This is a genomic window from Streptomyces sp. NPDC059008, assembly GCF_042749045.1.
Classification (GTDB): Bacteria; Actinomycetota; Actinomycetes; order Streptomycetales; family Streptomycetaceae; genus Streptomyces.
The window spans coordinates 1-51,810 of the sequence record NZ_JBHYJC010000050.1; the positions used below are offsets into that span (position 1 = coordinate 1).

Annotated in this window: 41 protein-coding genes and 1 tRNA gene; 22 read left to right on the forward strand and 20 right to left on the reverse strand. The window is 72.0% G+C overall.

Translation table 11 applies throughout. The annotated features are described in order from the left end of the window. Positions 1-176 precede the first annotated feature (176 nt). Positions 177-3,725 (reverse strand): transcription-repair coupling factor, encoded by a 3,549-nt coding sequence (gene mfd, locus ACFWZH_RS33935; protein ID WP_384440274.1) that lies wholly within the window; start codon positions 3,723-3,725, stop codon positions 177-179. Positions 3,726-4,117: 392 nt separating this feature from the next. On the opposite strand from mfd, the gene ACFWZH_RS33940 reads away from it, so the two are divergent. Beyond that, a complete protein-coding gene (locus ACFWZH_RS33940; RefSeq protein ID WP_384440391.1) occupies positions 4,118-5,659 on the forward strand; it encodes an MFS transporter in 1,542 nt (513 codons plus the stop codon). Positions 5,660-5,676: 17 nt separating this feature from the next. On the opposite strand, the gene ACFWZH_RS33945 is transcribed toward ACFWZH_RS33940, so the two are convergent. The 4 genes from ACFWZH_RS33945 to ACFWZH_RS33960 all read right to left on the reverse strand — a co-directional run bounded on the left by ACFWZH_RS33945 (position 5,677) and on the right by ACFWZH_RS33960 (position 11,768). Further along, on the reverse strand, positions 5,677-6,651 hold the full coding sequence (locus ACFWZH_RS33945; protein WP_384440277.1) for a cellulose-binding protein: 975 nt from the start codon (positions 6,649-6,651) through the stop codon (positions 5,677-5,679). A gap of 100 nt (positions 6,652-6,751) precedes the next feature. Then, the gene (locus ACFWZH_RS33950; RefSeq protein ID WP_384440280.1) at positions 6,752-7,789 is read right to left on the reverse strand and encodes an LCP family protein; all 1,038 of its coding nucleotides are present in this window, start codon (positions 7,787-7,789) and stop codon (positions 6,752-6,754) included. Positions 7,790-7,902: 113 nt separating this feature from the next. Next, positions 7,903-10,755 (reverse strand): SUKH-4 family immunity protein, encoded by a 2,853-nt coding sequence (locus tag ACFWZH_RS33955; RefSeq protein ID WP_384440283.1) that lies wholly within the window; start codon positions 10,753-10,755, stop codon positions 7,903-7,905. A gap of 5 nt (positions 10,756-10,760) precedes the next feature. Continuing rightward, on the reverse strand, positions 10,761-11,768 hold the full coding sequence (locus ACFWZH_RS33960; protein WP_384440287.1) for an SMI1/KNR4 family protein: 1,008 nt from the start codon (positions 11,766-11,768) through the stop codon (positions 10,761-10,763). 298 nt (positions 11,769-12,066) lie between these two features. Between ACFWZH_RS33960 and ACFWZH_RS33965 the strand changes: the two genes are divergently transcribed. Beyond that, on the forward strand, positions 12,067-12,579 hold the full coding sequence (locus ACFWZH_RS33965; protein ID WP_384440291.1) for a YwqJ-related putative deaminase: 513 nt from the start codon (positions 12,067-12,069) through the stop codon (positions 12,577-12,579). Between the two features lie 8 nt (positions 12,580-12,587). Further along, positions 12,588-13,151, forward strand: coding sequence for an SUKH-3 domain-containing protein (locus ACFWZH_RS33970; protein ID WP_384440293.1), 564 nt, complete (start codon positions 12,588-12,590; stop codon positions 13,149-13,151). Between the two features lie 60 nt (positions 13,152-13,211). Here the strand turns inward: ACFWZH_RS33970 and ACFWZH_RS33975 are convergent, their stop codons facing one another. Then, positions 13,212-14,636 carry a sensor histidine kinase gene (locus tag ACFWZH_RS33975; RefSeq protein ID WP_384440296.1) on the reverse strand — a complete coding sequence of 475 codons (1,425 nt, stop codon included), beginning with the start codon at positions 14,634-14,636 and terminating at the stop codon, positions 13,212-13,214. A 156-nt stretch (positions 14,637-14,792) separates the two neighbouring features. Between ACFWZH_RS33975 and ACFWZH_RS33980 the strand changes: the two genes are divergently transcribed. The 7 genes from ACFWZH_RS33980 to ACFWZH_RS34010 all read left to right on the forward strand — a co-directional run bounded on the left by ACFWZH_RS33980 (position 14,793) and on the right by ACFWZH_RS34010 (position 20,464). Continuing rightward, positions 14,793-15,656, forward strand: a complete 864-nt coding sequence (locus ACFWZH_RS33980) for a hypothetical protein (RefSeq protein ID WP_384440299.1) — start codon at positions 14,793-14,795, stop codon at positions 15,654-15,656. 14 nt (positions 15,657-15,670) lie between these two features. Then, a tRNA-Gln gene (locus ACFWZH_RS33985) sits at positions 15,671-15,742 on the forward strand. Between the two features lie 131 nt (positions 15,743-15,873). Then, positions 15,874-17,328 carry a bifunctional UDP-N-acetylglucosamine diphosphorylase/glucosamine-1-phosphate N-acetyltransferase GlmU gene (glmU, locus tag ACFWZH_RS33990; protein ID WP_384440302.1) on the forward strand — a complete coding sequence of 485 codons (1,455 nt, stop codon included), beginning with the start codon at positions 15,874-15,876 and terminating at the stop codon, positions 17,326-17,328. Positions 17,329-17,403: 75 nt separating this feature from the next. After that, positions 17,404-18,378, forward strand: coding sequence for a ribose-phosphate diphosphokinase (locus tag ACFWZH_RS33995; protein WP_384440305.1), 975 nt, complete (start codon positions 17,404-17,406; stop codon positions 18,376-18,378). A 185-nt stretch (positions 18,379-18,563) separates the two neighbouring features. Further along, positions 18,564-19,160 carry a 50S ribosomal protein L25/general stress protein Ctc gene (locus ACFWZH_RS34000; RefSeq protein ID WP_384440308.1) on the forward strand — a complete coding sequence of 199 codons (597 nt, stop codon included), beginning with the start codon at positions 18,564-18,566 and terminating at the stop codon, positions 19,158-19,160. Positions 19,161-19,274: 114 nt separating this feature from the next. After that, a complete protein-coding gene (gene pth / locus ACFWZH_RS34005) occupies positions 19,275-19,865 on the forward strand; it encodes an aminoacyl-tRNA hydrolase (RefSeq protein WP_384440311.1) in 591 nt (196 codons plus the stop codon). Positions 19,866-19,945: 80 nt separating this feature from the next. Beyond that, positions 19,946-20,464, forward strand: a complete 519-nt coding sequence (locus ACFWZH_RS34010; protein WP_384440314.1) for a hypothetical protein — start codon at positions 19,946-19,948, stop codon at positions 20,462-20,464. 75 nt (positions 20,465-20,539) lie between these two features. On the opposite strand, the gene ppc is transcribed toward ACFWZH_RS34010, so the two are convergent. Continuing rightward, positions 20,540-23,305: a phosphoenolpyruvate carboxylase gene (ppc, locus tag ACFWZH_RS34015; protein ID WP_384440317.1), complete on the reverse strand. Its 2,766-nt coding sequence runs from the start codon at positions 23,303-23,305 to the stop codon at positions 20,540-20,542. A 304-nt stretch (positions 23,306-23,609) separates the two neighbouring features. Between ppc and ACFWZH_RS34020 the strand changes: the two genes are divergently transcribed. Then, a complete protein-coding gene (locus tag ACFWZH_RS34020) occupies positions 23,610-24,623 on the forward strand; it encodes an acyl-CoA desaturase (protein WP_384440320.1) in 1,014 nt (337 codons plus the stop codon). Between the two features lie 109 nt (positions 24,624-24,732). Then, entirely contained in the window at positions 24,733-25,335 is a 603-nt protein-coding gene (locus ACFWZH_RS34025) for a TetR family transcriptional regulator (protein WP_384440393.1), read from the forward strand. A 71-nt stretch (positions 25,336-25,406) separates the two neighbouring features. Here the strand turns inward: ACFWZH_RS34025 and ACFWZH_RS34030 are convergent, their stop codons facing one another. After that, positions 25,407-26,228: a trans-aconitate 2-methyltransferase gene (locus ACFWZH_RS34030; protein WP_384440323.1), complete on the reverse strand. Its 822-nt coding sequence runs from the start codon at positions 26,226-26,228 to the stop codon at positions 25,407-25,409. 165 nt (positions 26,229-26,393) lie between these two features. Between ACFWZH_RS34030 and ACFWZH_RS34035 the strand changes: the two genes are divergently transcribed. The 3 genes from ACFWZH_RS34035 to ACFWZH_RS34045 all read left to right on the forward strand — a co-directional run bounded on the left by ACFWZH_RS34035 (position 26,394) and on the right by ACFWZH_RS34045 (position 30,055). Next, on the forward strand, positions 26,394-26,891 hold the full coding sequence (locus ACFWZH_RS34035; protein WP_384440326.1) for a MarR family winged helix-turn-helix transcriptional regulator: 498 nt from the start codon (positions 26,394-26,396) through the stop codon (positions 26,889-26,891). A gap of 316 nt (positions 26,892-27,207) precedes the next feature. Continuing rightward, positions 27,208-28,002: an SDR family NAD(P)-dependent oxidoreductase gene (locus ACFWZH_RS34040; protein ID WP_384440329.1), complete on the forward strand. Its 795-nt coding sequence runs from the start codon at positions 27,208-27,210 to the stop codon at positions 28,000-28,002. A gap of 61 nt (positions 28,003-28,063) precedes the next feature. Beyond that, on the forward strand, positions 28,064-30,055 hold the full coding sequence (locus ACFWZH_RS34045; RefSeq protein WP_384440332.1) for a beta-galactosidase: 1,992 nt from the start codon (positions 28,064-28,066) through the stop codon (positions 30,053-30,055). 20 nt (positions 30,056-30,075) lie between these two features. Here the strand turns inward: ACFWZH_RS34045 and ACFWZH_RS34050 are convergent, their stop codons facing one another. The 4 genes from ACFWZH_RS34050 to galT form a co-directional block, all read right to left on the reverse strand. Beyond that, complete coding sequence (locus ACFWZH_RS34050; RefSeq protein ID WP_384440335.1) at positions 30,076-30,849, reverse strand: LuxR C-terminal-related transcriptional regulator; 774 nt, start codon at positions 30,847-30,849, stop codon at positions 30,076-30,078. 273 nt (positions 30,850-31,122) lie between these two features. Beyond that, positions 31,123-32,292: a galactokinase gene (gene galK, locus ACFWZH_RS34055; protein ID WP_384440338.1), complete on the reverse strand. Its 1,170-nt coding sequence runs from the start codon at positions 32,290-32,292 to the stop codon at positions 31,123-31,125. 51 nt (positions 32,293-32,343) lie between these two features. Continuing rightward, positions 32,344-33,318 carry a UDP-glucose 4-epimerase GalE gene (galE, locus tag ACFWZH_RS34060; RefSeq protein ID WP_384440341.1) on the reverse strand — a complete coding sequence of 325 codons (975 nt, stop codon included), beginning with the start codon at positions 33,316-33,318 and terminating at the stop codon, positions 32,344-32,346. Continuing rightward, positions 33,315-34,364 carry a galactose-1-phosphate uridylyltransferase gene (galT, locus tag ACFWZH_RS34065; protein WP_384440344.1) on the reverse strand — a complete coding sequence of 350 codons (1,050 nt, stop codon included), beginning with the start codon at positions 34,362-34,364 and terminating at the stop codon, positions 33,315-33,317. Before galT ends, galE begins: the two co-directional genes overlap by 4 nt. Before the next feature lie 232 nt (positions 34,365-34,596). Here galT and ACFWZH_RS34070 point away from each other — a divergent pair, with 232 nt between their 5' ends. Then, positions 34,597-36,303: a sodium:solute symporter family protein gene (locus ACFWZH_RS34070; protein ID WP_384440346.1), complete on the forward strand. Its 1,707-nt coding sequence runs from the start codon at positions 34,597-34,599 to the stop codon at positions 36,301-36,303. Between the two features lie 40 nt (positions 36,304-36,343). Continuing rightward, positions 36,344-36,652, forward strand: coding sequence for a hypothetical protein (locus ACFWZH_RS34075; protein ID WP_384440348.1), 309 nt, complete (start codon positions 36,344-36,346; stop codon positions 36,650-36,652). A gap of 6 nt (positions 36,653-36,658) precedes the next feature. Here ACFWZH_RS34075 and ACFWZH_RS34080 read toward each other — a convergent pair whose 3' ends face one another. Continuing rightward, the gene (locus ACFWZH_RS34080; RefSeq protein ID WP_384440350.1) at positions 36,659-37,381 is read right to left on the reverse strand and encodes a response regulator transcription factor; all 723 of its coding nucleotides are present in this window, start codon (positions 37,379-37,381) and stop codon (positions 36,659-36,661) included. Between the two features lie 378 nt (positions 37,382-37,759). Next, positions 37,760-39,559, reverse strand: a complete 1,800-nt coding sequence (locus ACFWZH_RS34085) for an ABC-F family ATP-binding cassette domain-containing protein (RefSeq protein ID WP_384440353.1) — start codon at positions 39,557-39,559, stop codon at positions 37,760-37,762. A gap of 103 nt (positions 39,560-39,662) precedes the next feature. Here ACFWZH_RS34085 and ACFWZH_RS34090 point away from each other — a divergent pair, with 103 nt between their 5' ends. Beyond that, entirely contained in the window at positions 39,663-40,427 is a 765-nt protein-coding gene (locus tag ACFWZH_RS34090) for an alpha/beta hydrolase (RefSeq protein ID WP_384440356.1), read from the forward strand. A 390-nt stretch (positions 40,428-40,817) separates the two neighbouring features. Next, a complete protein-coding gene (locus ACFWZH_RS34095) occupies positions 40,818-41,273 on the forward strand; it encodes a hypothetical protein (protein ID WP_384440359.1) in 456 nt (151 codons plus the stop codon). A gap of 44 nt (positions 41,274-41,317) precedes the next feature. Here ACFWZH_RS34095 and ACFWZH_RS34100 read toward each other — a convergent pair whose 3' ends face one another. The 6 genes from ACFWZH_RS34100 to rsmI all read right to left on the reverse strand — a co-directional run bounded on the left by ACFWZH_RS34100 (position 41,318) and on the right by rsmI (position 46,926). Then, the gene (locus tag ACFWZH_RS34100) at positions 41,318-42,220 is read right to left on the reverse strand and encodes a 4-(cytidine 5'-diphospho)-2-C-methyl-D-erythritol kinase (RefSeq protein WP_384440362.1); all 903 of its coding nucleotides are present in this window, start codon (positions 42,218-42,220) and stop codon (positions 41,318-41,320) included. Beyond that, positions 42,217-43,095: a 16S rRNA (adenine(1518)-N(6)/adenine(1519)-N(6))-dimethyltransferase RsmA gene (gene rsmA / locus ACFWZH_RS34105; protein ID WP_384440366.1), complete on the reverse strand. Its 879-nt coding sequence runs from the start codon at positions 43,093-43,095 to the stop codon at positions 42,217-42,219. Before rsmA ends, ACFWZH_RS34100 begins: the two co-directional genes overlap by 4 nt. 22 nt (positions 43,096-43,117) lie before the next feature. After that, the gene (locus tag ACFWZH_RS34110) at positions 43,118-44,272 is read right to left on the reverse strand and encodes a ubiquitin-like domain-containing protein (protein WP_384440369.1); all 1,155 of its coding nucleotides are present in this window, start codon (positions 44,270-44,272) and stop codon (positions 43,118-43,120) included. A gap of 167 nt (positions 44,273-44,439) precedes the next feature. After that, positions 44,440-45,315: a TatD family hydrolase gene (locus ACFWZH_RS34115; protein WP_384440372.1), complete on the reverse strand. Its 876-nt coding sequence runs from the start codon at positions 45,313-45,315 to the stop codon at positions 44,440-44,442. Between the two features lie 90 nt (positions 45,316-45,405). Next, positions 45,406-45,864: a hypothetical protein gene (locus ACFWZH_RS34120; protein WP_384440375.1), complete on the reverse strand. Its 459-nt coding sequence runs from the start codon at positions 45,862-45,864 to the stop codon at positions 45,406-45,408. A gap of 195 nt (positions 45,865-46,059) precedes the next feature. Beyond that, positions 46,060-46,926 (reverse strand): 16S rRNA (cytidine(1402)-2'-O)-methyltransferase, encoded by an 867-nt coding sequence (gene rsmI, locus ACFWZH_RS34125; protein WP_384440378.1) that lies wholly within the window; start codon positions 46,924-46,926, stop codon positions 46,060-46,062. Positions 46,927-47,008: 82 nt separating this feature from the next. Between rsmI and ACFWZH_RS34130 the strand changes: the two genes are divergently transcribed. The 3 genes from ACFWZH_RS34130 to ACFWZH_RS34140 all read left to right on the forward strand — a co-directional run bounded on the left by ACFWZH_RS34130 (position 47,009) and on the right by ACFWZH_RS34140 (position 51,627). Next, positions 47,009-48,784, forward strand: coding sequence for a dolichyl-phosphate-mannose--protein mannosyltransferase (locus tag ACFWZH_RS34130; RefSeq protein ID WP_384440381.1), 1,776 nt, complete (start codon positions 47,009-47,011; stop codon positions 48,782-48,784). Positions 48,785-48,970: 186 nt separating this feature from the next. Next, positions 48,971-50,626 carry a penicillin-binding transpeptidase domain-containing protein gene (locus ACFWZH_RS34135; protein ID WP_384440384.1) on the forward strand — a complete coding sequence of 552 codons (1,656 nt, stop codon included), beginning with the start codon at positions 48,971-48,973 and terminating at the stop codon, positions 50,624-50,626. A 149-nt stretch (positions 50,627-50,775) separates the two neighbouring features. Next, positions 50,776-51,627: an EamA family transporter gene (locus ACFWZH_RS34140; RefSeq protein WP_384440388.1), complete on the forward strand. Its 852-nt coding sequence runs from the start codon at positions 50,776-50,778 to the stop codon at positions 51,625-51,627. Positions 51,628-51,810: the final 183 nt, after the last annotated feature.

Below are 51,810 nucleotides of genomic sequence, written 5' to 3' on the forward strand. Positions count from 1 at the left end.
GTAAAGCGCAGCAGTCCACAACACCACCCCGGAGGCCCCGAACCCGGCACCCACCACCCACCCGGGGCCCCACCCCACAACCCACCCCGCTCCCGCCGAAGGCGGGAAAAGAACAACAGACGAGGCACGGCGGGCCACCCGGCAACGTGGGAAGCGGGGCTACGAGCCCAAAACCGCTACGAGCCCAAAATGGTCGTGAGGAACTCGCCCACCCAGGCCAGCAGCTCGCGGCCGACCAACGGCTTGCCGCCGATCTTGCCGGTGGTCGGGCGTGGCACCAGGATCTGGCGGGTGGCCGGCTTGAGGACCGTGCGCGGGTACAGGCGCTTGAGGCGCAGCTCCTGGGACTCGCGCAGCTCCACGGGGCCGAAGCGGATGTTCGCGCCCTGGAGGGTGATGTCGCTGACGCCGCAGGCCCGGGCGAGCATGCGCAGGCCGGCGACCAGCAGGAGGTTCTCGACCGGCTCGGGGAGCTTGCCGTAGCGGTCGGTCAGCTCCTCCCGGACGGCCGCGATGTCCTCCTCCGAGCTGGCGGAGGCGATGGCGCGGTAGGCCTGGAGGCGCAGCCGCTCGCCGGGCGCGTAGTCGTGCGGGACGTGGGCGTCCACCGGGAGTTCGATCTTGACCTCCAGCGGCGGCTCCTCCTCCGCCCCGCCTTCGAGGGAAGCCCGGTAGTCGGCGACGGCCTCGCCGACCATGCGGACGTACAGGTCGAAGCCGACGCCCGCGATATGGCCGGACTGCTCGCCGCCGAGGAGGTTGCCCGCGCCGCGGATCTCCAGGTCCTTCATGGCGACGTACATGCCGGCGCCCATCTCGGTGTGCTGGGCGATCGTCGCCAGCCGCTCGTGGGCGGTCTCGGTCAGCGGCTTCTCCGGCGGGTAGAGGAAGTAGGCGTAGCCGCGCTCGCGGCCGCGGCCCACCCGGCCGCGCAGCTGGTGCAGCTGGGACAGGCCGAAGTTGTCGCCGCGCTCGACGATCAGGGTGTTGGCGTTGGAGATGTCGATGCCGGACTCGACGATGGTCGTGGAGACCAGGACGTCGAACTTCTTCTCCCAGAAGTCGACCACGACCTGCTCCAGCTGCGACTCGCCCATCTGGCCGTGGGCGGTCTGGATACGGGCCTCGGGGACGATCTCGCGCAGGCGGGCGGCGGCCCGGTCGATGGACTCGACGCGGTTGTGGATGTAGAAGACCTGGCCCTCGCGCAGGAGTTCACGGCGGATGGCGGCGCCGATCTGCTTCTGCTCGTAGGGGCCGACGAAGGTCAGGACCGGGTGGCGCTCCTCGGGGGGCGTGGTGATCGTGGACATCTCGCGGATGCCCGTGACCGCCATCTCCAGGGTGCGGGGGATGGGGGTGGCCGACATGGTCAGCACGTCCACGTTGGCGCGGAGCTTCTTCAGCTGCTCCTTGTGCTCGACGCCGAAGCGCTGCTCCTCGTCGACGATGACCAGGCCCAGGTCCTTGAACTTGGTCTCGGAGGAGAACAGGCGGTGGGTGCCGATGACGAGGTCGACCGAGCCGTCGCGCAGCCCTTCGAGGACGGCCTTGGCCTCGGTGTCGGTCTGGAAGCGGGACAGCGCCCGGACGTTGACCGGGAACTGGCCGTAGCGCTCGGTGAACGTGCCGTGGTGCTGCTGGACGAGGAGGGTGGTCGGCACCAGGACCGCCACCTGCTTGCCGTCCTGGACGGCCTTGAAGGCGGCGCGGACCGCGATCTCGGTCTTGCCGTAGCCGACGTCGCCGCAGATCAGCCGGTCCATCGGGACCGACTTCTCCATGTCCTCCTTGACCTCGGCGATCGTGGTGAGCTGATCGGGCGTCTCGGCGTACGGGAAGGCGTCCTCCAGCTCCCGCTGCCAGGGGGTGTCCGGGCCGAAGGTGTGGCCGGGCGCCGCCATCCGGGCGGAGTAGAGCTTGATGAGGTCGGCGGCGATCTCCTTGACGGCCTTCTTGGCGCGCGCCTTGGTCTTGGTCCAGTCGGCGCCGCCCAGGCGGTGCAGGGTCGGGGCCTCGCCGCCCACGTACTTGGTGACCTGCTCCAGCTGGTCGGTGGGGATGTAGAGGCGGTCGCCGGGCTGGCCGCGCTTGGCGGGGGCGTACTCGACGAGGAGGTACTCGCGGGTGGCGCCCTGGACCGTGCGTTGGACCATCTCGATGTAGCGGCCCACGCCGTGCTGCTCGTGGACGATGAAGTCGCCGGCCTGGAGGGTGAGCGGGTCGATGGTCTTGCGGCGGCGGGCCGGCATGCGGGCCGCGTCCTTGCCGGCCGCCTTCTGGCCCGACAGGTCGGTCTCGGTGAGGACGGCGAGCTTGAGCGACGGGTCGACGAAGCCGTTGTCGAGGGAGCCGCAGGCGACATGGACGACGGCGGGGGTGATCTCCGCCAGGTCGGCGTCCAGGCGGGCGGCGATGCCCTCGCCGCCGAGCACCTCGACCGTACGGGCCGCGGGGCCGTGCGCCTCGGTGAGGTAGACCGTCCGCCAGCCGTCGGCCAGCCACTGCTTGGTGTCGGCGAGCGCCCGCTGGGTGTCGCCGCGGTAGGTCTCGGGGGCGTGCATGCCCAGCTTGAGGGTGTCGCCGTCCCCGGCGGCCAGGTCCTCGTCGGCGGCGAACGGTGAGACCGACCACCACATCATGCCCAGCTCGCGGGCCCGGTCGCGGACATCGGCGATGCCCCACAGGGACGCCGCGCCCACATCGATCGGTGCCTCGCCGCCCCCGGCGCTGGCGGCCCAGGACGCCTGGAGGAACTCCTGGCTGGTCGCCACCAGGTCGGCGGCCCGGGTGCGTACCCGCTCCGGGTCGCAGACCACGGCCATGGAGCCCTTGGGCAGCACGTCCAGCAGCAGTTCCATGTCGTCGACGAGGACGGGGGCCAGGGACTCCATGCCCTCGACGGCGATCCCCTCGGCGATCTTGCCGAGGAGTTCGCCCAGCTCCGGGTGCTGTTCGGCTAGGGCGGCGGCCCGGGTGCGGACGTCCTCGGTCAGCAGCAGCTCACGGCACGGCGGCGCCCACAGGCCGTGCTCGGCGACCTCCAGGGAGCGCTGGTCGGCGACCTTGAAGTAGCGGATCTCCTCGACGTCGTCGCCCCAGAACTCGACCCGCAGCGGGTGCTCCTCGGTGGGCGGGAAGACGTCCAGGATGCCGCCGCGGACGGCGAACTCGCCGCGCTTCTCCACCAGTTCGACGCGGGCGTAGGCGGCCGCGGCCAGCCCGTCGACGACCTCTTCGAGATCGGCGCTCTGCCCCGTGCGCAAGCTGACCGGCTCCAGGTCGCCCAGGCCCTTGACCTGCGGCTGGAGCACCGAGCGGATCGGGGCGACGACGACGGAGACGGGGCCGGCGGTGGGGTCGTCCGGGCTCGGGTGGGCGAGCCGGCGCAGCACCGCCAGGCGCCGGCCGACGGTGTCGGAGCGCGGGGAGAGCCGCTCGTGCGGCAGCGTCTCCCAGGACGGGAACTCCACGACGCGGTGCGCCTCGCCGGCCGGCATCAGGCTGCGCAGCGCGGCGGCGAGGTCCTCGGCCTCCCGGCCGGTGGCGGTCACGGCCAGCACGGGGCGCCGGGTGCCGCGGGCGAGCGCGGCCACCGCGAAGGGGCGGGCGGCCGGCGGACCCACCAGGTCCACGTGCGGGCGGTGGCCGTCGGCCGCGGCCTCGACCGCTTCGGCGAGCGCCGGGTCCCGTACGACGGCGTCGAGCAGACCAGTCAGGCTCATGAAAAGGTTCCGTCCCAGCAAGCGAGGCGAACAACGCGAACAGCCCGCGGCGTCGCACGGGCGGGTTGCCCACGATACGCCCGACCACCGACAGCCCGCCGACCAAGCGGACCGGGCACGGGCGCGACGCCCTCGCGCGCCCGGGGGGGGGGCGTCCATCTGCCGAGAAGCGCCGTTCCGCATCGCGGCCCCGCGTGGTTGGGTGTCGACTGGAACGGTGTCCGATACACGCACCCGGACAGCCGCGGCCCGACCGAGGAGGGGGACCCGTGAGCCGCACGACCAAGGACAGCGACAGCCCGGCGGGCCGCGGGACGGGCGGCCCCGGCTCCCCCGCACCGGGGAACCCCTCCGCGCGCACCGCGCGGCGCGGCCCGGTCGTCGCGGCGCTGATGCTGGGCATGGCGCTGGCCGCACTGGACTTCACGATCATCGCCACCGCCATTCCGCAGATCGTCGGCGACCTCGGCGGCTTCGCGGTCTTCTCCTGGCTCTTCTCCGGCTACCTGCTGGCCGTGACCGTCACCCTGCCGGTCTACGGCAAGCTCTCCGACACCTTCGGCCGCAAGCCCATCCTGATCGCCGGCATCGTGCTCTTCCTCGTCGGCTCGCTGGCCTGCGCGGGCGCCTGGAGCATGGCGTCCCTGATCGCCTTCCGGGTACTGCAGGGACTGGGCGGCGGCGCCCTCCAGGGCACCGTGCAGACCATCGCCGCCGACCTCTACCCCATGGCGGAACGCCCCCGGATACAGGCCAGGCTCTCCAGCGTCTGGGCCGCCTCGGCGGTCGCCGGCCCCGCCCTGGGCGGGCTGCTCGCCACCTACGCCGACTGGCGGTGGATCTTCCTGGTCAACGTGCCGGTGGGCGCGGTGGCGCTGTGGCTGGTCGTGCGGCACTTCCACGAGGACGCCCAGACGCGGCGCGGCGCCCGGGGCCGCCGTCCGCGCGTCGACTGGCCCGGCGCGCTGGCGATCTTCGCCAGCGGCGGGCTGCTGCTGACCGCGCTGGTCCAGGGCGGCGTCGCCTGGCCCTGGCTCTCCGCGCCGTCGCTGCTGCTGCTCGCCGGCAGCGCGGCGGGCGCGGCGGCCACCGTCCTGATCGAGCGCCGCGCCGCGGAACCGATCATCCCCGGCTGGGTCTGGCGCCGCCGCACCATCGCCGCCGTCAACCTCGCCCTGGGCGCGCTGGGCCTGCTGATGGTCGCACCGATCGTCTTCCTGCCCACCTACGCCCAGTCGGTGCTGGGCCTGGGCCCGACGGCCGCCGGTTTCGTGCTCTCGGTGATGACGCTGAGCTGGCCGCTGTCGGCCGCCCTGAGCAGCCACGTCTACCGCCGCACCGGCATCCGCACCTGCGCGATGCTCGGCATCGGCGCGGCCGGCGCGATCCTGCTCGCCTTCCCCCTGCTGCCGTATCCCGGCGCCGCCTGGCAGCCCGCCCTGATCATGCTGGCGCTGGGCGCGGCCCTCGGGCTCTTCCAGCTGCCGCTGATCATCGGCGTCCAGTCCTCGGTCGGCTACGCCGAGCGCGGCACCGCCACCGCCTCGATACTTTTCTGCCGCCAGGTCGGCCAGTCGGTGGGCGCCGCGCTCTTCGGCGCCCTGGCCAACGCCACCCTCAACGACCGCCTCGCGCACGCCCCCGCGGACATCCGCCCCGGCCTCCCGGGCGACCTCGACGCGGTCTCGCACGCCCTGGAGCAGTCCGGCACGCTCACCGCCCGCGCCACCGACTACCTGCGCCGGGCCGTCGACACCACCGTCGACCACGTCTACCTCGGCGCCGCCGCGGCCGCCGCGCTCGCCCTGATCGCCCTGGTGCTGCTGGCGCCGCGGCACTTCCCGGTGCACGACGACGCCGGCGGCGAACGGGACGGCCGGGCCCGTGCGGGCGACGGCGAGAGCGCGGACGAGGAGGCGTCGCCGGGGCGGTAGGAGACACCCCCAGGCGGTCAGCCGCGCGGCCGGGGCAGCTCGGTGGTCAGGGTGTCCTCGTTGTCGGGGTCGCCGCCGGACCCCGTCGCGGGCCCGCCGTCCGCCCCGTCCGCCCCCGTCGGCTTGCCGGTCAGCGCCGCCAGGCTGTTGCGGACGTGCGTCATATGGGTGCGGACCTCCTCGCGCCGCTCGGCGTGCTCGCGCAGGGCCCGCTCCGTGGCCCGCTCGATGCGCTCCACCTCGACCCTCGCCCGTGCCAGCAGCCCGGCCGCGCGGTCCTCGGCGTCCTCCTGACGGTGCCGGGCGGCCTCCTCGGCCTCCGCGTAGAGCCGGCGCCGGTCGGCGAGGACGGCCTGCCCACGGGCGTCCCGCTCCGCGACGAGCTGGTCCATCTCCGCGTCCAGCTTCGCCAGTTCCCGCCCGGCCGCCTCCCACGCCTCGGCCTGCTGCTTCTCCTGCTCGCGCAGCATCCGGGCGGTGTCGCGCACCGCCTGCCCCCACTCCTCGGCAGCCTCCGCGCGCAGGCGCTCGGCGTCCTTGGCCGCCGCGGCCACCCGCTTCGCGCCGTCCTCCTGCGCCCGCTCCTCGGTGCGCCGGGCCAGTTCGTCCGCCTCGGTACGCAGGGCGGAGGCGGCCTGGTCCGCCGCGGCCCGGACCTGGTGCGCGAAGCCGTCGGACTCGTCACGGGCCCGCTCGGCGGCCTGCTCGGCCTCGGTCCGCAGCCGCTCCGCCTCGGACTCCGCCGTGCTCAGGATCAGCCGGGCCTCGCTGCTGAGGGACTCGTACGTCTGCGGTGGCAGCTTCGCCAGATGGAGCCGCAGCCCGGCGAGTTCGTCCGTCATCTCGTTGCACAGGACGGTGAGCCGCGCGGCACGCTCCCAGCAGGAGTCCCGGTCGATCGAGAGCCCCTCGAACCTGCGGTCGACGTCCTCCGGTCGGTAGCCACGCCCTCGTACGGTCTCGAACCCGTGAGGCGAAACCGGTGCACTCATCCCTCAAGCCCCTCTGTGCAGTTACGCGCGCTTGTCCTTACAGACCGGTACAGAGACCCACCCTCGCGGCACTTCGCCCGGACCGTCCCCCCAGGATGCGTCATTTATCGCCAGAAGTCGGAATTGGATCATCCTTGTACAAGGATTGGAACAACCGCTTCGCCCGGTTTTCGTCCCAGAGCAGCACCGCCCCCGCGCCGTCCACCCACACCCCGGGCCGCCGCACCGGAACCGTCGCCGCCACCCCCTCGCCCCCGGCGATCCGCCGCAGCGCCCAGCCCATGTCCAGCACGTGCGCCGCCCCCGCGCCCTCGTCCACGGTCAGCGCCGCCAGCGAGGTGTCCAGCACCCGCTTGAGCCGGGCCGGGTCGAGGAACACATCAGGGCCGGCCATCGCCTCCGCCACCGCGCCGATCAGCCGCCGCTGCCGCTTCACCCGTCCGAGGTCACCCTCCGGGTCCGCATAGCGCGCCCGCACGTACGCCAGCGCCCGCCGGCCGTCCATCCGTTGGCAGCCGGCGGGGAAGTCCGCCCCCGACCGCTCGTCCCTCAGCGGCGCCTCCAGGCACAGCCGTACGCCGCCCAGCGCGTCCACGACCCGCACCAGACCCAGGAAGTCCACCTCGGCATAGCGGTCGATGCGCAGACCGGTCGTCTGCTCCACCGTCCGGGTGAGCAGCCGCGGGCCGCCGTCCGCATACGCCTCGTTGATCTTCCGGCCGCCGTGGCCGGGAACGGGGACGTAGCTGTCGCGCGGCAGACTGACCAGAGCGGGGCCGTGCTCGCCGTAGTGCAGCACCATGATCGTGTCGGTGTTCCGCACCCGGCCGTTGCCGACGTGCAGCTCCGCGCGCTGCCGCGGGGTCAGCCCGGCGCGGCTGTCGGAGCCCACCAGCAGCCAGTTCGTCCCCCGGCCGGCGGCCGGCCGCGCGGCGTAGTCCGCCAGCGCGTCGGTGTGCCGCAGCTCCCGCCCCGCCCGGACGTACAGCCCGACCCCGGCCGCCACCACCAGTACGACCAGCAACAACAGCGACACCAGCAACCAGGTGAGCCACGACCACCGGCGCCCGGGCGGCCCCACCCCGCGCGGCGGCCGCAACCGCCCCGCCCGGTACGGCGGGGGTATCGGACGGCCCATACAGGCATGGTCCCGGCGCCCGACCCGTCGCGCAGGTCGAGCACCCGGACCCGTCGCCACGGCGGTGCCCCCACCGCACCGCGCACCCGTACGGCGCGCGGCGCGGACATGGCCTACAGCAGCCCGTCCCACATCTGCTCAAGGAGCACCGACCACCAGGTCTCCGGCGAACCGAGTGCCGGCGGATCCAGCGCGACCAGCTGCGCCTGGAAGTCGACGGTCCACCGGCCCGCCTGCTCCGGCGTCAGCCCGTAACGCAGCCGCCACATCCGCCCCAGCATCGCCAGACAGCGCACGAACTCCGGCAGCCCGCTGTTGACGAACTGCGGCGCCGCCGGCTGGCCACCCGGCCCGCCCTCCATCGGCACCGCCACGATGTGCGCGGTCCCGTACTGGACACACAGCTGACGGCCGAAGTCGTTGCCCATCACCAGATACGAGCCCGCGTCGGCGGCCGGCTGCACGCCCCGCTCCGCCGCCAGCTCCGCCAGCGTCGGCACCGGACGGCCCGGCTGCGCCTGCGCCCAGAAGAACGGCCCGAAGTCGACCGGCAACCCGGCCCACACCAGCATCTGCGCCACCACATCGGGCACACCGTGCCGGGAGACCGCCCGCTGGTCGAAGCGGAAGATCCCCTGCGGACCGAAGGCCTGCTCCAGCTCCTGGCCGATCGCCTGCGGCGGAACCGGCGGCACCGGCTGCACCTGGGACGGGTGCGGCAGCGGCACCCGCACCGGCGCCGGCCGCGCCGGACCGTCCGCGACCTGGTGCAACTCGCCCTGATGCTCCACCAGATGCCGTACGCCCTGCTGACGCGAGGCATGGTCCCTGCCGTACGCGGCGGTGTGGCTGATGCGCACCTGCGGCCAGTTGTCCCGGATCATCCGGGCGCAGTAGCCACCCGGCAGATCACAGCACTCCAGCTCCGTGTGCAGCTCCAGCACCTGCTGCGGCGGGACGTTCATCGCCCGCAGCTCGTGCAGCAGCTGCCACTCCGGATGCGGCGTACCGGGCGCCGAACGGCGCACGATCTTCTGCTCGGAGCCGTCCGGCGCGCGATAGCTGAGCACCGCCATGTAGCCGGGACCGACGGTCGGCTGACCACTGGGGGCCGGCGGATAGCCGTACGCACCCGGAGGGCCGGGCGGCGCGGCCTGCGGCGGGGCGGGCACACCCGCGGGCGGGGCACCGTGGCCGGCCGGCGGCGCGGCGGGAGCGCCCGCCCCACCGGGACCGCCCAGCGCGGCACCGCCGGCGAGCATCGTCGCCGCGGCGTGCACCCCACCGCCGCCGGTACCGCCCGCGACGGGCGGCGCCGGAGGCGGAGGCGGCGGACCGCCCTGGCCGCCCTGACCCGCCGGGCCCTGCCCGGCCGCGGACCCGCCGGACCTGCCGGGCGGACCGGGCGGCTTGGGCGCGCCGGGCGGACCGGGCGGCGGCGGGACACCGGGACCACCGGCACCACCGGCACCACCGGCACCGCCCAGGCTCGCCTGCAACGACGCACCGTCGGCGAGCATCGTGGCGGCCGCGTGCACCCCGCCACCGGGACCACCGGCACCCGTAGCGCCGGAGCCGGCCCCGCCGGCCCCCGCGCCCTCGGGCCGGTCCGTTCCGTCCACCGCGCTGAGATCGACATCCGCCGCATCCAGCTGCGAGACCAGCTGCGTGGGCACATAGCCACCGGCCGGCGCGCCGGGCGCACCCGGACCGGACGCCGCGGGCCCGCCGCCCGGGCGCGCATCGGCCTTGCCGGTCTCGGCCTCCGCGAGCCTCGCCGGATCCTGCGCACCACCACGGCCCGCCCCGGGCCGACCCGGAGCGGGCGGAGGCGGCGGCGGACCCGCCGCGGCGTTACCGGGCAGCGACGAGCCGTCGGCCAGCATCGTCGCCGCGGCGTGCACCCCGCCGCCCACGGGCGGCGCAGGCACCGGCGGCGTACCGGGACCGGACGCACCCGGAGCACCGGCACCCGGCGGAGGAGGCACATCGGCGACCGGCGCCCCGGACGGCGGCGGCAGATTCGGCAGCCCCGCGGCCGCGGGCGGCGCCGGAGGCATCGGCGGCGGCAGCGGCGCACCACCGGGCCCGCCCGCCGGCCGCGCCTGACCGTCCGGACCACCGCCCGGCCCGGCACCGTCCCCCAGGTCCAGCGCGGGCGCCACCTGCGTACGGGGCAGCTGGCTGCCACCGTGCAGCAGCTCGGTCTTCGCCTCCGGGCGCGCACGCGGCGCGGCCGGAGCGTCGTCCTCCGCGTCGTAACCGGCCAGCGGCGGCGCGAACACCGTCTCGGGCAGCCCCACGGAACGGTCCTGCGCCCCCGCGTCCGACCCCGTCGTGTCCGCCGCCGCCCACGGCGTCGCGTCCACACCGGAACCGACGGAACCGGCAGCGGCCGGCTCCGGGCCCGCCTCCACCGCATCCGCACCGGTCTGCGCGACCCCGCCGTCGGCACCGTTGACACTCACCTCGGCCCAGGCGTCCGACGCCGAAGGCACCGGCGGCGGCGCCGGCGGCGCCTGCTCAAGGGACACGGCCGGCGCGGGAACCGGCGCGGCCGGCTCCGCACCCCCGCCCCGCCGGTCCGGGACACCGATCGCGTCCGCCGCCTGCTGCAACCACTCCGGCGGCGTCAGCAGGAACGACGTCGCCTCCAGATCGATCCGCTGCGGCGCCGGCTCGGCCGCACCCTGCCCACCGTCCACCGAAGCGCCGTACTCCTCCTCGTACCGCCGGATCACCTCACCCACCGGCAACCCCGGCCACAGCGTCGTCTCACCACTGTCCCGCGCGATCACCAGCCGGGCCCGGCCGCCATCCGTCGCCGGCCCACCGTCCCGGTCCTCGGCCCAGGCCACAAAGCCCAGATCGAACTCCCGCACCCGCACCTCACGGTGCTGCGGCGCCGGCACATCGCCGTTCACCCACCGCTCGGCGCGCTCCTGCGCCTGCGCAAACGTCACCATCGCGCTCAACCCCCCACCGGCACCGCGTACGCGAAACCGCCGTCCACCATCAGGTTCGCCACGGTCTCCAGCTCCGGCGGATTGCCCGCCAACCGCTGCAGAAACTCATCGAAATCCGCGCCGCACGGCAACAGCAGCCGCTCCACCCGCTCCTGCACCGACCAGCCGTCCTGATCCCGCGCATCGTCATACGGGCAGAACCACACCGAGCCCAGCGCCTCGCCACGCACCTTCACCGCGACCACACCGCCCTGCACGAACGCCACACCCAGATAGTCCTTGGTGAAGTGATCCCGCAGGCACTTGTTCACATAGACCAGATCATTGACGGCCGCGTCATCGCGCACCGTGAAGAACGGCTGGTCGACCAGCAGCCCCAGCTCCGCGTCCAGCGCCGCACCCACCGGCGCACACCCACCCGCCGCCTTCAAAAACGCACGGTAGGCACCCGGCAGGCGATAGCCCAGCGCCTCCTCGGCCTGCACCACCTGCTCCTCACCCACCGACAGATCGCGATGCGGCAACCCGAAGTGCACCGGCCGGGTCTCCTGCAACGGCCGGGTACCCCGCTTGTCGTGCGCCACCGGAGCCGTCGCCAGCCCACCGTGATGCCGCAACAGCGCCTTGACCTCGACCGGAACCAGCTCCATCCGCCGCGTACCGGCCACGTGATGCCAGGTCCAGCCATGCGGCGTCGCCACCGCCGGCACATCTATCCACAGCTCGTGCCCCTGCGCATGCAGCGCGGCGTTCGCCGACACATAGTCCGTCAACCGCAGCTCGTCGACACCGAACCCCTCCGGCGGCTCGGCGATCTCCGCCGCGGCACGCGCATACGGCGTGAACTCCGCGAAGCCCTGCCCGTCCACCCGCACCCCGGCGGGATACCGCGCGGCACGCACCGGGTCCGGAAAATGCACGACCTGCCCGGCATAGGCCGAATTCGGTGGTGCGGCACGTCCCGCCGCCTGGGGGCCGGGTGGTACCCCCAGCCCTGGCCGACCTGTCGTCATCGCGGTTGCCCCCTGGCTGAAGCTGGCTTTGGGGCACAGCCTATGCCGTACCGCAACACCCTCCCGCGCCCCCGCCCTCGCACGTCAGCACGGCGACACACCGACGTCACCCGCCGGCCCACCACCCCCACACCCCCCGCGCACCACCCCGCCCACCAGCCCCGTTATCCGCCGACCGACACCCCGTCAGCCCCCCGTGAGATCACCGACAGTGCGTCCGACTACCGGAACACCCAGCACATTTGGCAGGCTGACCCCCGCAAACCGGGGGATTGCAGGGAGGGAAACGCACACCACCATGAGCACCACTGCACGCCAAGGCACCGGCGCCGGAGACCCCCGCATCGGCTGGAGCGGCACCGCCGACACCCATCGCGCGCCCGCCCTCCACCACCGACGCGACGGCATCCTCCCCACCATCGGCGCCGCATTGTCCGTACGCGGACACACCCTCACCTGCACCGCGAGCAAGGCCGAACAGCCCCCCGCACTGCACCCCCTCGTCCAGGACTTCCTCGACGCCCTCCCCACCGCCCAGCGCGAACGCTTCACCGGACGATGTCCCGAAGCCGTGCTGCTCTCCCGCCACCTCACCGCCGTCGAGGCCAACCGCTCCAAACGAGCCGCCCGCAAACCCCTCACCAACGGCGAAGCCCGCCGCTCCCTGAAACACTCCAAGATCACCGCACGCCACATCCGCGAGGACGGCGACCCCCAGCACGGCAGCTACGCCCCACCCTGCCGCTCCTGCGACGCACTCCTCGCCCACTTCGGCGTCATGCCCATCGGCGCGACGCCCACAGGGAGCTGACCGCCACCATGCCGCCCACCACCCCCGGCCCCCGCACCCCCACCCACGACCGCACCGGCTCCACCCGCTTCCCCGCCGCCGTCGACGTCGCCCTCCAAGAAGCCGGCTGGCAACCCGGCCGCTGGGACATAAAGCAGGCCGAACACTGGGCCGACACCCTCCGCGCCCACACCTCCCCCGCCGGCCACCGCCACACCGTCTTCCCCGCCGCCGTCGAAGCCTGGGCCGAATTCGGCGGCCTGCGCATCGCCGGACCCGGACCCGGCCGGCACATCGCCCCCACCCCCTTCACCCTCGACCCCCTGCACGGACTCCACCTCGCCCGCACCCTCGGCGACCTCGGACGCGCCCTGGAAACCGACGTCGCCCCACTGGGCCGCGAGGAACTCCCCGGCCCCGACGGCACCACCTACAGCCAGTCCACCCTCGCCATCGACGCCGAAGGCCGCGTCTACAGCCTCGACCACACCGGCGACTGGTACCTCGGAGCCGACATCGACACCGCACTGGGCACCCTCGTACTCGGCACACGACCGAGCCGGCTGGGAATCACCCCACCCGGCAACGGATGACCCACCGTCCGTCCGGCACACCGCCCGACGGACGCGACCGGGCACACCGGATACCAGGACTCACCCGGCCGCGACCACAGCAGGCACCACCGCCGACACCCGGAAGCCACCCGCCTCCGTCGGACCCGAGACGAACACGCCCCCCAGCGCCGTCACCCGCTCCCGCATCCCCACCAGCCCGTTGCCACCACTCGGCAGACCCGCATCCGCCGCACCGCCCTCACACGGCCCGTTCTCCACCTGCACCGCCAGCTCACCCTCCCGATGCGCCAACCGCACCCGCGCCCGCGCACCCGGCGCATGCTTGTGCACATTCGTCAGCGCTTCCTGCACCACCCGGTACACCGTCTGCTCCACCCGCGCCCCATACCGGCGCCCAGCAGCCGACTCCCCCTCGCCGGCCCCCTCCACCGACAGCTCCACCACCATCCCGGCCGCCCGGGACTCCCCCACCAAAACCCCCAGATCAGCCAGGCACGGCCCCTCAGGGTCCACCTCGGCCCCGGCCACGGGCCCCGCCAACGACGGCCCGTCCCCCTCCACCTCAGCCGACAACGCCTCCGGCCCGCTCCGCTCGACGGCCCGAGCCGCCACCGCCACCAACCGCTCCGGCGCATCCGACCCCGCGGAGCCACGCACCGCCGAACCCTCGGCCGTCCGCAGCACCCCCAGCATCTCCCGCAGCTCCGTCAGCGCCTGCCGCCCCATATCGCCCACCAGACCCGCGTTCTTCGACGCCTTCTCCGGATCCTTCAACGCCACCGCCTGCAACGCGGCCGCATGCACCACCATCAGACTCACCCGGTGCGCCACCACGTCGTGCATCTCCCGCGCGATCCGCGTCCGCTCCTCGTTACGGGCCCACTCCGCCCGCTCCTCGGCCCGGTCAGCCAGCAGCGACAGCTCCCGCTCCAGACCGTCCGCCCGCTCCCGCAGGCTCTCCACCAACCGCCGCCGCGCCCCGACGTACAACCCCCACAACACCGGCGGCGCCGTCAGCACCAGCCCCACCGCCAGCGACATCGCCGGCACGAACCACACCGGCGGATTGAAGTCCTCCTGCGCCGCGATGTCCTGCCGCATGCTGAGGAACGTCGTCACCAACGTCCCCGCCACGGTCATCCCCGCCAGCAACGCGGTGATCCGACGCGGCACATCCGACGCGGCGAGCGTGTAGAGCCCCACCACGCTCAGCAGCCCGCCCATCTCCGCAGGCATCACCGCTATCGAAACCAGCACCACCGCCACCGGCCACCGCCGACGCACCAGCAGCACCGGCCCCGCCACCAGGCCGAAGAACAGTCCGAGCAACTCCGGCAGCTGCGCCTCCTGCGCGAACCGCACGCCCTCGAACATGCACTCCAGGCCCGAGGCCACCGCCAGCAACACGTCCAGTACGGCACTGCGCCGCCGGGCCCACCACCACGGCCCCGTCGCCGGCGCACCCCGCGCCCCCACACCTTCACTTGCCCCCGTCGCGGTCATACCGACCAGCGTACGGGCGCCCGCGCCGGTTCCCCCGCCGAGTTCCCCAGCACAGTTCTGGCCCATTACCAGCCGTTACCGCCGGTTATCCCCCGAAGTGTTGAATCGCCCACATTTTCGACTCTTTCGGACCCGCGAGAGCGACACCCTGTTCCCATGCCGAACACCCATCGGGAACCCCCCGATTACGAGGCGTTACGCCCCCAAGCCGTCGCCCTCCGCCGCGCCGGCCTCAGCCGCCGCCAGATCCGCGACCGGCTGCACGTCCACAACAACGACCTACTGAACCGCCTACTGGAGGGCGTCCCGGTCCCGGAGTGGACCAAGCGCCCCAACGCCAAGGACGACCTGCGCGAAAAGGCGCGCGAGCTTCGCAGGCAGGGCATGACCTACGACCAGATCCAGGTCGAACTGGGCTGCTCGAAGAGCTCGATCTCGCTGTGGGTACGGGATCTACCGAAGCCTGCGCCGCGCCGGACGCCCGCGGAACAGGCCCGGCTCGCCGTCCGCAAGCGCTGGGAGCACGAGCTGGCGGTGCGGGACGAGGAGCGCCAGCGGCGGAAGACCACGGCGCACAACGAGATCGGCACCCTGACCGACCGGGAGCTCTTCCTCGTGGGCGTCGGCCTGTACTGGTCGGAAGGGACGAAGAGCAAGCCACACGCCCGGCGCGAGACCGTCACGTTCATCAACAGCGATCCGGACATGATCGTGCTGTACCTGGCATGGCTCGGCCTCCTCGGCGTGGAGTCGGAGCGCCTGCGATTCCACGTCATGGTCCACGAGAACGCCGACGTGGCCGCGGTCGAGCAATACTGGGCCGACCTCGTACGGATCGACGCCTCAACCCTTGGGAAGACCACGCTCAAGAAACACAACCCCAAGACCGTGCGCAAGAACGTAGGCGACGGGTACCGAGGCTGTCTCGTGGTCAAGGTGCTGCAGGGAGCCGACCTATACCAGCGCATCGAGGGGTGGTGGTCTGGCATGGTGGTGGAGGCCAAGCGGCGAACCACGTAGGCTGCCGTCGGTGATCCCCCATGGTGTAATCGGCAACACGGGTCACTTTGGATGATTTGTTCCAGGTTCGAGTCCTGGTGGGGGAGCTAGATCCACAACCGCTCAGTTCGGGTCCTGATCCCAAGATCAGGACCCGCTGTCGTGTCGGCCGCAATACGCCCCGGTATCCTTCGGATGACCACCACCCGAAGTAGCCAAGAAGCCGAAGGGCATCCCCGTGAGCGCCAACCGCCCGGCAGCCGTCGTCGTTCTCGCAGCGGGTGAGGGAACCCGCATGAAGTCGGCGACCCCAAAGGTCCTGCACGCACTCTGCGGCCGCTCCCTCGTCGGGCATGTCGTCGCCGCCTCCCGTGAGCTGGACCCCCAGAACCTCGTCGTGGTCGTCGGCCACGCCCGTGAGCAGGTGCAGGCGCATCTCGCCGGGATCGACCCGGACGTGCGCACCGCCGTGCAGCACGAGCAGAAGGGCACCGGCCACGCCGTCCGTACGGCCCTGGAGGAGCTGAGCGGCAGCGGTGTCGTCCTCGACGGCACCGTGATCGTGGTCTGCGGCGACACCCCGCTGCTGACCGGCGAGACCCTCCGGCGGCTCGGTGACACCCATGCCGCGGACAAGAACGCGGTGACCGTGCTCTCCGCCGAGGTGCCGGACGCGACCGGCTACGGCCGGATCGTTCGCGACGCGGACACCGGCGCGGTGACGGCGATCGTCGAGCACAAGGACGCCGGCGACGCCCAGCGGGCGATCCGGGAGATCAACTCCGGGGTGTTCGCCTTCGACGCCCGGCTGCTGGTCGACGCGCTGGGCAAGGTGCGTACGGACAACAGTCAGGGCGAGGAGTACCTGACCGATGTGCTGGGGATCGTGCGGGAGGCGGGGCACCGTGTGGGTGCGGCCGTGGCCGCCGATCACCGCGAGATCCTCGGGATCAACAACCGCGTGCAGCTGGCCGAGGCCCGTCGGCTGCTGAACGAGCGGTTGCTGGAGCGGGCGATGCTGGCCGGTGTGACGGTCGTCGACCCGGCCTCGACGTTCATCGACGTGTCGGTCGTGTTCGAGCAGGACGCGACGGTCCACCCGGGGACGCAGCTGCTGGGGGCCACGAGTGTCGCCACCGGCGCCGAGGTGGGTCCGCATGCGCGGCTGACGGATACGGCGGTCGGTGCGGGTGCCGTGGTGTCGTTCACGGTCGCGGAGGGTGCGCGTATCGGCGCGGGGGCGAATGTCGGTCCCTATGCGTATCTGCGCCCGGGGACGGATCTCGGTCCGAAGTCGAAGGCCGGCGCGTATGTGGAGATGAAGAACGCGTCGATCGGCGAGGGGACGAAGGTTCCGCATCTGTCGTATGTGGGGGACGCGACGATTGGTGAGTTCACCAATATTGGCGCGGCGAGTGTGTTCGTGAATTATGACGGTGAGGCCAAGCACCACACGACCGTCGGTTCGCATTGCCGGACGGGGTCGGACAACATGTTTGTGGCTCCTGTCACGATCGGGGATGGCGCTTATACGGCGGCCGGCTCGGTCATCACCAAGGATGTGCCCCCGGGTTCGCTGGCGGTCGCGCGTGGCCAGCAGCGGAATATCGAGGGTTGGGTCGCGCGGAAGCGGCCCGGAAGCGCCGCCGCGCAGGCCGCTTCGGCTGCTCGCCAGGAGCCCGAGGGCGAGTAGTGATCGTGCAACGGGTGCGCCGTGCGGGGCGTACCGTGATGAGCGCACGCAAACTGTGATTCGAGGAGATTTGCTGTGACCGGGATCAAGACGACCGGCGAGAAGAAGCTGATGCTCTTCTCCGGCCGCGCCCACCCCGAGCTGGCGGAGGAGGTCGCGCATCAGCTGGGTGTCGGCCTGGTCCCGACGAAGGCTTTCGACTTCGCCAACGGTGAGATCTATGTCCGCTATCAGGAGTCCGCGCGTGGTGCGGATTGCTTCTTGATTCAGAGCCACACGGCTCCGATCAATAAGTGGATCATGGAGCAGCTGATCATGATTGATGCGCTGAAGCGGGCTTCCGCTCGGAGCATCACCGTGGTCGTGCCGTTCTATGGCTATGCGCGTCAGGACAAGAAGCACCGTGGCCGTGAGCCGATTTCGGCGCGGCTGATCGCGGATTTGATGAAGACCGCGGGTGCGGACCGTGTGGTGACGGTGGATCTGCACACGGACCAGATCATGGGCTTCTTCGACGGTCCGGTGGATCACCTTTTCGCGCTGCCGGTCCTCGCGGACTACGTGGGCGCGAAGGTGGATCGCGACAAGCTCACGGTCGTCTCCCCGGACGCGGGCCGGGTGCGGGTCGCCGACCGCTGGTGCGACCGGCTGGGTGCGCCGCTGGCCATCGTCCACAAGCGCCGGGACAAGGACGTGGCGAATCAGGTCACGGTCCATGAGGTCGTCGGTGATGTGGAGGGCCGGGTGTGTGTCCTGGTCGACGACATGATCGACACCGGTGGCACGATCTGTGCCGCGGCCGACGCGCTGTTCGCCAATGGTGCGGCGGATGTCATCGTGACGGCGACGCACGGTGTGCTGTCGGGTCCGGCGGCGGACCGGCTGAAGAATTCGAAGGTGAGCGAGTTCGTGTTCACCAACACGCTGCCCACGCCGTCCGAGCTGGAGTTGGACAAGATCACGGTGCTGTCGATGGCGCCGACGATCGCGCGGGCGCTGCGTGAGGTCTTCGAGGACGGCTCGGTGACGAGTCTGTTCGACGAGCAGTGAGTGATCTCTCGTACTGATTGATCGACTTTGGGGCGGCCTTCCGGCCGGGTAGACTCGTGGAGTTGCTCGGCGAGGGAGGCCGCCCTTTTGTGGTGGCTGTCCGTTATCGACGCGCTCTTCGTAGCAGGTCTGTCGTGGGCCGGGTGACGCCCACCAGATGTTTCTGCGATACGAGGAGTGCTGTTATGGCTGAGATCAAGCTTGCCGGTGAGGTCCGGAACGACTTCGGTAAGGGTGCTGCCCGCCGTCTGCGTCGTGAGGCGAAGGTTCCCGGTGTCATTTACGGTCACGGTGCGGAGCCGCAGCACGTCGCCGTGGACAGCCACGCGCTGATGATGGCCCTGAAGACCCCGAACGCGCTGCTGCGTCTGGAGTTCGACGGCAAGAGCGAGCTGGTCATCCCCAAGGCCGTGCAGCGTGAGGCGATCCGCCGGTTCCTGGTGCACGTGGACTTCCTGGCCGTGAAGAAGGGCGAGAAGGTCACCGTCGAGCTGCCGATCCAGACCGAGGGTGAGCTGGCCCCGGGTGGCAACCTGCTCGAGCACGTGCTGAACACCCTGCCGGTCGAGGCCGAGGCCACCCACATCCCGGAGTCGGTCACGGTCTCCATCGCGGGTCTGGACGCCGGTTCGTCGGTGCAGGCCAAGGACATCACCCTGCCGTCGGGTGTCTCGCTGGCCGTCGAGGACGACGCTGTGGTGCTGCAGGTCGTGTCGGCGCAGGCCGAGGCTCCGGCCGAGGAGGCCGCCGCGGGTGAGGGTGCCGAGGGCGCCGAGGCCTGATCCTCGCCTCGTCACCGCTTTTTCCAACCGCTGTCCTGTGCCGTTGCGGCACGGGGCGGCGGTTGGGTTGTTTCAATGGCCTGCCGCACTGGCCTGGCGCAAGGAGATGTGGAGATGACGGACGCAGACGGCCCCTGGCTCGTGGTGGGGCTGGGGAATCCCGGGCCGGAGTACGCGGCCAATCGCCACAATGTGGGTTTCATGGTGGCGGATCTGCTCGCCGAGCGCATGGGTGGGCGTTTCAAGGCGCACAAGGCGCGGGCGCAGGTGGTGGAGGGTCGGATCGGTCCGCCGGGGCCGGGCAGTCGCCGGGTGGTGGTGGCGAAGCCGTTGTCGTTCATGAATCTGTCGGGTGGGCCGACGACGGCGTTGCGGGATTTCTACAAGGTCCCGGTGGCCAACATCGTGGCGGTTCATGATGAGTTGGATATCGATTACGGTGCGCTGCGGCTGAAGTTGGGCGGCGGTGACAACGGTCACAACGGTCTGAAGTCGATCACGAAGTCGTTGGGTGCGGAGTACCACCGGGTGCGTTTCGGGATCGGGCGCCCGCCGGGTCGTATGCAGGTGGCGGATTTCGTGTTGAAGGATTTCGGTTCGGCGGAGCGCCGGGAGCTGGATTACTTCGTGGATCGTGCGGCGGATGCGGTGGAGACGTTGATCGTGGAGGGGTTGGAACGGGCGCAGAGCACGTACAACACGTGAATGGGACAGTGCGGGTCAGGCTCTGACGAACTGTTGCCCGAGGTTGACCGGGTACTGGTGGATGGCCAAGGATCGCCGCCATGCCCAGAAGCAGTACGCGCACGAGTTCCAGACGCAGCCGTTCCCGGCGGGTGGGTGAGAGTGCCTACGGGGTGCTGCTCGTCGCCCGGATGGGGTTGATGGGGCTGCTGGCGTTGCTCCTGCTGGTGGCGGGTGTGTGGACGTCGTGGGGTACGGCGCAGTACGCGATGCTCGTCAAGGGGCGGGAGCGCGGTGCGATGACGGTGTCGGCGTGTGCGGGTGAGCGGTGCACGGGTCCGTTTGTGCCCGAGGGGGAGGGTCGGGGGTCCCGGAAGGTGTCGATCGCGCAGGCGGCGGCGCCGGAGAAGGGTGAGCGGGTCGAGGTGGTGCTCAAGCCGGGTTCGTCGCATGCGGTGCGGTCGGGGCCGGCGGGGGTGTTGCATGCGTGGGTGCCGTTCGCGGGGTCGTTGTTGCTGGCGGCGCTGGTGGTGGCCGGGGGGATGCGGATGCGGCGTACGGCGTGGGTGATGGGTTTGTTGGGGGCGGTGTTGCTGGGGGCGGCGTTCGCCGCGATGTAGGGCGTGTGACGTGGCGACGACGGCGGCCGGCTCCTCGGGTGAGGGGCCGGCCGCCGTCGTGTGTGCGGGGTGGGGTCAGCCGGTGTTGCGCAGGCCGGCGGCGACGCCGTTGACGGTGAGCAGCAGTGCGCGGGCCAGCACGGGGTCGGCTTCGTCGCCGCGTTCGGCGGCGGTGCGCTGGCGGTGCAGGAGGGAGACCTGGAGGTAGGAGATCGGGTCGAGGTAGGCGTCGCGGATGTGGAAGGTCTGCTTGAGGACCGGGTTGGAGTCGAGGAGTTCGTTCTCTCCGGTGACGCGCAGGACTTCGGCGACGGTGAGTTCGTGCTCGGCCTTGATGACGTCGAAGACGTGCTTGAGGTCGTCGGGGACGAGGGTGTCGACGTAGTGCTGGGCGATCCGCAGGTCGGTCTTGGCCAGGGTCATCTCGACGTTGGACAGGAAGTTGCGGAAGAAGTGCCAGTGCTCGTGCATCTCGTCGAGGACGGGGTCGAGTCCGGCTTCGCGGGCGGCCTTGAGGCCGGTGCCGACGCCGAACCAGCCGGGGACGATCTGGCGGGACTGGGTCCAGCCGAAGACCCAGGGGATGGCGCGCAGTCCGTCGAGCGAGACGCCCGAGCCGGGGCGGCGGGAGGGCCGCGAGCCCAGGTGCAGGTCGGCGAGCTGGTCGACCGGCGTGGAGGCGAGGAAGTACGTCGGCAGGTCGGGGTCTTCGACGAGACGGCGGTAGGCGCCGTGGGCGGCCTCGGAGACGGTCTCCATGGCCGCGTCCCAGCGGGCCAGTGCCTCGTCGGACTGACGGGGCGCGGTGTGCAGGGCGGACGCCTGGAGGGTGGCGGCGACGGTCAGTTCCAGGTTCTCCCGGGCCAGGGAGGGCACCAGGTACTTGTCGGAGATGACCTCGCCCTGCTCGGTGACCTTGATCTCGCCCTCCAGCGTCCCGTAGGGCTGGGCGAGGATCGCGTCGTGGGAGGGGCCGCCGCCGCGGCCGACGGTGCCGCCGCGGCCGTGGAAGAGGCGCAGTCGTACGCCGTGGCGGTGGGCGACGTCGCGCAGCAGGCGCTGGGCGCGGTGGATCTCCCACTGGGAGGTGGTGATGCCGCCGAACTTGGAGGAGTCCGAGTAGCCGAGCATGACTTCCTGGACGTCGCCGTTGAGGGCGACCAGGCGGCGGTAGGAGGGGTCGGCGAGCATTTCGTCGAGCAGCCGGTCGGCGATCTTGAGCTCGTCGGTGGTCTCCAGCAGCGGGACGATGCCGATCTTGGCCCAGCCTGCGTGCAGGTCGATCAGGCCGGCTTCGCGGGCCAGGACGGCGGCGGCGAAGACGTCGTCGGAGCCCTGGCACATGGAGATGATGTAGGACTCGACGACCTCGGGGCCGAAGGTCTCCTTGGCCTTGCCGATGGTGCGGAAGACGCCGAGGGTCTTGGCTCCGGCCTCGTCGAGGGGCGCCGGGGTGGGGGCCAGGGGGCGGCGGGAGCGCAGTTCCTTGGCGAGGAGCTTGCGGCGGTAGTCGCGCGGCATGTCCACGTAGCGCCAGGACTCCTCGCCGAGGCGGTCGAAGAGCTGGCCGAGGGCGTGGTGGTGGGCGTCGGCGTGTTCGCGGACGTCCATGGTGGCGAGCTGCAGGCCGAAGGCGCCGATGGTGCGGATGGTGCGTTCGAGGCGGCCGTCGGCGACCAGGCCGCCGCGGTGTGCGCGCAGCGAGGTCTGGATGAGGGTGAGGTCGTCGAGGAGCTCGGCGGTGCCGAGGTAGTCGCGGCCGGGGACGTGGGGGGTGTCACCGGCGAGGCGGTCGCGGGTGTTGACGAGCTTCTGCCGGATGCAGGTGGCCTTGAGGCGGTAGGGCTCTTCGCTGTTCAGGCGCTTGTAGCGGGGGCTGATCTCGGGGAGGAGTTCGAGGTCGTGCTGGAGGGAGGCCAGCAGCTCGTCGGTGGCGCCGCAGTTGCGGATGGAGTTCGACAGGGCGCCGCGCAGCTCGTCGACGTGTTCGAGGGCGTCGGTGATGCCGTGCTCGTGCTGGAGGATCAGGACGTCCCAGGTGACCTGGGGGGTGACGTTGGGGTTGCCGTCGCGGTCGCCGCCGATCCAGGTGCCGAAGGTGAGCGGGCGGGTGCCGGGGGGCAGCTCGGTGCCGGCGCGCTCCAGCTCGGCGGCGAGGTCTTCGAGGACGTCGCCGACGGCGCCGCGGCCCAGCTCGTCGAGGTAGTAGATGGCGTTGCGGGCTTCGTCGGTCGGCTCGGGGCGGGCGACGCGCAGCTCGTCGGTCTGCCAGATGAGGTCGATGTTCTCGGCCAGGCGCAGGTCGGCGCGGCGGCGCTCGGTGGCGTCGGTGCGGTCGAGGAGTTCGGCGACCTTGCGGAGCTTGGTGAGGACGGAGCGGCGGGCGGCCTCGGTGGGGTGTGCGGTGAAGACGGGGCGTACGCCGAGGTGGGCCGCGGTCTCGCGGAGGTGCTGGGGGTCGGCGTCCTTGAGCATGTCGGCGGTGCGGGCGAGGATGCCGCCCTCGGCGGCGCGGCGGGCGCGCAGCTCGCGGCCGCGGTGGACCTGCTCGGTGACGTTGGCGAGGTGGAAGTAGGTCGAGAAGGCGCGTACCAGCTTCGCAGCGGTTGCCAGGTCCGTGTCGCCCAGGAGGCGGGCCGCCGCCTCGCCGTCGGAGCGGGTCAGGGCGCGGACCCGCTCGACGAGGTCGAGGAGGTCGGGGCCTTCCTGCCGGACGAGGGTCTCGCCGAGGAGGTCGCCGAGGCGGCGGATGTCGGCGCGCAGGGCGACGTTGTCGCTCGGGCCGGCTTCGGGGCTGTCGGCGGGCGTGATCTCGGCGGGGTTGTTGTCGGCACTGCTCACTGGTGCGGCTCCTTGCGGCATTCAGGGACGTCGCGCCGCGACTCGCGGAGGGGTGGTGGCGGGCGACGGGTGGGCAGGTCTGATGCGGGCGGGTTGCGGACCGCGCTGTCCGACGTTGCCCAGGATAGATCTGCCCGCTGTCAGCGGATCACACCGTCCGATGGGTGGGCATCTGTGGCGGGTGGTGTGGGTGTGAGGCCTGTCACGGCCTTGCCCGTGGCGGTGTCGCTGCCATACTTACGAAACCGTAGGTTACGGTCCCGTAGCCGTAGCCGTGCCCCCGAGCCCCCCGACGAGGGACACCATGACCGCTGGCCCTGAAGCCGTAGAAGAATCACCGATTCCTGCCGGTTCGTCCGTTGATCCGGCCGCCGGTGGCCCGCTGCCGTCCGCGACGCTGGGTGGCGAGCAGCGCAGGTCGCTCGAACAGATCACGCTCCTGCTCTTCATCACCGTCCCGTTCGTGGCGCTGGTGGCCGCGGTGCCGCTGGCCTGGGGCTGGGGGGTGAGCTGGCTGGATCTGGGGCTGATGACCGCGATGTACTACATCGGCTGCCACGGCATCACGATCGGCTTCCACCGCTACTTCACGCATGGCGCCTTCAAGGCGAAGCGCCCGCTGCGGATCGCGCTGGCGATCATGGGGTCGCTGGCGGTGGAGGGTCCGCTGGTGCGCTGGGTGGCCGATCACCGCAAGCACCACAAGTTCTCCGACGCCGAGGGCGACCCGCACTCGCCGTGGCGCTTCGGCGAGACGGTGCCCGCGCTGATGAAGGGCCTGTGGTGGGCCCACATCGGCTGGATGTTCGACGAGGAGCAGACCCCGCAGCACAAGTACGCACCGGACCTGATCAAGGACGATGCGGTCCGGGCGATCTCCCGGCAGTTCGTGGTGTGGACGACGGTGTCGCTGCTGATCCCCCCACTGGTGGGCGGTCTGGTGACGTGGTCCTGGCAGGGCGCGCTGACCGCGTTCTTCTGGGGCTCGCTGGTGCGGGTGGCGCTGCTGCACCACGTGACGTGGTCGATCAACTCCATCTGTCACGCCGTGGGCAAGCGCCCGTTCAAGTCCCGCGACAGGTCCGGCAACGTCTGGTGGCTGGCGGTGCTGTCCTGTGGCGAGTCCTGGCACAACCTGCACCACGCGGACCCGACGTGCGCCCGGCACGGTGTGCTGAAGGGGCAGCTGGACTCCAGCGCCCGGCTGATCCGCTGGTTCGAGAAGGCGGGCTGGGCGTACGACGTGCGGTGGCCGAACGCCTCGCGCATCGACGCCCGGCGCAAGGAGATGGCCGCCGGGGGTACCTCCCCTCGGTAGTCGAGGAAGGCATGATTGACGGGTGGCGATCGACAACAGCAGCAGTACGAGCAGCAACAAGGGCAAGCCTTCGGCGTCTGCGGGCACCCGGCGTGCCCGCAGGGTGCGGATGACCGGTGCGGAGCGCCGGCAGCAGCTGCTGGACATCGGTCGCACGCTCTTCGCCGAGCGCGGCTTCGAGGGCACGTCGGTCGAGGAGATCGCGGCCAAGGCCGGCGTCTCCAAGCCGGTGGTCTATGAGCACTTCGGCGGCAAGGAGGGGCTGTACGCGGTGGTCGTGGACCGCGAGATGCGCCAGCTGCTGGACATGGTGACCGGCGCGTTGACCGCCGGCCACCCCCGTGAGCTGCTCGAACAGGCGGCTTTTGCGCTCCTGGACTACATCGAGACCTTCACCGACGGCTTCCGCATCCTGGTCCGCGACTCCCCCGTCGCCCAGTCCACGGGTACGTTCGCCTCCCTCATCAGCGATATCGCCACCCAGGTCGAGGACATCCTGGGCCTGGAGTTCAAGGCCCGTGGCTTCGACCCGAAACTGGCCCCGCTCTACGCCCAGGCGCTGGTCGGCATGGTCGCCCTGACCGGCCAGTGGTGGGTGGACACCCGCAAACCGAAGAAGGCCGAGGTGGCGGCCCACCTGGTGAACCTGGCCTGGCACGGCCTGGGCAACCTGGAGGCGAAGCCGCGGTTGATAGGGCATCGCAAGAACTGAGGTCTCCCCGCGCCGCCGAGGCCGGTGAGCACGGTGGGGGATCTCGGGGGAGGTCGCAGGAGGGGCGGGGGTCAGCCGGTCCGTTTCTGGGCGACGGCGAAGATGCGGCGGAAGGGGAAGACCGTGCCGTGCCGGCCCGTGGGGTAGGCCTTGCGGAGGGCGTCGCGGTATTCGGCGAGGAACGCCTCGCGGGCGAGCGGGTCGTTCTCCAGTTCCGTCAGGACGGGGCGCAGGGCGGTGCCCTTGACCCAGTCGAGGACCGGGTCGTCGCCTTCCAGGAGCTGGACGTAGGTCGTCTCCCACACGTCGGTGGTGCAGCCGAGGTCGGTGAGGCGCTCGAGGTATTCGGCGGGCTCCAGGATGTGGACGAAGCGCCGGCCGTGGGTGGGGAGGCGTTCGCGCCACTGGGGGCTGTCGCACAGTTCGCCGAGCAGGGCGTGGCTGGGCGAGGTGAAGTTGCCGGGGACCTGGAAGGCGAAGGTGCCGCCGGGGGTGAGGGCGTCGACCCAGCGGGCGAAGGAGTCCGGGTGGTTGGGGACCCACTGCAGTGCCGCGTTGGAGACGATCAGGTCGTAGGGCTCGTCGGGAGTCCAGTCGGCGGCGTCGGCGGGCGCGAAGTCGAGGTGGCCGCCGCCCGGGGTGGGGCCGGCGTGGCTCTCGGCTTCCTTGAGCATCTCCGGGGAGTTGTCGTATCCGGTGATGTGCGCGTCGGTCCAGCGGGTGGTGAGCTGGACGGTGACGTTGCCCGGTCCGCAGCCCAGGTCGGCGATCCGGGCGGGGCGTTGCCGCCGGGGGAGTTCCGGGATCCGCGCGAGCAGGTCGTGGAAGGGGCGGGTACGGTGCCCGGAGTGGCGGAGGTATTGCTGCGGATCCCAGATGGGCGCGTCGTGCATGTTCTGAACCCCTTTGCTGGTGCAGGGCCGACTCAAAGCTGGCACGGTCTGGTTCGGGCCGTCTCGGCTGGAAACCGAGCCTCCGCCGACGATGCCCCATAGTCCAGCGAAATATATCTTGACGTCAAGAGACTTCATGTCGACAGACCCTCTACACTGATCGTCATGGAGGACGAGGTCGACCGACTGGTCGCTGCATGGCGCCGTGAGCGCCCGGACCTCGACGTGGAACCGCTCGAGGTCCTCAGCCGCGTCTCCCGGCTGGCCAGACACCTCGACCGGGCTCGCCGCATCGCGTTCGCCGAGGTGGGGCTGGAGCCCTGGGAGTTCGACGTGCTGACCGCGCTGCGCCGGGCCGGGGCGCCGTATCAGCTCTCCCCCGGCGCGCTGCTGACGCAGACGCTGGTCACGTCCGGGACGATGACCAACCGCATCGACCGGCTGGCCAAGAAGGACCTCGTCGAGCGGCTGCCGGACCCCAGCGACCGGCGGGGAGTGCTGGTCAGGCTGACCGCCGAGGGCCGCGACAAGGCCGACCAGTCGCTGGCCGGACTGCTGGTCCAGGAGCGTGCCATTCTCGCCGAACTCTCCCGCCAGCAGCGCGGCGAACTGGCCGGACTGCTGAGGCGGTTGACCGGCCCGTTCGACAACACCCCCGCATAGCGCGCGGCGACGGCGCAGGGTGGGCACGCACCGGCGGGCGGCGGCGCCCGGCGGGCTTCCGGGCCGGAGGTCCGCCGACTTTCCGAGGTGGGTGAGGGGCGCGCGCTCCCGGGCATACGGCGCGGGCGCTCGCGTCCGAGGTGGCAGAGTCGGAGGCACACACCTCCGGGAGGGATCTACGACGGCGCGCGACAGACTGTTACGCGCCATATATGACGGCGCACAAGCATCTAAAGAGCGCCCCCTGAATTGACGCGCGCCCCTCTCGTACCACGTCCCCTTGCCCACCACTCGCCTTGTGCACTTGGATCGCGCCATGAGCCAGCAGCGACCACCGCACCCGCCGAGCGGCCCGTACGGCAAGCGGTTCGAGGGCCGCACGGTCCTGGTGACCGGGGCCGCCGCCGGGATCGGGGCGGCCATCGCCGACCGGCTGGCCGCCGAGGGCGCCGGCGTACTGCTGCTGGACATCGACGACGCACGCGGCGAGCACCTCGCACGGCGCATCAGGGCGGCCGGCGGCCGGGCCTCGTACGAGCACTGCGATGTGGCGGACGAGGCCCACTGGCAGCGGGCGGCGAAGGCCGCACGGCAGCGCTACGGCCCGGTGGACGGGCTGGTCAGCAACGCCTTCCTGCCCCATGTGGCGGCCGCCGACGCCACCTCGCTCGCGGAGTGGGACCGGCAGCTCGCGGTAAACCTGACCGGCTCCTTCCTCGGCGTCCGCGCCACCCTTGAGGACCTGCGAGAACGCCACGGCGCGGTGGTGCTGACCTCGTCCGTGCACGCGCTGGTGGGCCTGCCGGGGCGGCCCGCGTACGCGGCGGCCAAGGCCGGGCTGACCGGGCTGGGGCGGCAGCTGGCGGTCGAGTACGGGCCGCAGGTGCGGGTCAACAGCGTGCTGCCGGGCCCGGTGCTCACGGCGGCCTGGGACGGCATCGGCGAGGCGCAGCGGCAGGCCAGCGCCGCGGAGACGGCGGCGCGGCGGCTGGGGCGGCCCGAGGAGGTCGCCGCCGCCATCGCCTTCCTGCTCTCCGACGAGGCGTCCTTCGTCACCGGCGCGAGCCTCGTCGTCGACGGCGGCTGGAGCGTGTACAAGAACTCGTCATGAGCGGGGCCCGCCGACGGCGGCCCGCGACGCCCCGTCCGAGCTTCGATCCGTAGGGGGATCCATGGGCATCCAATTCGGCGGCGACTACAACCCCGAGCAGTGGCCCGAGGAGGTGTGGGCCGAGGACCTGAAGCTGATGAAGGCGGCCCACGTCACCATGGTCACCGCCGGGATCTTCTCCTGGGCGAGGGTCGAACCCCGGCCCGGGCAGTGGGACTTCGGCTGGTTCGACCGGGTCATGGACAACCTGGCCGGCGCCGGGATCGCCGTCTGCCTGGCGACGATGACCGCCTCACCACCGCCCTGGCTCTCCCACGCGCACCCCGAGATCCTGCCCGAGGGCCCCGACGGGCAGCGCCGCTGGCCCGGAGGCCGGCAGCACTACTGCCCCTCCAGCCCCGTCTACCGCGCGCACGCCGTACGGCTCGTCGAGCAGCTCGCCACCCGCTACGCCGGCCACCCCGCGCTCGCCATGTGGCACATCGGCAACGAGTACGGCTGCCACACCCGCCAGTGCTACTGCGCGGTGTCCGCCGCGGACTTCCGGCGCTGGCTGCGCGAGCGCTACGAAAGCGTGACGGCGCTCAACGCCGCCTGGTCGACGGCCTTCTGGTCGCAGGGCTACGGCGACTTCGACGAGGTGCTGCCGCCCCGCACCGCGCCCACCTTCCCCAATCCCGCGCAGCAGCTGGACTATCTGCGCTTCGGCGACGAGGCGCTGCGCGCCTGCTACCTCGCCGAGAAGGAGGTGCTCAACCGGCTGACGCCCGAGGTCCCGGTCACCACCAACCTGATGCCGCAGCACAAACCGGTCGACGCGTTCGCCTGGTCGGCGCACATGGACGCGATGGCGCTGGACTTCTACCAGGACCCCTACGCCGGTGACGACCACGTCCGGGCCGGCTACGTCTTCGACCTGATGCGCTCGGCGCGCTCCGGGCAGCCCTGGATGCTGCTCGAACAGGCACCCAGCGCGGTCAACTGGCGGCCCCGCAACGGCCCCAAGCCGCCCGGGGCGATGCGACTGTGGAGCTGGCAGGCCGTCGCCCAGGGCGCGGACGCGGTGCTGTTCTTCCAGTGGCGGCAGTCCCTGGGCGGCGCGGAGAAGTTCCACTCGGCGATGCTGCCGCACGGCGGGACCGATACCCGGATCTTCCGCGAAGTGACCGAACTGGGCCGGGAGTTGGCATCGCTCGCGGGCATCGAGGGAACCCGTTCGCGGGCCGAGGTGGCGCTGCTGGCGGACTGGCACAGCTGGTGGGCGCTGGAGCTGGACTCCAAGCCGTCGACCGCGCTGGAGCACTCCCGGATCGCGCTGGAGCACTACCGGCCGCTGTTCGAGGCGGGCGTGGCCTGCGACGTGGTGCCGCCGCAGCGGGAGCTGAACGGCTACCGGCTGGTCGTGGTGCCCAATCTGTATCTGCTGACCGCGCGCGACGCCGAGCGGCTGACGGCGTATGTACGCGACGGCGGCCGGCTGGTGGTGTCGTTCTTCTCCGGGATCGTCGACGAGCACGACCGGGTGCACCCCGGCGGCGCTCCGGCGCCGCTGCGGGAGCTGCTGGGGCTGCGGGTGGAGGAGTTCTGGCCGCTGGACGCGGGCCGTACGGTGGCGGTCGAGGGGGCCTACGCGGGGCGGGCCGACCTGTGGTCGGAGGCCGTCGACCTCGAAGGGGCCGAGGCGCTCGCCCGCTTCGCGGACGGGGACCTCGCCGGGCGGCCCGCGCTGACCCGGCACACCTACGGGCGGGGCACCGTCTGGTACCTCGGCACCCGGCCCGAACCGGTGCTGATGCGGGCGCTGCTGGACGACGTACGCCGGGCGGCCGGCGTGGCACCGGTGGTGCCGGGGCTGCCGGCCGGCGTCCAGGCCACCGTCCGTGAGGGCGCCGGCGGGCGGTATCTGTTCCTGCTCAACCACGGCACGGACACCGTGGAGGTGGGGCTGCCGGAGCCGATGCGCGAGGCGCTGGCGGCGGACGGCGCGCGGGGCGGCACCGTCGACCGGGTCACGCTGGCGGCCCGGGGCGTGGCCGTACTGACCGACGACTGAGGCCACGCCCGGCCGCGGCCTCAGGGCACCGGCACCGAGGCCGCGGCCGCTGCCTCCAGCTCGACCGGGCCCACTCCGGCCCGGCGGGCCAGCGCCACCGCCGCGAGGGTCGAGTGCACGCCGAGCTTGCCGAGCACGTTCTGCATGTGGGTACGGACCGTGTGCGGGGAGAGGAACAGCCGCTCGGCGACCGCCTTGCGCCCCAGGCCCGCCACCATGCAGCGCAGCACCTCGCGCTCACGCGGCGTCAGCGACTCCACCAGCCGCTCGCTCTCCGAGCGGTGCTTGCGGGCGGCCGTCAGCTCGCGCAGTACTCCCGTCAGCAGGGCCGGCGGAAGATGCGTTTCATCACGCAGGACGCCGCGGATCACGGCGAGCAGCCGGGAGAGCGAGCAGTCCTTGGCGACCCAGCCCGAGGCGCCGGCCTGCAGGGCGGCGGCCGCGCGGCGCGGGTCGTCGCGGTCGGCGAGGACGACCGTGCGCAGGTACGGGTGGCTGGTGCGCAGGCCGGAGACGAGCGCGATGCCGTCGCGCGGGCAGCTGCGCGGGACGGTGTCGCGGGCCGGTCCCGGCGCCTGCGCGGGCACCGCGAGGAGCGGTGCGGCGAGGTCGGCGTCGGCCAGCACCACGTCGAACCGGCGGCCTTCGGTGGCCGCCCGGTCCAGATTGCGCAGGGCCGCGGGCGCGCTGCCGGCGGCCGCGACGTCCACGTCCTGTTCCGCGGCGAGCGCGGCTGCCAGGGATTCGGCGAAGATGCGGTGGTCGTCGACCACCAGAACCCGGATGCGTTGCACAGAGACCCCCTGTCTCGGTGAACGGACCATAGCGGGCACGACGCCCGGATTGAAGATCGCCTCAGCCGCACGGCCGCCGCCGTGCGGGCATGGCTACCCCCACCCGGGGCGTCGTACCCGAAACGGTCTCGCCCCCCTGATCGGCACCGGCCCCCACCGGCGCAGGATCTCAGAGTACGGACGGGGTGCGACAAGGGAAGGTGATTGGCGAAACTGCTCCCGCGCCCGGGCCATTTGGCCGTCACGCGTTGGCCGCACGCCGTCCGGCGCGCCCTACTTGACGCGGCGCGCTCCCGCGCTCGGGACGGCCTCGAAGATCCGTGGCGCGGTGTGCCCGGCGGCCGCGAAGGCCTCGGTGACCGCCGCGCCGACGGTGGCCGCGGCCGCCTCCTCGACCAGCACGATCGCCGAGCCGCCGAACCCGCCGCCGGTCATCCGGGCCCCGAGGGCGCCGGCCGCGTTGGCGGTGTCGACGGCGAGGTCGAGTTCCCGGCAGGAGATCTTGAAGTCGTCGCGGAGCGAGGCGTGGCCGGCGGTCAGCAGCGGCCCGATGGCGCGGGTGCGGCCGGCGTCCAGGCAGGCGACGACCGCTTCGACGCGCTGGTTCTCGGTGACGATATGCCGTACGAGGGCCTGGACGGCGGGCTCGTCGGCCAGTTTCGCCAGCGCCTCGGGCAGTTGTGCGTAGGGCACATCACGCAGTGCGCGCACCCCGAGCGCCCGCGCGCCACGCTCACAGCCAGCGCGCCGCTCGGCGTACGCGCCGTCGCCCAGCTCGTGCTTGACCCGGGTGTCGACCACCATCAGGCGCAGCCCCTCCCCCGCCAGGTCGAAGGGGACCTGGCGGCGGGTGAGGTCACGGGTGTCCAGGAACAGCGCGTGTCCCTCGGTGCAGCAGGCCGCGGCGGTCTGGTCCATGATCCCGCAGGGGACGCCGACGAAGGCGTTCTCGGCCCGCTGGGCGAGCCGGGCCTGGTCCTGCGGGGGCAGGTCGAGGCCGTAGAGGTCGTTGAGCGCGCGGACGGTGGCGATCTCCAGGGCTGCGGACGAGGAGAGCCCGGCGCCGGTGGGCACCGTGCTGTCGTAGTGCAGGTCCGCGCCGCCGACGGGCAGGCCCTCCTCGCGCATCGCCCAGACGACGCCCGCCGGGTAGGCGGCCCAGCCGGCCTGGGGCGCCGGGCGCAGGGCGTCGATGCGCAGCTCGACGATCCCGCCGTCGGCGCCGCCGGAGTGCAGCCGCAGCACCCCGTCGGTGCGGGGTGCCGCGGCGGCGAGGGTGGTGTGCGGGAGGGCCAGCGGCATCACGAAGCCGTCGTTGTAGTCGGTGTGTTCACCGATCAGGTTGACGCGGCCGGGGGCGGCCCAGACGCCCTTGGGCTCGGTGCCGTATACCTCGCCGAACGCCACCGTCGTCCGGGGTGCGCCGTGCGCCGTCTGTGTCACGAACCTTCGTCCTTTCTGGCTGCCGTCGGGGCTCGCCCCGCACCCGGGTCCTCAGTCGCCGGACGGGCCGGACTGCGACTGCGCGAACGCCCAGGCGTCCGCGACGATCCCCGCGAGGTCGGCGCGGCTGGGCCGCCAGCCGAGCCGGTCGACGGCGGTCTGCGCGGAGGCCACCAGGACGGCGGGGTCGCCGCCGCGGCGCGGGGCGGTGATCTCGGGGATCGGGTGGCCGGTGACCTTGCGGACGGTCTCGATGACCTCGCGGACCGAGAAGCCGTTGCCGTTGCCGAGGTTGCAGATCAGGTGCTCGCCCGAGGTGGCCGCGTCCAGAGCCAGCAGATGCGCCTCGGCCAGGTCCGCGACGTGGATGTAGTCGCGCACGCAGGTGCCGTCGGGGGTGGGGTAGTCGTCGCCGAAGACGGAGATCGCCTCGCGCCTGCCCTGGGCGACCTGGAGGACGAGGGGGATCAGGTGCGACTCGGGGTCGTGGCGCTCGCCGCAGCTGCCGTAGGCGCCGGCGACGTTGAAGTAGCGCAGCGAGACGGCGGCCAGGCCGTGTGCCGCGGCCTCGCCGCTGATCATGTGGTCGACGGCGAGCTTGCTCGCGCCGTACGGCGAGGTCGGGGCGGTCGGGTCGGTCTCGGTGATCGGGGTGCTCACCGGCTCGCCGTAGGTCGCCGCGGTGGAGGAGAACACCAGCCTGCGGACGCCGGCGTCGCGCATGGCGGCGAGCAGGTCCATGGTGCCGCCGACGTTGTTGCGCCAGTACTTCTCGGGGTCGGTGACCGACTCGCCGACCTGCGAGAACGCGGCGAAGTGCAGCACCGCGTCGAAGGAGGCGTCGAGCCACTTGGCGGCGTCCTGGATACGGCCCTCGATGAAGTGCGCGCCCTCGGGGACGCCCACGCGGTGGCCGGTGGACAGGTCGTCCAGCACGGTCACCTCGTGGCCGGCCTCCAGAAGATGTGCGGCAACGACGCTGCCGACATATCCCGCCCCACCCGTGACCAGGTACTTCTTGCTCACTCGCTCGCTACCTCTCGCAGTCGCTCGGCCGCGGCCTCCGGCGGCACGTCGTTGATGAACACGTTCATGCCGGATTCGGAACCCGCGAGGAACTTCAGCTTGCCGGAAGTGCGGCGAATGGTGAAAAGCTCGAGGTGGAGCGCGAAGTCCTCGCGCGCCTCGGCGTGCAGTGGCGCCTGGTGCCAGGCGGCGATGTACGGCGTCGGTGCGCCGCCGTCCGCGGGGTCGAAGATCCGGTCGAAGCGCCGCAGGACTTCCAGATAGACCTGGGGGAACTCCGTGCGCGCGGCCTCGTCGAGGGCGAGCAGGTCGGGGACCCGGCGCCTGGGGTAGAGGTGCACCTCGTAGGGCCAGTGGGCGGCGTAGGGCACGAAGACCACCCAGTGTTCGCCTTCGAGGACGATCCGGCGGCCGTCGGCGAGTTCGTCGGCGAGGACGTCGTCGAAGAGGTTGCCCCCGGTGACCTCGCGGTGGTCGGCGAGCGCGCGCAGCATCCGCTCGGTGCGCGGGGTGGTGAAGGGGTAGGCGTAGATCTGGCCGTGCGGATGGCCGAGGGTGACGCCGATCTCCGCGCCGCGGTTCTCGAAGCAGAAGACCTGTTCCACGCCCGGGAGTTGGGAGAGCTCGGCGGTGCGGTCGGTCCAGGCGGCCAGGACCAGGGCGGCCTGCTCCTCGGTGAGGTCGGCGAAGGAGGCGTCGTGGTCGGAGGTGAAGCAGACGACCTCGCAGCGGCCGCTGCCGCCGGCGAGGGAGGGGAAGCGGTTCTCGAAGACCGCGACGTCGTAGTCGGCGGCGGGGATCTCGGAGTGCCGGCCGTCGCGGGAGGGGCACAGCGGGCACGCGTCGGCCGGGGGGTGGTAGGTGCGGGCCTGGCGGTGGGAGGCGATGGCGACGAAGTCGCCGAGGAGGCGGTCGTGGCGGATCTCGGAGGAGGTGGCGACGGGGTCGAGGGGACGCTGGTCGACGGTGTCGCGCACCGCGTCGTCGCGGGCGTCGTAGTAGATCAGCTCCCGCCCGTCCGCGAGCCGGGTCGTCGTCTTCTTCACCGGGAGCTCCTCACACACCACACGCCGACCAAACACAAACAAACACAATGAAGCACAACTAAACAGATGCGTCAACGCGGGGCCGTCGCGGCCGACGGCCCGCAAATGCACGGGGCATACCGCCCGGGCCCATCACGATCCAACAACTCAACCGAACAAAAGTATTCAGTTTCTGACCGCCCGGGCGTAGCTTTCTGTGCGTTCTGGTCGCGCAAAGAAGCGAGTACCCACCATGATCACCCTGGCCGAAGGGCTACGACTGCCCACCAACGGGCTCGACTACACGATCCTGGCCCTCTACTTCGTCGTCGTCCTCGGCATCGGATTCGCCGCCAGGCGCAGCGTGAGGACGAGCCTGGACTTCTTCCTCTCCGGGCGGTCGCTGCCCGCCTGGGTCACCGGCCTGGCCTTCGTCGCCGCCAACCTCGGCGCCACCGAGATCCTCGGCATGGCCGCCAACGGCGCGCAGTACGGGGCCTACACCGTCCACTGGTACTGGATCGGCGCCATCCCCGCCATGGTCTTCCTCGGCCTGGTGATGATGCCCTTCTACTACGGCTCCAAGGTCCGCTCGGTGCCCGAGTTCCTGCTGCACCGCTTCGGCCCCTCCTCGCACCTGCTGTCATCGGTCATCTTCGCCGTCTCCTCGGTGCTGATCGCGGGCGTGAACCTGTACGCCATGGCGATCGTGCTGGAAGCGCTGCTGGGCTGGCCCGAGTGGGTCGCGATCGTCGTCGCCGGCTTCTTCGTCCTGGCCTACATCACCATCGGCGGGCTGTCCTCGGCGATCTACAACGAGGTGCTGCAGTTCTTCGTCATCCTCGCCGCGCTGATCCCGCTGACCATCGTCGGCCTCAAGCGCGTCGGCGGCTGGGACGGGCTGACCGACTCGCTGACCTCCTCGCACGGCGACGCGTTCCTGACCGCCTGGAAGGGCACCGGCATCGGCGAGGGCAACCCGCTCGGCGCGAACTGGCTCACCATCGTCCTCGGCCTCGGCTTCGTGATGAGCTTCGGCTACTGGACCACCAACTTCGCCGAGGTGCAGCGCGCACTGTCCGCGAAGAACCTCTCCGCCGCCAGGCGCACCCCGCTCATCGCCGCCTTCCCCAAGATCTTCATACCGATGGTGGTGGTCGTACCCGGCCTGATCGCGCTGGTCATGGAGCCGACGCTGGGCAAGTCCAAGGACGGACTGCAGTACAACGACGCCATCCCGGTGCTGATGCGCGACCTGCTGCCGAACGGCGTCCTCGGCATCGCGGTGACCGGGCTGCTCGCCGCCTTCATGGCCGGCATGGCCGCCAACGTGTCGTCCTTCAACACGGTCTTCACCAACGACATCTGGGCCGCGTACCTCAAGAAGGGCCGCGAGGACGCGTACTACCTCAAGACCGGACGGGTGGTCACCGCGGTCGGCGTGCTGATCGGCATGGGCACCGCCTTCATCGCCGCGTCCTTCAGCAACATCATGAACTACCTCCAGACGCTGTTCTCCTTCTTCAACGTGCCGCTGTTCGTCGTCTTCATCATCGGCATGTTCTGGAAGCGGACCAGCGCCGCGGCCGGCTTCTGGGGACTGCTCTCCGGAACCGCGGCCGCGATGGTCAACTACTTCTGGCTCTACAAGCAGGGCGTCATCTCGATCCCCTCCGACCAGGGCGCCAACTTCGTCTCCTCGATCGTCGCCTTCGTCGTCGGCGCGCTGGTGATGTTCGCGGTCACCCTGGCCACCAGGCCCAAGCCCGCCGAGTCGCTGGCCGGCCTGGTCTACGGCACCCTCCCCCAGTCGAGGCTTCGCTCGACCGGGGGGACCCCCATCCCCGGCATGGAAGAGCTCCCGGCCGAGGGCGACGACGCCTGGTACCGCAAGCCCGCCCTGCTGGGCTGGGGAGCGATCGTCCTCGCCGCCGTCTGCTACATCCCGTTCTCCTTCTAAAAGCCGCCCGCACCTGCCCGAACAGCGGAGTTGACCCACCATGAGTGACTACCAGCACGAGGTCGAGGAGCTGGAGCGCGCATCGGCGACCGCCGCGCGACTCTTCGACGTACGGCGCATCATCGGCGGCCTGTTCGTCGTCTACGGCGTGATCGTCACCATCGCCGGCCTGATGGCCGACGACGCGGACCTGAAGAAGGCCCAGGACATCAACATCAACCTCTGGACCGGCCTGGGCATGCTCGCCCTCGGCCTGTTCTTCCTCGTGTGGCTGAAGCTGCGCCCGGCCGTCCCGCCGGCCGCGGCCGAGTCGGCGGACGGCACCGGGGAAGAACCCTCCGGGGGCTGAGGCCGCCTACCGCGGCGGCGGGACCTGCTCACCGGCTCCCGCCGCCGTCGCCGAGGTGCCCCGGCCGCCGCCCGCCCGGTCCAGCAGCCCGGTGCGCGCCGCCAGCGCGGCGGCCTCCAGCCGGGAGCCCACCTCCAGCTTCATCAGCACCCGCTGGACGTGGGTACGCGCGGTACTCGGCGCGATGTCCATCCCGGCCGCGATCAGCCGGGTGTCCTCGCCCTCCGCGACCCGCATCAGCACTTCCACCTCGCGCGGGGTGAGCAGCTCCAGCAGCCGCGCGCCCTCGTCGTCCGGCTGCGCCGCGGGGTGCAGCAGCTCCTCGAAGGCCTGCTGCAGCAGCTGCGGCGAGACCGCCGACTCCCCCGCCCGCGCCTTCATCATGGCGCGCTCCACGCCCTCGATCCGCTCGTCGTTGCGCACGTACCCCGAGGCCCCGGCCGCGAAGGCGGCGGCGATACCGCGCGGGCTGGGCACCGGCCCCAGCACCACCACCGCGACCTGCGGCCGCTCCTTCTTGATCCGCACCACCGGGTCGAAGGCACCCGGCTCCGCCGGCTGGGCGGTACCCAGCAGGCACACCTCCGGCGCCCGGCTCACCACCAGGTCCGCGGCCCCCGCGCTCGGCGCGGCGGCGGCCAGCACACGGTGTCCGCGCAGCTTCAACGCCGAGGCGAGCGCCTCCGCGAGCAGACGGTGATCGTCGACCACCATGAGCCGCACGCCCATCGAGCAACCCCTCCACTTCGGCGGCCCCGGCGCGGCCCCGGCCGGGCCGCTCGTCCCCGGGAAGCTACACGCTCAGATCGCCGAGCGCGCCCACTACCGGGGAGAAGACCCCCGGAATGCTGGAATCCCGGCCAATCGGGGCCGATTGCCGCCCTCACGCGCCGGCCGATTGCCGCCGCACCGGGACCGCCAACTGCCGCCGCCGCGGGCGGCGTCGGGGCCAGGGGGGCACCTCTGACCACACCCCGGGGAACACCTCCCCCCGGGAATACCTCCCGCCCCCACCCCGTTGTGGCCCCGAAGGGGGCGCTCGCCACCCCTACGGGACGTGTTCCCCTCCCCCCTAGGGACCTCCCACCCGCCCCGGGGACCTGCCTTCTACGCGTCCTCCGCCAGCTCCAGCCAGCGCATCTCCAACTCGTCCCGCTCGGCGGCGAGTTCGCGCAGCTTGGAGTCGAGTTCGGCGACCTTCTCGAAGTCGGTGGCGTTCTCGGCGATCTGGGCGTGGAGCTTCGCCTCCTTGTCGCCGATCTTGTCCAACTGGCGCTCGATCTTCTGCAGTTCCTTCTGGGCGGCGCGGTTGACGGCGGCGGCCTTCTTGGGGGCCGCGGCCTGCGGAGCGGGCGCCGGGGTGGCGGCCTCGATGACCTTCTGGCGGCGCTCGAGGTACTCGTCCAGGCCGCGCGGGAGCATGCGGAGGGTGGCGTCTCCCAGCAGGGCCTGCACGCGGTCGGTGGTGCGCTCGATGAAGTACCGGTCGTGGCTGATGACGATGAGGGAGCCGGGCCAGCCGTCGAGCAGGTCCTCCAGCTGCGTCAGCGTCTCGATGTCCAGGTCGTTGGTCGGCTCGTCCAGGAAGAGCACGTTCGGCTCGTCCATCAGCAGCCGCAGGATCTGCAGCCGGCGCCGCTCACCACCGGAGAGATCAGCGACGGGCGTCCACTGCTTCTCCTTGGTGAACCCGAACTTCTCGCAGAGCTGGCCGGCGGTCATCTCCCGGCCCTTGCCCAGGTCGACCCGCTCGCGCACCCGCTGGACGGCCTCCAGGACGCGCCAGGTGGGGTCGAGTTCGGAGACCTCCTGGGAGAGGTAGGCGAGCTTGACGGTCTTGCCGACCGCGATGCGGCCGCCGGCCGGCTGCGCCTCGCCCTGGGTGCGGGCCGCCTCGGCCAGCGCCCGCAGCAGCGAGGTCTTGCCGGCACCGTTGACGCCGACCAGGCCGATCCGGTCGCCCGGGCCCAGCTGCCAGGTGAGGTGCTTGAGCAGGACCTTGGGCCCGGCCTGTACGGTCACGTCCTCCAGGTCGAAGACCGTCTTGCCCAGGCGGGAGTTGGCGAACTTCATCAGCTCGGCGCTGTCGCGGGGCGGCGGGACGTCCGCGATCAGTTCGTTGGCGGCCTCGATGCGGAACCGCGGCTTGCTCGTACGGGCCGGAGCGCCGCGCCGCAGCCACGCCAGCTCCTTGCGCATCAGGTTCTGCCGCTTGGCCTCCTCGCTGGCGGCGATCCGCTCCCGCTCGGCCCGCGCGAAGACATAGTCGCTGTAGCCGCCTTCGTACTCGTGCACATCGCCGCGCTGGACGTCCCACATCCGCGTGCAGACCTGGTCGAGGAACCAGCGGTCGTGGGTGACGACGACGAGCGCCGAGCGGCGCTCCTGCAGATGCCGCGCCAGCCAGGAGATGCCCTCGACGTCGAGGTGGTTGGTGGGCTCGTCGAGGACGATCAGGTCCTGCTCGGCGATCAGCAGCTTGGCCAGGGCGATGCGGCGGCGCTCGCCACCGGAGAGCGGGCCGATGACGGTGTCCAGGCCCTGGGTGAAGCCGGGCAGGTGCAGATCGCCGAAGAGGCCGGTCAGCACGTCGCGGATCTTGGCGTTGCCGGCCCACTCGTGGTCGGCGAGGTCGCCGATGACCTCGTGCCGGATGGTGGCGGCCGGGTCGAGGGAGTCGTGCTGGGTCAGGACGCCCAGGCGCAGGTGCCCGGCGTGGGTGACCCGGCCCTCGTCCGGGCCCTCCAGCTTGGCGAGGATCCGGATCAGGGTGGTCTTGCCGTCGCCATTGCGTCCGACGACGCCGATCCGGTCCCCTTCGTTGACGCCGAGGGAGACACCGTCGAGCAGCGCGCGCAGTGCGTACGCCTTGCTGACGGCTTCCAGATTGACGAGGTTGACGGCCATCTCACTCCTGCGCTTCGGGTCGATCGACCTTCCCAGCGTAGTCGGCGTGCGGAAACCGCCGGTCCGGAGCGGAGCTCCCCGCCCGTTGGCTAGCGTGATCACCATGACATCCGACACGGGTACGGCGGTGGAGACGGAACGCGGGCTGGTCTACGGCCCCAGCGGCAAGCGACTGGACCTCTACCGCCCGGCGGGAACACCGGGCCCGGCACCGACCGTGCTGCTCTGGCACGGCGCCGGCCCCGACGAGCGGGACGTCCTCGCCCCTCTGGCGCGCACCGCGGCGGCACGGGGCCTGCTGGTCCTCGTACCGGACTGGCGTCCGGACGCCGCGGACGGCGGGCGCGGGCATCTGCTGGAGTCGCTCTGCTTCGTCCGCAAGGAGGCGGGCGGGCTGGGCGGCGACGGGGAGTCGTTCGCGCTGGCCGGGTGGTCGGCGGGCGCCGGAGCGACCCTGGGCGTCGCCCTGCGGCCCGAGGTCGCCGACGGATGGCGGCCGAGCGCGGTGGTGGGCCTCGCGGGCCGCTACGACCTGCCGGCCCGCACCACCGGCTCCGCGCCGCTGACCGACCTCGCCGCGGGCCTGGACCCGGCCGTCCCGGTCCACCTCGTCCACGGCAGCCGGGACGTGGTCCTGGACGCCCGCCACTCCCGCGATCTGGCGGAGGCCCTGCGCACCGCGGGCCGTCCCGCGGCGCTCCAGGAACCGGCCACCGACCACGCGGGCGTGATCATGACCGAGTTCGACCCGACGACGAACCGCTGCGTCCCGACGACCGCGGCACACGCGGTGGAGGCGGGGCGGCTGGTGGCGGGGGTGCTGACCGAGGCTGCCGGGGGCGCGGTGCGCGCCGGTCGCTCTTCGTGAGGGCGTGATCGGGTCCGGCCGTTGCCGCGGACCGGAGTCGGCGTCCCGTGACCGCGCGACCAAGCCGCGGAAGGCGCCGCGCTGCCGGACACTTGAGCGCTCCTGGCGTACGGCGGCAACGGGAACGGCGCCCGCCCGCGCCCCCTGGGCCCCTTCACGCCCCTCTACCTCTTGTGGGTGACCATCCGCCCAGCGTGCCGGGGTAGGTGCGCAGCGCGGGCGAACGCCCTGCCGTACAGACGCATTCGCAATTTAGTCCGATTTGCCTGAACTGTACACTGCTTGGCTATTTATCACCTTTTATAGCGCCTGGTGAACGGAGAGAGTGGGTCCGACCCGGTGGCGAGACGCCAGCGGCGAGCGAACCGTGAGAGATAGGGAGTTCCACGCATGACTGCGATCCCTGTACGGCCCGGCATCTACAAGATCCACGCTCACATCATCGGCCCGACCAGCCTGGTGACAGCCACCGAGTACGCCGTCAAGAACGGCGCTCCGGTCATCACCGACCGGCTCAACCCCCTCCCCATCGAGCAGGAGTGGATCATCGAGCCGACGGAGCCCGTACCGGGGGCGCCGTATGTGATCCGACTCGCCTATCACGACCAAGCCGGCCTCGTGGTTGCCGAGGAAAAGCTCTACGTCAACAGCGTTCCGCGCGCCGAATGGGCGCAGTTCACGTTCGAAGGGGTCGTCGGCGGGATCAAGGTCCTGTCGGACAAGGGGCTCGCCTGGCGCGCCGGACATCGTGGCGCACAGATCCAACTCGTCGCGCCCCAGCCCGAGTTCCAAGAGACGTGGACACTGGAGTTCGTGCGCCCGATCGAGGAGGAGGGGGCGGAGTAGGAGCGCGCGGCGGGGGCCGGGAGCAGGCTCCCGGCCCCCGCCCGTCACCCCAGGACCGTCGCGCCGACTGCCGGCGCCTCCGCGACCCGCGTCGCCCGACAGGTGCCCGACGCCAGCAGTGCCGTCGCCACCTGCTGCGCCGACTCCACGTCCTTGGCCAGGAACGCCGTGGTCGGGCCCGAGCCGGAGACCAGTGCGGCCAGGGCGCCGGCGGCGGTGCCGGCTTCCAGGGTGGCGGTGAGGTCGGGGCGCAGCGAGAGCGCGGCAGGCTGCAGGTCGTTGGTGAGGGCCGCGGCGAGAGCGGTGGCGTCGCCGGATTCCAGGGCGGCGAGCAGTTCGGGTGCCGCCTCCGGCTCGGGCACGTCCGTGTCCGCCGTCAGACGGTCGAACTCGCGGTAGACGGCCGGGGTGGACAGGCCGCCGTCGGCGACCGCGAAGACCCAGTGGAAGGTGCCGCCGACGGTCAGGGGCGTCAGCAGCTCGCCGCGGCCCTGGCCCAGGGCGGCGCCGCCGACCAGGCTGAAGGGGACGTCGCTGCCCAACTCGGCGCAGATCTCCAGGAGTTCGGCGCGGGTGGCGCCGGTGGACCAGAGGGCGTCGCAGGCCAACAGGGCACCGGCGGCGTCCGCGCTGCCGCCGGCCATGCCGCCGGCGACGGGGATGTCCTTGGTGATGTGGAGGTGGACGTTCGGCTCGATGCCGTGGCGGGCGGCGAGCAGTTCGGCGGCGCGGGCCGCCAGATTCGTCCGGTCCAGCGGGATCTGGTCGACGTCGTGGCCCTCGGCGGTGATCCGCAGGGTGTCCGCCGGGGTGGCGGTGACCTCGTCGTACAGGCCGACGGCGAGGAAGACGTTGGCCAGGTCGTGGAAGCCGTCGGGGCGGGCGGCGCCGACCGCCAGCTGGACGTTGACCTTCGCGGGTACGCGCACCGTCACCGACTGCGTCACTTGCCCGCCTCCTTGTTCTCGGCGATCCGGGCGAACTCCTCGACGGTCAACGCCTCGCCGCGGGCCTGCGGGGAGACCCCGGCGGCGAGCAGTGCGGCCTCGGCCGCGGCGGCGGAGCCGGCCCACCCCGACAGCGCGGCCCGCAGCGTCTTGCGGCGCTGGGCGAAGGCGGCGTCGACGACGGCGAAGACCTCGTCGCGGGAGGCGGTCGTCTCGACCGGCTTGTCGCGGCGTACGAGGGAGACCAGGCCGGAGTCGACGTTGGGGGCGGGCCAGAAGACGTTGCGGCCGATGGCGCCGGCCCGCTTGACCTCGGCGTACCAGTTGGCCTTGACCGAGGGCACTCCGTAGACCTTGTTGCCGGGGCGGGCGGCGAGGCGGTCGGCGACCTCGGACTGGACCATGACCAGGGTGCGGTCGATGGAGGGGAAGGTGGCGAGCATGTGCAGCAGCACGGGCACCGCGACGTTGTAGGGGAGGTTGGCGACCAGCGCGGTGGGCGCGGGGCCGGGCAGCTCGGTGACGTGCATGGCGTCGCTGTGCACCAGCGCGAAGCGGTCGGCGCGGTCGGGCATCCGGGCCTCGACGGTGGACGGCAGCGCGGCGGCCAGCACCTCGTCGATCTCGACGGCGGTGACCCGGTCGGCGACCTCCAGCAGCGCCAGCGTCAGCGAGCCCAGGCCCGGACCGATCTCGACGACGACGTCGTCGGGCCGCACGTCGGCGGTCCGCACGATGCGGCGGACGGTGTTCGCGTCGATGACGAAGTTCTGGCCGCGCTGCTTGGTGGGACGTACGCCCAGCCTGGCGGCCAGCTCACGGATGTCGGCGGGGCCCAGGAGGGGGCCGGAATCGTCGGTGGTGCTCTTGCTCATGCCAGGGCCTCGCTGCGCTCGTTCACCCGTGAAGCTTACGGCCGCACAGCGGCCACGGGCTCGCCCCCCGGCTGATGTAGAGCTTCTTGGCCCGGAAGGTCTGCTCCTGGGCCGGGGCGTCCTGGGGGCGGCCGCTGCCGCCGAGGGCGTGCCAGGTGCCGACGTCGAACTGGTAGAGCCCGCCGTAGGTGCCCGAGGCGTCGACGGCGTCGGGCCGGCCGCCCGCCTCGCACTGCGCCAGCGCGTCCCAGGCGAGGTGGTCGGCGCCGCTCACCGAGTCGGGCAGTTCCTTGGTGCCGATGTGCACGATCTGCGGGCGGGGGGCGCGTACGACCTCGGTGTGCGTCCGCTTCGGTTTCTGTTTGACGCCGTTGACGGTGCGCAGCCGGTAGGTGACCCGCCGCACCCCGGGCCGCCCCTGCCGGACGACCGCTTCGGTGCCGCGGGTCAGCGAGGGGTCGGCCCGTTTGACCGTACGGAAGGCGATGGGCTCCTCGCGGACCTTCTTGGAGCCGGTGATGCGCAGGACGGAGACGGTCTGGCCCTCGCGCGGGAAGCTGTCCGGCGGCACCGAGGTGGTGTCCTGGTCGCGCAGTGCGAGTCCGGCCTCCGCCAGGGCCTCGCGGACGGTGGCGGCGTTGGTGCGCACCCGGTGTTCGCGGCCGTCGGCGACGAAGACCACGGAGCGTTCGGTGCGGACCGCCAGCTCCATGCCGTGCCGCTCGATGCGCCGGGAGCGGGAGGCCGACAGATGGGCGCCCTCGGCGCGCACGCCGAGCTGGCGGAGCGCGCCGTCGACGGTGTCCTCGGTGGTCCACACCTGGTGGCGCTGGCCGTCGACGGTGAGGACGACCGGCCGGCCGTGCCGGACATGGATCTCGTCGCCGCTGGTCAGCTCGGTGCCGGGGGCGGGCGCGACGATGTCGTGGGCGCCGATGTCGAGCTGTTCGTCGGCGAGCAGGTCGTCGACGTCGTCGGCGAAGGTGTGCAGGGTGCGGGGGGTGCCGTCGACGCTGAGCCGGACCGCCTTGTCGTGCGCGATGAAGGCGGTGGTGCCGCCGGCGAGGAAGGCCACGACCAGGGCACGGGGCAGTACCCGGCGCAGCGCTTCGGGGGGTTCGGCGCGGCGCCTGCGACGGCCGCGCGCGGCGCGGTGGCTGCTTGGTGACTGACTCACGGCGCGCTCCACATGCCCGGATGCGGTTGACGGCCGGAATGTAGCGGAGAGGTGGTGACTCTCCAAAGTCGATCAGTTACGCGAAGTAGTCAATTCGGGGTACCCCGGATGGCCCTGTGCCGCGGTGGGCGGGCCGTCGGGAGCCGCGCGGCCCACCCCCCTCGGGCTCAGTAGCCGAAGGCGCGCGCGGTGTTCGCGGCGATCGCGGTGGCCAGTGCGTCCTCCGTCATCCCCTTGACCTCGGCCATCGCCCGCAGGGTGACCGGAATGAGGTACGGGGCGTTGGCCCGTCCGCGGTACGGCGCGGGGGTGAGGAAGGGTGCGTCGGTCTCCACGAGGACCAGTTCGGGCGGGGCGACGGCGAGCGCGTCCCGCAGCGGCTGGGCGTTTTTGAAGGTGACGTTGCCGGCGAAGGACATGAAGTAGCCGGCCGCGGCGCAGACCTCGGCCATCGCGGCGTCGCCGGAGTAGCAGTGGAAGACGGTCCGCTCGGGTGCGCCTTCCTCGCGCAGGATCCGCAGCACGTCGTCGTGGGCCTCGCGGTCGTGGATGACCAGGGCCTTGCCGTGCCGCTTGGCGATCTCGATGTGGGCGCGGAAGGACCGCTCCTGGGCGGCCATGCCTTCGGGCCCGGTGCGGAAGTAGTCCAGGCCGGTCTCGCCCACGCCGCGGACCTGCGGCAGTCCGGCCAGCTTGTCGATCTCGGCGAGCGCGGCGTCCAGGGCGCCGTCCCCGCCGGCCTCCCGGGCGCCCTGCCGCGACCAGCCGTCGGGGTCGCCGAGGACGATGCGCGGCGCTTCGTTGGGGTGCAGCGCGACGGTGGCGTGCACGGCCTCGTGGGCCGCGGCGGTCTCCGCGGCCCACCGCGAGCCGGCGAGGTCGCACCCCACCTGGACGACGGTGGTCACCCCGACCAAGGCGGCCTTGGCGAGGGCTTCCTCGACGGTCGCATCCTGCATGTCCAGGTGGGTGTGGGAGTCCGCGACCGCCACCCGAAGCGGTTCGGGCAGCGGCGGCGGGGTGTTCTTGTCCTGCGGGGCCATGGCCGCGATCCTACGAGGGCCGCGGCCAGGGTCTGTCCGATGGGTCAGGGTCACGGACCCGGCCATGGCCCATCGGACAGGCCCCAGGCCTCACCTGCGGTGGTGCTGGAAGGGGTGCAGCAGGTCGGAGAGGTGCCAGTGGTGCCGGCCGGCCTCCGGGGCGCCCTCGGCGGTGCTGCCGGTGCGCTCCTTGGGGACGTGCTTCTTCTTCCCGTTCTTCTCGCCGGCGGGCTGGCGCTGGTGCATGCTCGCGATCGCGTCGGAGACCATCGACACCTGGCCGGAGCGCATGATGCGTACGACGTTGCTGCCGCAGTTCAGGCAGGTGGGGCGGGTCAGCGGGGAGGGCACCCGCTCGCCGTCCGCGTAGTAGACGACGTGCAGTTCGCCCTTGCCGTCGGTCTGGTGGACTATCTCGTACGCCTGCTCCCAGCCGTGCCCGCACTTCATGCAGGCAAAGGAATAGGCCTCGTGCGCTGCGGGCTCGGGCCTGGGGCCGGGGTGGACTCCGCTGGTTGGGATACCAGTGGTCTTCACGATCTCGCTCATGTGCGCTCCTCTTGTCCGCTGGACAAGGCGTCCGGGAACCGTTCGTCCCACCCCCAGTGGACGCCTATCCCGGCCGAAACGCATCGGATCGTGGACCCTATTGGCCCAGATTTGGCAGTAGGCATATAAAAGGTCCGACCGCGCCGCCCTTCGCTTTACCTTTCAGGACAGCCATTTACCTTCCGAAGGGTCGGTTCACCCCTCCGATGTGGGCGTTTTCATAGCGTTCTTCGCTGCGACCACCGCATCGAAGACCTCCCGCTTGGGCAGCCCGGCCTCCGCCGCGACCGCGGCGATGGCCTCCTTGCGCCGCTCCCCGGCCTCCTCGCGCACCCGCACCCGGCGCACCAGCTCCCCGGCGTCCAGCTCCTCGGGCCCGCTCTCGGGGGCGCCCTCCACGACGATGGTGATCTCGCCGCGGACGCCCTCGGCCGCCCAGGCCGCCAGCTCGCCCAGCGGGCCGCGCTTGACCTCCTCGTAGGTCTTGGTCAGTTCGCGGCAGACCGCGGCGCGGCGCTCGGCACCGAAGATCTCGGCCATCGCGGCGAGGGTGTCGTCCAGCCGGTGCGGCGCCTCGAAGTAGACCAGGGTGCGCCGCTCGCCTTCGACCTCGCGCAGCCGGGAGCGCCGCTCGCCGGCCTTGCGGGGCAGGAAGCCCTCGAAGCAGAAGCGGTCCACCGGCAGGCCGGAGACGGCCAGGGCGGTGAGCACCGCGCTGGGGCCCGGTACGGCGGTGACCTTGATGCCGCGTTCGACGGCCGCGGCGACCAGGCGGTAGCCGGGGTCGGAGACCGAGGGCATCCCGGCGTCGGTGACCAGCAGCACCCGCGCGCCGCCGGACAGCGCATCGGCCAGCTCGGGCGTCCTGGCCGCCTCGTTGCCCTCGAAGTACGACACGATGCGGCCGGCCGGTGTCACGTCCAGCGCCTGGGTCAGCCGGCGCAGCCGGCGGGTGTCCTCGGCGGCGATCACGTCGGCGGCCGCGAGTTCGGTGGCGAGCCGCGGCGGCGCGTCCGCGATCTCGCCGATGGGCGTCCCTGCAAGTACCAGCGTTCCAGTCACCCGCCCATCCTCCCAGGACGCGCCGGGCCGGTCGGCATCAGCGGGTGGCGCTCCGCGCCGGTCCACAGGGCCCTTCCCTACGATGGGCCGGGTGACGAGTGACACCACCGCGACCGACGCCGCCGCGCACCGCGCCCCGGGGCCGGCCCAGGCGCCCCCCGTGTGGCAGCGGCGGCTGCGCCGCTTCGGGTATCCGGCCCGCCCGCAGGCCGACGTCCGGACCCGGCTGGTGCCCGGCTTCCCGGAGCCGAGCGGCCGGCTGTGGGCGGTGTTCGGCGCGGGCCCGGCCGCCGCGGCCCGGCTCACCCGCTGGGCGGGCTGGGCCGCTCCGCTGCTGGTGGCGCTGGTCGCGGGGGCCTTGCGGTTCTGGAACCTGGGCAGCCCGCGGAAGGTGATATTCGACGAGACGTACTACCCCAAGGACGCCTGGTCGCTGCTGCAGTACGGCTACGAGGGCACCTGGGCCAAGACCGCCAACGACGCGCTGGTCGCCCACCCGCCGCAGATCATGCTCTCGCCGGAGCACTCCTATGTCGTGCACCCGCCGATGGGCAAGTGGCTGATCGCGCTCGGCGAGTGGGCGTTCGGGATGAACCCGTTCGGCTGGCGGTTCACGGTGGCGCTGCTGGGCACCCTGTCGGTGCTGCTGATCTGCCGTATCGGGCGGCGGCTGATGCGGTCCACGGCGCTGGGCTGCCTGGCGGGCGCGCTGCTCGCGGTGGACGGGCTGCACTTCGTCATGAGCCGCACCGCCCTGCTCGATCTGATCGTGATGTTCTGGGTGGTGGCCGCGTTCGGCTGCCTGCTGGTGGACCGGGACCGCAGCCGGGGCCGGCTGGCGGCGGCGCTGCCGATCGGGCCTGGGGGCACCTCCCGTTCGAGCGAAGCCGAGAACGGGGGAGGAGTGGCGCGGCCGGAGGACTCCGTCGGCGACCGGCTGCGGCTGGGGTGGCGGCCCTGGCGGATCGCGGCCGGCCTGTGCCTGGGCCTGTCCGCCGCCACGAAGTGGAACGGGCTGTACTTCCTCGCGGCGTTCGCCCTGATGTCGGTGCTGTGGGACGTCGCGGCCCGGCGTACGGCCGGTGCCCGCCACCCCTTCCGTTCGACGCTGCGCCGCGACGTGCTGCCCGCGTTCGGCTCGACGGTCCTGGTCGCCCTCGCCGCCTACCTCGCGTCGTGGTCGGGCTGGATCGCCACCAAGGGCGGCTACTACCGCGACTGGGCGACCTCCCCCGAGGGCCGGCTGGGCGGCTGGACCTGGCTGCCGGACTGGCTGCGCAGCCTGTGGCACTACCAGACCGAGGTCTACAACTTCCACACCGGACTGACCACCCCGCACACCTACCAGTCCAACCCCTTCAGCTGGCTGGTCCTGGGCCGCCCGGTGTCGTACTTCTACGAGGACCCCAAGGCCGGCCAGGACGGCTGCACCGCGGCCGAGGGCTGCGCCCGCGAGGTGCTGGCGCTGGGCACCCCGCTGCTGTGGTGGGCGTCCTGCTTCGCGCTGCTGTACGTGCTCTACCGCTGGCTGTTCAAGCGGGACTGGCGGGCCGGGGCCATCGCCTGCGCCGTCGCGGCCGGCTATCTGCCCTGGTTCCTCTACCAGGAACGAACGATCTTCCTCTTCTACGCGGTGGTGTTCGTCCCGTTCCTGTGTCTGGCGCTGGCGATGATGATCGGCGCGATCATCGGCCCGCCGGGTTCGACGGAGCGCCGCCGCACCATCGGCGCGGTGGGCGCCGGCGTCCTGGCGCTCCTGATCATCTGGAACTTCATCTACTTCTATCCGCTCTATACGGGGATGCCGATCCCCAAGTCGGCCTGGCACCAGCGGATGTGGTTCGACAGCTGGGTCTGAGCGGGGGCCACGCGCGGCCGGGCGCGGGTCACGGGAGAGTTCGACAATTCCGTAACAGCCCTACAACAGCGCGTCACCGGACCGTGCCCGGATCGAGACTCGGCGATTTCCCCGTGTCCCTTAGAGTGCGATGCACGTTCTTGTGTGCGTATTCAAGGACGAGACTCCTGGGAGGGGATCGGTGGCATGCGCCGTGAGGTGAGGTACGGGCTGATCGGCGGATCGGTGGCCCTGGTGGCGGGAGTCGTGGGCGGTCTGACGCTGTTCGGCGGTTCGGACGACGACTCCCCGCAGGAGGTCAGGTCGGCGGACGCCAAGCCGGGCGACTCCGGGCCCGAGGTTCCGACCGGTCCGCTGTCGGCCAAGGAGGTGCAGACGGCGGGGCAGGAGTTCCTGACCGCCTGGCAGTCCGGCGACGCGGCGAAGGCGGCCGGGCTGACGGACAGCCCCCAGGAGGCCCGAAGCGCGCTCGCGGCCTTCAGCAAGCAGGCGAAGTTCTCGAAGGTGACGGTGACGCCGGGCACCCCGGCCGGCGACAAGGTCCCGTACACCGTCACCACGCAGATCGACTACAAGGGCGCCAAGGCGACCTACTCGTACCGCACGTCGGCGACGGTGCAGCGCGACAAGACCACCGGTGAGCCGCGGATCGCCTGGCGGCCGACGGTGCTGCACCCGGACCTGGCCAAGGGCGACGAGCTGCGCACGGGCGAGGCCGAGGCGCCCCCCATCAAGGCCGTGGACCGCAACGGCAAGGAGCTGACCCCCAAGGCGCACCCGACGCTGGCCGGGGTGCTGGACAGCCTGCGCGACAAGTACGGCGACAAGACGGGCGGCAAGCCCGGCGTGGAGCTGTTCATCCACCGTGCCAAGAGCGCCAAGCCGGCCGAGCAGCAGCCCGAAAAGACGCTGAAGGTGCTCTCCAAGGGCACCCCCGGCACCCTCAAGACCACCCTGGACGCCACGCTGCAGTCGGCGGCCGAGCGGGCGGTCAAGGGCAAGAAGTCCGCGGCCGCCGCGGCCGTCAAGCCCAGCACCGGCGAGATCCTGGCGATCGCCAACGCCCCGGAGAAGGGCTTCAACCTCGCCACCCAGGGGTCGCTGGCCCCCGGTTCCACGATGAAGATCGTGACCTCGGCGATGCTGATCGACAAGGGCATGACCGCGCCGGACAAGCCGCACCCCTGCCCCAAGTACGTCACCGTCGGCGGCTGGAAGTTCCAGAACCTCGACAAGACCGAGATCAAGACCGGCACCTTCGCGCAGAGCTTCGCGGCGTCCTGCAACAACGCCTTCATCTCGCAGGCCGAGAAGCTGAAGAACGACGACCTGACGAAGGAGGCCCGGGACGTCTTCGGCATCGGCCTGAACTGGCAGACCGGCATCCCGACCTTCGACGGCGCGGTGCCGGTGCAGCAGGACGCGCAGATGGCGGCCTCGCTGATCGGTCAGGGCGGGGTGCGGATGAACCCGCTCAACGTCGCCACGCTCGCCGCGACGGTCCGCGCCGGCTCCTTCCACCAGCCGTACATCGTCTCGCCGTCGCTGGACAACCGGACGCTCGCCAAGGCCCCCCGGACGATGAAGCCGGGCACCGCCGCGGCCCTGAAGTCGCTGATGAAGCTGACCGCGACGTCCGGTACGGCCGCCCAGGCGATGTCCGGCGTCGGCGGTGACATCGGCGCCAAGACCGGCTCCGCCGAGGTCGACGGCCAGAAGAAGCCCAACGCCTGGTTCACCGCCTACCGCGACGACCTCGCCGCGGCGGCCGTCGTCCCGGCCAGCGGCCACGGCGGCACCAACGCGGGCCCGGTGGTCCGCGCCATCCTCACCGCGAACTGAGCGGCGGCGGGGGACCCCACGGGTCCCCCGCCTCGTCTCATCGGCTGGAATCCGCTTCGCATGGCCGGTACACCTTTCGCTAGCGTGCGGGCCATGACCGTTTACGCCTCCCCCACACCGCGGACCACCGGCGTGCGCGAGCGCTCCGAGTGACCCCCCTCGTCGTCGCGGCCGTCCTGCTGGCCGCCGTCACCCACGCCAGTTGGAACGCCATCGCGCACGGCATACGCGACCAGTTGCTGGCCTTCACGCTGGTCGGCGGCGGCGGTGCCGTCTGCGGCGCCGCCCTGGCCGGCTTCACCCCGCTGCCCGCCGCCGGCGCCTGGCCCTACCTGCTGGCCTCCGTCGTCCTGCACGTCGTCTACCAGGCGCTGCTCATGCGGTCGTTCCAGCTGGGCGACTTCGGGCAGATGTACCCCATCGCCCGCGGTACCGCCCCCCTGGTCGTCACCGTCCTCGCGGCCGTCTTCGTGCACGAGATCCCCGACAGCTGGGCGCTGGCCGGTGTGGCGCTCGCCTCCGCGGGGCTGGTCGGCGTGGCCCTGTGGGGCATCCGCGGCTCGGGCGCCCGACCCCACTGGCCCGCCCTCGTCGCCGCCCTCGCCACCGGCCTGTCCATCGCCGCCTACACCACCGTCGACGGCCTCGGCGTACGCGCCTCCGGCACCCCCCTCGGCTATATCGCCTGGCTGATGATCCTCGAAGGCCTCGCCATCCCCGCCTACGCCCTCGCCACCCGCCGCCGGCGGCTCCTCGCCGAGCTGCGCCCCATCGCCGTACGCGGCCTGGCCGGCGGCGTCCTGTCGGTCTTCGCCTACGGCCTGGTGCTGTGGGCCCAGACCCGCGCCGCCCTGGCCCCCATCGCCGCCCTGCGCGAGTCCTCCATCATCGTCGGCGCGGCAATCGGCGCCCTCTTCTTCAAGGAGCGGTTCGGCCTGCCGCGGATCGCGGCGGCCGGGCTGATGGTGGTCGGGATCGGGCTGATGCTGCACGCGGGGTGAGGCGCTTCCCACGTTGCCGGGTGGCCCGCCGTGCCTCTTCTGTTGTTCTTTTCCCGCCTTCGGCGGGAGCGGAGGGGGTTGTGGGCCGGGGACGCCGTGTCGGTGGTGGGTGCCGGGGGCGGTCCTGCGGGGCCTGTTGTGTGGACTGCTGCGCTTTACGTCCACACAACAGGCCTGTCTCTT

Bases quoted from the DNA above. Each gene is read 5' to 3' on its own strand.
- mfd (WP_384440274.1), bottom strand. From the start codon at position 3,725: ATGAGCCTGACTGGTCTGCTCGACGCCGTCGTACGGGACCCGGCGCTC.
- ACFWZH_RS33940 (WP_384440391.1), top strand. From the start codon at position 4,118: ATGCTGGGCATGGCGCTGGCCGCACTGGACTTCACGATCATCGCCACC.
- ACFWZH_RS33945 (WP_384440277.1), bottom strand. From the start codon at position 6,651: ATGAGTGCACCGGTTTCGCCTCACGGGTTCGAGACCGTACGAGGGCGT.
- ACFWZH_RS33950 (WP_384440280.1), bottom strand. From the start codon at position 7,789: ATGGGCCGTCCGATACCCCCGCCGTACCGGGCGGGGCGGTTGCGGCCG.
- ACFWZH_RS33955 (WP_384440283.1), bottom strand. From the start codon at position 10,755: ATGGTGACGTTTGCGCAGGCGCAGGAGCGCGCCGAGCGGTGGGTGAAC.
- ACFWZH_RS33960 (WP_384440287.1), bottom strand. From the start codon at position 11,768: ATGACGACAGGTCGGCCAGGGCTGGGGGTACCACCCGGCCCCCAGGCG.
- ACFWZH_RS33965 (WP_384440291.1), top strand. From the start codon at position 12,067: ATGAGCACCACTGCACGCCAAGGCACCGGCGCCGGAGACCCCCGCATC.
- ACFWZH_RS33970 (WP_384440293.1), top strand. From the start codon at position 12,588: ATGCCGCCCACCACCCCCGGCCCCCGCACCCCCACCCACGACCGCACC.
- ACFWZH_RS33975 (WP_384440296.1), bottom strand. From the start codon at position 14,636: ATGACCGCGACGGGGGCAAGTGAAGGTGTGGGGGCGCGGGGTGCGCCG.
- ACFWZH_RS33980 (WP_384440299.1), top strand. From the start codon at position 14,793: ATGCCGAACACCCATCGGGAACCCCCCGATTACGAGGCGTTACGCCCC.
- ACFWZH_RS34000 (WP_384440308.1), top strand. From the start codon at position 18,564: ATGGCTGAGATCAAGCTTGCCGGTGAGGTCCGGAACGACTTCGGTAAG.
- pth (WP_384440311.1), top strand. From the start codon at position 19,275: ATGACGGACGCAGACGGCCCCTGGCTCGTGGTGGGGCTGGGGAATCCC.
- ACFWZH_RS34010 (WP_384440314.1), top strand. From the start codon at position 19,946: ATGCCCAGAAGCAGTACGCGCACGAGTTCCAGACGCAGCCGTTCCCGG.
- ACFWZH_RS34020 (WP_384440320.1), top strand. From the start codon at position 23,610: ATGACCGCTGGCCCTGAAGCCGTAGAAGAATCACCGATTCCTGCCGGT.
- ACFWZH_RS34025 (WP_384440393.1), top strand. From the start codon at position 24,733: ATGACCGGTGCGGAGCGCCGGCAGCAGCTGCTGGACATCGGTCGCACG.
- ACFWZH_RS34030 (WP_384440323.1), bottom strand. From the start codon at position 26,228: ATGCACGACGCGCCCATCTGGGATCCGCAGCAATACCTCCGCCACTCC.
- ACFWZH_RS34035 (WP_384440326.1), top strand. From the start codon at position 26,394: ATGGAGGACGAGGTCGACCGACTGGTCGCTGCATGGCGCCGTGAGCGC.
- ACFWZH_RS34040 (WP_384440329.1), top strand. From the start codon at position 27,208: ATGAGCCAGCAGCGACCACCGCACCCGCCGAGCGGCCCGTACGGCAAG.
- ACFWZH_RS34045 (WP_384440332.1), top strand. From the start codon at position 28,064: ATGGGCATCCAATTCGGCGGCGACTACAACCCCGAGCAGTGGCCCGAG.
- ACFWZH_RS34070 (WP_384440346.1), top strand. From the start codon at position 34,597: ATGATCACCCTGGCCGAAGGGCTACGACTGCCCACCAACGGGCTCGAC.
- ACFWZH_RS34075 (WP_384440348.1), top strand. From the start codon at position 36,344: ATGAGTGACTACCAGCACGAGGTCGAGGAGCTGGAGCGCGCATCGGCG.
- ACFWZH_RS34080 (WP_384440350.1), bottom strand. From the start codon at position 37,381: ATGGGCGTGCGGCTCATGGTGGTCGACGATCACCGTCTGCTCGCGGAG.
- ACFWZH_RS34085 (WP_384440353.1), bottom strand. From the start codon at position 39,559: ATGGCCGTCAACCTCGTCAATCTGGAAGCCGTCAGCAAGGCGTACGCA.
- ACFWZH_RS34090 (WP_384440356.1), top strand. From the start codon at position 39,663: ATGACATCCGACACGGGTACGGCGGTGGAGACGGAACGCGGGCTGGTC.
- ACFWZH_RS34095 (WP_384440359.1), top strand. From the start codon at position 40,818: ATGACTGCGATCCCTGTACGGCCCGGCATCTACAAGATCCACGCTCAC.
- rsmA (WP_384440366.1), bottom strand. From the start codon at position 43,095: ATGAGCAAGAGCACCACCGACGATTCCGGCCCCCTCCTGGGCCCCGCC.
- ACFWZH_RS34115 (WP_384440372.1), bottom strand. From the start codon at position 45,315: ATGGCCCCGCAGGACAAGAACACCCCGCCGCCGCTGCCCGAACCGCTT.
- ACFWZH_RS34120 (WP_384440375.1), bottom strand. From the start codon at position 45,864: ATGAGCGAGATCGTGAAGACCACTGGTATCCCAACCAGCGGAGTCCAC.
- ACFWZH_RS34130 (WP_384440381.1), top strand. From the start codon at position 47,009: ATGGGCCGGGTGACGAGTGACACCACCGCGACCGACGCCGCCGCGCAC.
- ACFWZH_RS34135 (WP_384440384.1), top strand. From the start codon at position 48,971: ATGCGCCGTGAGGTGAGGTACGGGCTGATCGGCGGATCGGTGGCCCTG.